Origin of the sequence: Kitasatospora sp. NA04385 (genome assembly GCF_013364235.1) — a bacterium.
Classification (GTDB): Bacteria; Actinomycetota; Actinomycetes; order Streptomycetales; family Streptomycetaceae; genus Kitasatospora.
The window spans coordinates 7,095,582-7,151,932 of record NZ_CP054919.1 but is presented as its reverse complement, the minus strand read 5'-3'; the positions used below and the strand labels follow the sequence as shown (position 1 = coordinate 7,151,932).

The 56,351-nt window shown below is 73.2% G+C and carries 52 protein-coding genes and 1 pseudogene (2 of these 53 cut by a window edge); 9 read left to right on the top strand and 44 right to left on the bottom strand.

Annotated features, from left to right (window positions below):
- The 3 genes in view from HUT16_RS31600 to HUT16_RS31590 are tightly spaced (at most 16 nt apart) and all read right to left on the bottom strand, a layout consistent with a single transcriptional unit that may run on beyond the window.
- On the bottom strand, positions 1–742 hold the 5' portion of the coding sequence (locus tag HUT16_RS31600) for an ABC transporter permease (protein WP_176191437.1). It extends 248 nt beyond the left edge of the window; the window shows 742 of its 990 coding nt (coding positions 1–742); it begins with the start codon at positions 740–742; its stop codon lies beyond the left edge, outside the window.
- Positions 739–1,707 (bottom strand): ABC transporter permease, encoded by a 969-nt coding sequence (locus HUT16_RS31595; RefSeq protein ID WP_176191436.1) that lies wholly within the window; start codon positions 1,705–1,707, stop codon positions 739–741. Before HUT16_RS31595 ends, HUT16_RS31600 begins: the two co-directional genes overlap by 4 nt.
- 16 nt (positions 1,708–1,723) lie before the next feature.
- Positions 1,724–3,463, bottom strand: a complete 1,740-nt coding sequence (locus HUT16_RS31590; protein ID WP_176191435.1) for an ABC transporter substrate-binding protein — start codon at positions 3,461–3,463, stop codon at positions 1,724–1,726.
- Positions 3,464–3,696: 233 nt separating this feature from the next.
- Between HUT16_RS31590 and HUT16_RS31585 the strand changes: the two genes are divergently transcribed.
- Positions 3,697–5,142 carry an aminopeptidase P family protein gene (locus HUT16_RS31585; protein ID WP_176191434.1) on the top strand — a complete coding sequence of 482 codons (1,446 nt, stop codon included), beginning with the start codon at positions 3,697–3,699 and terminating at the stop codon, positions 5,140–5,142.
- Between the two features lie 4 nt (positions 5,143–5,146).
- Here the strand turns inward: HUT16_RS31585 and HUT16_RS31580 are convergent.
- Positions 5,147–6,123 (bottom strand): annotated as a pseudogene (locus HUT16_RS31580) (nitronate monooxygenase).
- Between the two features lie 357 nt (positions 6,124–6,480).
- Between HUT16_RS31580 and HUT16_RS31575 the strand changes: the two are divergent.
- Entirely contained in the window at positions 6,481–6,954 is a 474-nt protein-coding gene (locus HUT16_RS31575) for a carboxymuconolactone decarboxylase family protein (protein WP_176191433.1), read from the top strand.
- Between the two features lie 172 nt (positions 6,955–7,126).
- Here HUT16_RS31575 and HUT16_RS31570 read toward each other — a convergent pair whose 3' ends face one another.
- Positions 7,127–7,813, bottom strand: coding sequence for a TetR/AcrR family transcriptional regulator (locus tag HUT16_RS31570; RefSeq protein ID WP_176191432.1), 687 nt, complete (start codon positions 7,811–7,813; stop codon positions 7,127–7,129).
- Between the two features lie 89 nt (positions 7,814–7,902).
- Between HUT16_RS31570 and HUT16_RS31565 the strand changes: the two genes are divergently transcribed.
- Positions 7,903–8,352, top strand: coding sequence for a hypothetical protein (locus HUT16_RS31565; RefSeq protein ID WP_176191431.1), 450 nt, complete (start codon positions 7,903–7,905; stop codon positions 8,350–8,352).
- Here HUT16_RS31565 and HUT16_RS31560 read toward each other — a convergent pair.
- The 3 genes from HUT16_RS31560 to HUT16_RS39450 form a co-directional block, all read right to left on the bottom strand.
- Positions 8,349–9,284 (bottom strand): AraC family transcriptional regulator, encoded by a 936-nt coding sequence (locus HUT16_RS31560; RefSeq protein ID WP_176191430.1) that lies wholly within the window; start codon positions 9,282–9,284, stop codon positions 8,349–8,351. The two genes, HUT16_RS31565 and HUT16_RS31560, sit on opposite strands and share 4 nt — an antisense overlap.
- A gap of 123 nt (positions 9,285–9,407) precedes the next feature.
- On the bottom strand, positions 9,408–10,052 hold the full coding sequence (locus HUT16_RS31555) for a response regulator transcription factor (RefSeq protein ID WP_176191429.1): 645 nt from the start codon (positions 10,050–10,052) through the stop codon (positions 9,408–9,410).
- Entirely contained in the window at positions 10,049–11,374 is a 1,326-nt protein-coding gene (locus HUT16_RS39450) for a sensor histidine kinase (protein WP_176191428.1), read from the bottom strand. The genes HUT16_RS31555 and HUT16_RS39450 overlap by 4 nt, the downstream gene beginning before the upstream one ends.
- 175 nt (positions 11,375–11,549) lie before the next feature.
- Between HUT16_RS39450 and HUT16_RS31545 the strand changes: the two genes are divergently transcribed.
- Positions 11,550–12,602 (top strand): FtsX-like permease family protein, encoded by a 1,053-nt coding sequence (locus tag HUT16_RS31545; protein ID WP_176191427.1) that lies wholly within the window; start codon positions 11,550–11,552, stop codon positions 12,600–12,602.
- A gap of 83 nt (positions 12,603–12,685) precedes the next feature.
- Entirely contained in the window at positions 12,686–13,351 is a 666-nt protein-coding gene (locus HUT16_RS31540; RefSeq protein ID WP_176192966.1) for an ABC transporter ATP-binding protein, read from the top strand.
- Here HUT16_RS31540 and HUT16_RS31535 read toward each other — a convergent pair.
- From HUT16_RS31535 to arc, 25 genes are all read right to left on the bottom strand, one after another.
- Entirely contained in the window at positions 13,348–14,112 is a 765-nt protein-coding gene (locus HUT16_RS31535; RefSeq protein ID WP_176191426.1) for a hypothetical protein, read from the bottom strand. The genes HUT16_RS31540 and HUT16_RS31535 overlap by 4 nt on opposite strands.
- 118 nt (positions 14,113–14,230) lie before the next feature.
- Positions 14,231–14,950 (bottom strand): GntR family transcriptional regulator, encoded by a 720-nt coding sequence (locus HUT16_RS31530; protein ID WP_176191425.1) that lies wholly within the window; start codon positions 14,948–14,950, stop codon positions 14,231–14,233.
- A 42-nt stretch (positions 14,951–14,992) separates the two neighbouring features.
- On the bottom strand, positions 14,993–15,934 hold the full coding sequence (locus HUT16_RS31525; protein ID WP_176191424.1) for an ornithine cyclodeaminase family protein: 942 nt from the start codon (positions 15,932–15,934) through the stop codon (positions 14,993–14,995).
- A 7-nt stretch (positions 15,935–15,941) separates the two neighbouring features.
- Positions 15,942–16,952 carry a proline racemase family protein gene (locus tag HUT16_RS31520; protein WP_176191423.1) on the bottom strand — a complete coding sequence of 337 codons (1,011 nt, stop codon included), beginning with the start codon at positions 16,950–16,952 and terminating at the stop codon, positions 15,942–15,944.
- A complete protein-coding gene (locus HUT16_RS31515) occupies positions 16,952–18,331 on the bottom strand; it encodes an aldehyde dehydrogenase (protein ID WP_176191422.1) in 1,380 nt (459 codons plus the stop codon). The genes HUT16_RS31520 and HUT16_RS31515 overlap by 1 nt, the downstream gene beginning before the upstream one ends.
- Positions 18,332–18,387: 56 nt before the next feature.
- The gene (locus tag HUT16_RS31510) at positions 18,388–19,395 is read right to left on the bottom strand and encodes a proline racemase family protein (RefSeq protein ID WP_176191421.1); all 1,008 of its coding nucleotides are present in this window, start codon (positions 19,393–19,395) and stop codon (positions 18,388–18,390) included.
- A gap of 97 nt (positions 19,396–19,492) precedes the next feature.
- Positions 19,493–20,431: a dihydrodipicolinate synthase family protein gene (locus HUT16_RS31505; protein WP_176191420.1), complete on the bottom strand. Its 939-nt coding sequence runs from the start codon at positions 20,429–20,431 to the stop codon at positions 19,493–19,495.
- A 51-nt stretch (positions 20,432–20,482) separates the two neighbouring features.
- Positions 20,483–21,901, bottom strand: a complete 1,419-nt coding sequence (locus HUT16_RS31500; protein ID WP_176191419.1) for an NAD(P)/FAD-dependent oxidoreductase — start codon at positions 21,899–21,901, stop codon at positions 20,483–20,485.
- On the bottom strand, positions 21,882–22,190 hold the full coding sequence (locus HUT16_RS31495; protein WP_176191418.1) for a (2Fe-2S)-binding protein: 309 nt from the start codon (positions 22,188–22,190) through the stop codon (positions 21,882–21,884). Before HUT16_RS31495 ends, HUT16_RS31500 begins: the two co-directional genes overlap by 20 nt.
- A gap of 313 nt (positions 22,191–22,503) precedes the next feature.
- Positions 22,504–23,667, bottom strand: coding sequence for an FAD-binding oxidoreductase (locus tag HUT16_RS31490; protein WP_176191417.1), 1,164 nt, complete (start codon positions 23,665–23,667; stop codon positions 22,504–22,506).
- A 175-nt stretch (positions 23,668–23,842) separates the two neighbouring features.
- On the bottom strand, positions 23,843–24,781 hold the full coding sequence (gene tatC, locus HUT16_RS31485) for a twin-arginine translocase subunit TatC (protein ID WP_254898075.1): 939 nt from the start codon (positions 24,779–24,781) through the stop codon (positions 23,843–23,845).
- 76 nt (positions 24,782–24,857) lie between these two features.
- Entirely contained in the window at positions 24,858–25,121 is a 264-nt protein-coding gene (locus HUT16_RS31480) for a twin-arginine translocase TatA/TatE family subunit (RefSeq protein ID WP_176191416.1), read from the bottom strand.
- A 148-nt stretch (positions 25,122–25,269) separates the two neighbouring features.
- Complete coding sequence (locus HUT16_RS31475; protein WP_176191415.1) at positions 25,270–25,425, bottom strand: hypothetical protein; 156 nt, start codon at positions 25,423–25,425, stop codon at positions 25,270–25,272.
- 13 nt (positions 25,426–25,438) lie between these two features.
- Positions 25,439–25,669: a zinc ribbon domain-containing protein gene (locus tag HUT16_RS31470; protein ID WP_176191414.1), complete on the bottom strand. Its 231-nt coding sequence runs from the start codon at positions 25,667–25,669 to the stop codon at positions 25,439–25,441.
- Positions 25,666–26,601, bottom strand: a complete 936-nt coding sequence (locus tag HUT16_RS31465; RefSeq protein ID WP_176192964.1) for a YafY family protein — start codon at positions 26,599–26,601, stop codon at positions 25,666–25,668. Before HUT16_RS31465 ends, HUT16_RS31470 begins: the two co-directional genes overlap by 4 nt.
- A gap of 26 nt (positions 26,602–26,627) precedes the next feature.
- Positions 26,628–27,602, bottom strand: a complete 975-nt coding sequence (locus HUT16_RS31460; RefSeq protein WP_176191413.1) for a YafY family protein — start codon at positions 27,600–27,602, stop codon at positions 26,628–26,630.
- Between the two features lie 118 nt (positions 27,603–27,720).
- On the bottom strand, positions 27,721–28,092 hold the full coding sequence (locus HUT16_RS31455) for an FKBP-type peptidyl-prolyl cis-trans isomerase (RefSeq protein ID WP_030913967.1): 372 nt from the start codon (positions 28,090–28,092) through the stop codon (positions 27,721–27,723).
- A gap of 65 nt (positions 28,093–28,157) precedes the next feature.
- On the bottom strand, positions 28,158–29,441 hold the full coding sequence (locus HUT16_RS31450; RefSeq protein ID WP_176191412.1) for an FKBP-type peptidyl-prolyl cis-trans isomerase: 1,284 nt from the start codon (positions 29,439–29,441) through the stop codon (positions 28,158–28,160).
- Positions 29,442–29,554: 113 nt separating this feature from the next.
- Positions 29,555–30,550 carry an FKBP-type peptidyl-prolyl cis-trans isomerase gene (locus HUT16_RS31445; protein WP_176191411.1) on the bottom strand — a complete coding sequence of 332 codons (996 nt, stop codon included), beginning with the start codon at positions 30,548–30,550 and terminating at the stop codon, positions 29,555–29,557.
- 79 nt (positions 30,551–30,629) lie between these two features.
- Positions 30,630–31,991, bottom strand: a complete 1,362-nt coding sequence (gene pafA / locus HUT16_RS31440; RefSeq protein ID WP_176191410.1) for a Pup--protein ligase — start codon at positions 31,989–31,991, stop codon at positions 30,630–30,632.
- A gap of 97 nt (positions 31,992–32,088) precedes the next feature.
- On the bottom strand, positions 32,089–32,841 hold the full coding sequence (gene prcA, locus HUT16_RS31435) for a proteasome subunit alpha (RefSeq protein ID WP_176191409.1): 753 nt from the start codon (positions 32,839–32,841) through the stop codon (positions 32,089–32,091).
- 32 nt (positions 32,842–32,873) lie between these two features.
- Entirely contained in the window at positions 32,874–33,719 is an 846-nt protein-coding gene (gene prcB, locus HUT16_RS31430; RefSeq protein ID WP_176191408.1) for a proteasome subunit beta, read from the bottom strand.
- 179 nt (positions 33,720–33,898) lie between these two features.
- Positions 33,899–34,117: a ubiquitin-like protein Pup gene (locus tag HUT16_RS31425; RefSeq protein WP_176191407.1), complete on the bottom strand. Its 219-nt coding sequence runs from the start codon at positions 34,115–34,117 to the stop codon at positions 33,899–33,901.
- 97 nt (positions 34,118–34,214) lie between these two features.
- Positions 34,215–35,726 (bottom strand): depupylase/deamidase Dop, encoded by a 1,512-nt coding sequence (gene dop / locus HUT16_RS31420; RefSeq protein ID WP_176191406.1) that lies wholly within the window; start codon positions 35,724–35,726, stop codon positions 34,215–34,217.
- A 127-nt stretch (positions 35,727–35,853) separates the two neighbouring features.
- Positions 35,854–37,620, bottom strand: coding sequence for a proteasome ATPase (gene arc / locus HUT16_RS31415; RefSeq protein WP_176191405.1), 1,767 nt, complete (start codon positions 37,618–37,620; stop codon positions 35,854–35,856).
- A gap of 232 nt (positions 37,621–37,852) precedes the next feature.
- Between arc and HUT16_RS31410 the strand changes: the two genes are divergently transcribed.
- Entirely contained in the window at positions 37,853–38,140 is a 288-nt protein-coding gene (locus tag HUT16_RS31410; protein ID WP_033212814.1) for a ferredoxin, read from the top strand.
- Between the two features lie 98 nt (positions 38,141–38,238).
- Here HUT16_RS31410 and HUT16_RS31405 read toward each other — a convergent pair whose 3' ends face one another.
- The 3 genes from HUT16_RS31405 to HUT16_RS31395 form a co-directional block, all read right to left on the bottom strand.
- Positions 38,239–38,826 (bottom strand): hypothetical protein, encoded by a 588-nt coding sequence (locus HUT16_RS31405; protein ID WP_254898074.1) that lies wholly within the window; start codon positions 38,824–38,826, stop codon positions 38,239–38,241.
- 180 nt (positions 38,827–39,006) lie between these two features.
- Positions 39,007–39,975 (bottom strand): tRNA (adenine-N1)-methyltransferase, encoded by a 969-nt coding sequence (locus HUT16_RS31400; RefSeq protein WP_176191404.1) that lies wholly within the window; start codon positions 39,973–39,975, stop codon positions 39,007–39,009.
- A 45-nt stretch (positions 39,976–40,020) separates the two neighbouring features.
- A complete protein-coding gene (locus tag HUT16_RS31395; RefSeq protein WP_176191403.1) occupies positions 40,021–41,217 on the bottom strand; it encodes a site-2 protease family protein in 1,197 nt (398 codons plus the stop codon).
- Positions 41,218–41,386: 169 nt separating this feature from the next.
- Between HUT16_RS31395 and HUT16_RS31390 the strand changes: the two genes are divergently transcribed.
- Both HUT16_RS31390 and HUT16_RS31385 read left to right on the top strand, forming a co-directional pair.
- Entirely contained in the window at positions 41,387–42,253 is an 867-nt protein-coding gene (locus tag HUT16_RS31390) for a RecB family exonuclease (RefSeq protein WP_176191402.1), read from the top strand.
- Positions 42,254–42,925: a response regulator transcription factor gene (locus tag HUT16_RS31385; protein WP_176191401.1), complete on the top strand. Its 672-nt coding sequence runs from the start codon at positions 42,254–42,256 to the stop codon at positions 42,923–42,925.
- A 72-nt stretch (positions 42,926–42,997) separates the two neighbouring features.
- Here the strand turns inward: HUT16_RS31385 and HUT16_RS31380 are convergent, their stop codons facing one another.
- The 3 genes from HUT16_RS31380 to metH all read right to left on the bottom strand — a co-directional run bounded on the left by HUT16_RS31380 (position 42,998) and on the right by metH (position 49,313).
- Positions 42,998–44,590, bottom strand: a complete 1,593-nt coding sequence (locus HUT16_RS31380) for an ABC transporter substrate-binding protein (RefSeq protein ID WP_176191400.1) — start codon at positions 44,588–44,590, stop codon at positions 42,998–43,000.
- A 347-nt stretch (positions 44,591–44,937) separates the two neighbouring features.
- The gene (locus HUT16_RS31375; RefSeq protein WP_176191399.1) at positions 44,938–45,642 is read right to left on the bottom strand and encodes an HAD family phosphatase; all 705 of its coding nucleotides are present in this window, start codon (positions 45,640–45,642) and stop codon (positions 44,938–44,940) included.
- 167 nt (positions 45,643–45,809) lie between these two features.
- Positions 45,810–49,313 carry a methionine synthase gene (metH, locus tag HUT16_RS31370; protein WP_176191398.1) on the bottom strand — a complete coding sequence of 1,168 codons (3,504 nt, stop codon included), beginning with the start codon at positions 49,311–49,313 and terminating at the stop codon, positions 45,810–45,812.
- Between the two features lie 146 nt (positions 49,314–49,459).
- Between metH and HUT16_RS31365 the strand changes: the two genes are divergently transcribed.
- Positions 49,460–50,572: a hypothetical protein gene (locus tag HUT16_RS31365; RefSeq protein ID WP_176191397.1), complete on the top strand. Its 1,113-nt coding sequence runs from the start codon at positions 49,460–49,462 to the stop codon at positions 50,570–50,572.
- Between the two features lie 225 nt (positions 50,573–50,797).
- Here the strand turns inward: HUT16_RS31365 and HUT16_RS31360 are convergent, their stop codons facing one another.
- The 5 genes from HUT16_RS31360 to HUT16_RS31340 all read right to left on the bottom strand — a co-directional run.
- Positions 50,798–52,381, bottom strand: a complete 1,584-nt coding sequence (locus HUT16_RS31360; protein ID WP_176191396.1) for a glycoside hydrolase family 13 protein — start codon at positions 52,379–52,381, stop codon at positions 50,798–50,800.
- A 32-nt stretch (positions 52,382–52,413) separates the two neighbouring features.
- Positions 52,414–53,283, bottom strand: a complete 870-nt coding sequence (locus HUT16_RS31355; protein WP_176191395.1) for a carbohydrate ABC transporter permease — start codon at positions 53,281–53,283, stop codon at positions 52,414–52,416.
- Positions 53,284–53,292: 9 nt separating this feature from the next.
- Positions 53,293–54,159, bottom strand: coding sequence for a carbohydrate ABC transporter permease (locus tag HUT16_RS31350; RefSeq protein ID WP_176191394.1), 867 nt, complete (start codon positions 54,157–54,159; stop codon positions 53,293–53,295).
- A 62-nt stretch (positions 54,160–54,221) separates the two neighbouring features.
- Positions 54,222–55,625, bottom strand: a complete 1,404-nt coding sequence (locus tag HUT16_RS31345; protein ID WP_176191393.1) for an extracellular solute-binding protein — start codon at positions 55,623–55,625, stop codon at positions 54,222–54,224.
- A 325-nt stretch (positions 55,626–55,950) separates the two neighbouring features.
- Positions 55,951–56,351, bottom strand: the 3' portion of a protein-coding gene (locus HUT16_RS31340; protein ID WP_176191392.1) for a discoidin domain-containing protein. Its footprint extends 3,898 nt past the window's final position; only the last 401 of its 4,299 coding nucleotides appear in the window; its start codon lies beyond the right edge, outside the window; the stop codon is at positions 55,951–55,953.

The following is a 56,351-nucleotide window of genomic DNA, read 5'->3' as shown; positions in this document are numbered from 1 at the left end:
GCAGTCCGTGCCGGCCGACGACGCGGGCTTCGCGCAGGCCCTTGGCGCGGGCGGTGCGGACGTAGGGTTCGGCCATCGTCTCGATGACGGAGTTGCGGGTCATCCGGGCGTAGATGGCGGCGTTCAGCAGGGCGAGGGTGATCCAGGGGAGGATCAGGTTGGTGACCCACTGGCCGGGGTGCTCGCCGAAGGCGATGTAGCGGGGGTAGGGCAGCAGTCCGGCGACGGTGACGACCAGGTAGAGCAGGATCATCGCGGTGAAGTAGACCGGCAGGGCGGCGATGCCGATGGTGCCGATCATCAGGGTGCGGTCGAGCCAACTGCCCCGGCGCAGCGCGGAGAGCACGCCGACGCCGACGCCGAGGACGAGCCAGAGCACGGCCGCGCCGAGGGCGAGCGAGACGCTGGTGGGGAGCCGGTCCATCATCAGGTCCCAGACGGGCTGGGCGGACTGGAAGGAGTAGCCGAAGCAGGGGAAGTCGCACTGGACGGCGTACGGGCCGGTGCCGTAGGAGCGGCCGGCGAAGACGGCGGTGACGTAGTGCCAGAACTGGACGGCCAGGGGGTCGGCCAGTCCGAGCTGCTGCCGGACGAGTTCGATCCGGTCGGCGGAGCAGTCCTTGCCGCAGAATTGGGCGGCGGGGTCGCTGGGCAGCAGGTAGAAGACGGCGAAGGTGAGCGCGCAGACCGCGAGCAGGGTGGCGGCCATGGCGAGCAGGCGCCGGAGCACGAATCCGGTCACGTCCGGCCGCCCTTCGGGTCGAGGGCGTCCCGCAGGGCGTCGCCGACCAGGGTGAAGGCCAGGACCACCAGGAACAGGCAGGCGCTGGGCAGGATGAAGAACATCGGGTCGACCTTGTAGTAGAGCACCGCGTCGGAGATCATCTGGCCCCAGGAGGGCGTGGGCGGGCGGATGCCCACGCCGAGGAAGGACAGGGCCGCCTCGGTGCCGATCAGGCCGGGGACGGCGAGCGTGACGTAGACGATGACGGTGCCGGTGAGGTTGGGCAGGATCTCGCCGAACAGGATGCGCCGGTTGGTGGTGCCGCTGGCCCGGGCGGCCTCGACGTACTCGCGGTGCTTGAGCGAGAGGGTCTGGCCGCGCACGACGCGGGCGATGTAGGGCCAGGAGAAGACCGACATCACGCCGATGAGCAGGAGCACCCGGTTGACGTCCCGGGCGACGGAGAGCAGCGCGATCATGAAGATCAGGCTGGGGAAGGACATCATGATGTCCATGAAGCGGCTGATCACGGCGTCGACGCGGCCGCCGAAGTAGCCGGCGGTGATGCCCAGGACGGTGCCGATCAGGGTGATCAGCAGGGCGGAGACGAAGGCGACCAGCAGGCTGATCTGGGCTCCGTACAGCAGCCGGGCGAAGATGTCGCGGCCGAGCATGGGTTCGACGCCGAGCCAGTGTTCGGGGCTGATGCCGCCGAGGGAGCCGCGGGGCAGGCCGCCGAGGTAGGGGTCGACCGCCTTCTTGTCGATGCCGTCGGGCGTGGTGCCGCTGATCGCGGTGAGGACCGGGGCCAGGAGGGCCGCCAGGACGAAGAGGGCGATGACGGCGGCGCCGACCGCGGCGGTGCGCCGGCGGCGCAGGCGGTGCAGGGCGAGGGCCCGGGGGGAGGCGGGGGCGGTGGCGGCCTCGGGGGCTTCCGGTGCCCCCGCTCCCCCGGCCGGGGCCGGGGCGAGCGGGGTGGTCATGTGGGGAACTCCCGCCTTACTTCACGGACTTGAGGCCGATGGTCGCGTAGTCGATCTGCGCGGACCAGATCGGCGAGCCGAAGGCACCGGCGATGTTGGAGCCGACCAGCAGCGGCTTCTTCTGCCACACCAGCGGGACGGCGGGCGAGGCGTCCATGATCTTCGCGTCGAGGGCGAGCCAGGCGGCGTTGGCCTGCTGGAGGTCGGCCAGGCCGGCGATCCGGTCGAGTTCGGCGTTGACCGCGGGGTCGTTGAACCGGGTCATGTTGCCGTTGTTGCCCTTGTCGCGGATCTGGCGGCCGTCGTAGATCATCGGCAGGAAGGTGGCGGCCGACGGGTAGTCGGGACACCAGCCGAGCTGGGCCAGGCCGGGCTGCTTCTCCTTGTCGCCGACGATGGAGTTGACGGCGGTCGGGTCGACGGTGGTGATGGTGACGTTGACGCCGACCCGCTTGAGGGCGGCCTGGACCGCCTCGGCCTGCTGCTTGCCGCCGGTGGAGGTGACCATCTCGGTGTCGAAGCCGTTCGGGAAGCCGGCCTCGGCGAGCAGCTCCTCGGCCTTCTCCGGGTCTCCGGCGGGCTTGGTCATGAAGTGGTCGACCGGGGCGCCGTTGGTGAGGGCCGGCGGCAGGTAGGTGGTGGCGATGTCGTTGAACGCCGGGCCGCCCATGGCGGCGGCGAAGGACTCCTTGTCCACCGCGTACTGCATGGCCTGGCGCACCTTGGCGTTGTCGAACGGCGCCTTGGTGTTGTTCATGTCGAGCATGGTGGTGCAGCCGCCGTTCTCGCTGATCAGCCGCTTCTTGACGTCCGGGTTGGTGAGCACCTCGGAGATCTTGGCCGGCGTCAGGTCGACGTAGGAGACGGCGTTCCGGTCGTCGCCCTGGTCGGCGATCAGGCGGTCGGCGATGCCGGTGCCCTTGAGGGTCTGGTCGACGACGACCTTGTCCGGGTAGGCCTTGCGCACCGGGTCGCTGTTCGGGTCCCAGTTGGTGTTGCGGACCAGCACCATGCGCTTGCCGCGGTCGTAGCTCTCGATCTTGTACGGGCCGGAGGAGACCGGGTGGTTGGAGTAGTTGGCGCCGGTCTCCTTGGCCTGCGGGACGGGCGAGAAGGTCGGCAGGGTGACGGTCTGGCCGAACTCGGCGACCGGGCGCTTGAGGTGGAAGACGATGGTCTTGGCGTCCGGGACCTCGATCGACTCCTTGCCCAGGCGCTTGCCGTCCAGCGGGCCCCGGTAGCCGTCGACGCCGGCCAGGTAGCGGGCCGCGTAGTCGGGGCCGCCGGCCAGTTCGGCGGAGAACGAGCGCTCGACGTTGTACTTGATGTCGTCGGCGACGATCGGGGTGCCGTCCTCGTACTTGAGGCCGTCCTTCAGGTGGAAGGTCCAGGTCTTGGCGCCGTCGCTGGGGGTGCCGAGGTCGGTGGCGAGGTCGGGCTCGATCTTGAGGCCGTCGGCGCCCGGGGCGGCCTTGAAGGTGGTGAGGGTGCGGTAGAGCATCCGGACGCCGAAGTCCATGACCGGCATGGTCCAGTTGCGGGCCGGGTCGAGCTGGTCGAAGTCCTGGTTGGACAGGATGGTGAGGGTGCCGCCCTTCACCGGCGTGCCGCCGATGACGCCGTTGCCCTCGGTGACCACGCCCTGCTGGTCGCCGCTGCCGGTGTCGTCGTTCTTGCTGCTGCTGCACGCACCGAGGCCGAGGGTGAGGGATGCCGCGATGGCCGCCGCCAGGGCGACGTGGGAACGCCTGTTCATGTGCAACTCCGGTGCTGGGGGCCGGTCTGCCGTTCAACGGGGGATCTGTACCGCCCGGGGTCTGGCCCGCTCTGAGGTGTGACCCGTAACATAGTAATGTGAAATTGCACTGCGCAACGCGGCGGCCGGACCGTTACCGAGCCGTGTCGTTGCCGCACCCTCCCGGGTGGTGCACGCCCCTTTCCCGCCCAGCGGGTCGTCCCAGCTCACCCAGGTCAGAGGAGTCCACCGCGATGGCCGACCAGCCCGCCCTGCACACCGGCAGCCACGACCTCCCGGTCACCCCCGCACTGGAGGCCTACATGGCCGGCCAGTGGGCGGCCACCCCGCTGCCCGCCGACGCACGCGTCCCCGGCTACGCCCACTTCCCGGCCCGCCGGGCCAAGCTCGCCGCCGCCTTCCCCGGCGAGCGCCTGCTCGTCCCCGCCGGGCAGTTGAAGGTCCGCAGCAACGACTGCGACCACCGCTTCCGCCCCCACAGCGCCTACGCCCACCTCACCGGCCTGACCGGCGAGGAGCAGGTCGGCCACGTCCTGGTGGTCGAGCCCGACGGCGAACCCGTCCTCTACCTGCGCCCCCGCTCCGACCGGACCGGCGGCTCCGCCGAGTTCTACCGGGACCGCCGCTACGGCGAGTTCTGGGTCGGCCGGCGCGCCGACCTCGGCGAGGCCGCCCGGCTCACCGGCCTGCGCACCGCCCACCTGGACGACCTGCCCAAGCTGTTCACCGGCTCCGTCCCCACCCGCCTGCTGGCCGGCGTCGACCCGGTCCTGGACGCGCTGGCCGGCCGCCCCCGCGCCGAACACGCCCCGGGCGACGGCCGGTTCGCCGCCGCCGTCTCCGAACTGCGGCTGGTCAAGGACGCCTGGGAGGTCGAACAGCTCCAGCTCTCCGTCGACCACACCGCCGCCGGCTTCGCGGACGTCGTCCGCGCCCTGCCCGCCGCCCTGCGCCACCACCGCGGCGAACGCTGGCTGGAGGGCGCCTTCAACGCCCGCGCCCGCGCCGAGGGCAACGGCACCGGCTACGAGACCATCGTCGCCTCCGGCGCGCACGCCTGCGTCCTGCACTGGATCCGCAACGACGGCCCGCTCGACCCCGCCGAACTCCTGCTCCTGGACGCCGGCGTCGAGACCGACACCCTCTACACCGCCGACATCACCCGCACCCTGCCGCTCTCCGGCACCTTCACCCCCGCCCAGCGCGACGTCTACGAACTCGTCCTGGCCGCCCAGAACGCCGGCATCGCCACCCTGCGCCCCGGCGCCTCCTTCCGCGAGTTCCACCGGGCCGGCATGCGGGTCATCGCCGAGGGCCTGGCCGAGTGGGGCCTGCTCCCGGTCTCCGCCGAGGAGGCCCTGAGCGACGACTCCGGCCTCTACCGCCGCTACACCCTCTGCGGCAGCGGCCACATGCTCGGCCTGGACGTGCACGACTGCGCGAAGGCCCGCGCCGGGACGTACCTGGACGGCGTGCTGGAGGAGGGCATGGTCCTCACCGTCGAACCCGGCCTCTACCTCCAGCCCGACGACCTCACCCTCCCCGCCGAGCTCCGCGGCATCGGCGTGCGCATCGAGGACGACCTCGTCATCACCGCCGACGGCGCCCGCCTGATGTCCGGCGCCCTGCCGCGCGAGGCCGCCGCCGTCGAGGCCTGGATGGGCGACCTCCTGGGCTGACCCGCTACCCCCGCAGCGCCTCCCGCCACAGCTCCCGGGTGACGTCCGCCGCAGGGCCCTCGCGGGCCTCGCGATGCGCGGTGCCCGCCCAGAGGTGCATCGCCGTCAGGTCCTCCGCGCGGCTCGCGGCCGCCCTGAGCGGCCGGGTCAGGTGGTGCACCTCCGGGTACGCCGCCGGGGCCCGGCCCTCGTGGCGGTCGGTGAAGGCGTTGCGCAGGGCGCGGGCCGGGCGGCCGGTGAAGGCCCGGGTGACGGTGGTGGCGTCCAGTTCGACCAGGGCGCGGCGGTGCGCGGCCGAGGCCCCGGACTCCTCGGTGCGCAGGTACGCGGTGCCGAGCTGGACGGCGACCGCGCCCGCGGCGAGCGCGGCGGCGATGGCCGCCCGCTGCCCAGCCCGCCCGCGGCGACCAGCGGGAGCGGGGTCACCTCCCGTACGGCGGCGAGGAGTTGCAGCAGCGGCAGGGTGCCCGGCCGGTCCTCCGCCCGGTGGGTGGCCCGGTGCCCGCCCGCTTCGGGGCCCTGGACGACCAGGGCGTCGAGCCCGAGCGCGGTCGCGGCGCGGGCCTCCTCGGGGCTGGTGACGGTGCCGAGTTGCCGGATGCCCGCGGCGCGGACGGCGGCGGCCTCCGCGGCCCCGGGCAGGCCGAAGGTGTACGAGAGCCAGTCGACGGGTTCGCGCAGCAGGGCGTCGAGCTTGGCGTCCCAGTCGTCCCGGTCCGGCGGGATCGCGGCGGGCAGCTCGACGCCCCGGCCCAGCGCCTCGGGCAGCAGCCGCTCCCGGTAGGCGGCGACCGCCCCGGGCCCGGCGGGCGGGCCCGGGACGAACAGGTTGACCCCGATCGGCCGGTCGGTCGCCTCCCTCGCCCGGGCGATCTGCCGGCGCATCCCGTCGGCGTCGCGGTAGCCCGCCGCGAGGAAGCCGAGGCCGCCCGCCCCGTTGACCGCGGCGACCAGCGCGGGGGTGCTCGCCCCGCCCGCCATCGGTGCGGCGATCAACGGCACCGCCCGGTCGAAGTCCATCCCGCGCCTCCACCGCAACCCGCCCGCTCCCCCGCGCGTCCACCCTACGTCCCGTCCCCCGGGAACGCCGGTCCGCTCGGCGGCGGGGCGGGGTGTCCGGGCGGTTTCACGCATCCGGCGCTGCGTCGGGTGCGGGGAGGTGTCCGTGGTGCGGGAAGGGTTCTTCGTGTGCGTCTTCTGCGATGCGGACCTGCCTGAGCGGTGGAACGTCGCCCCGCCGGTAGCGTGACGGGCGTCACATCCGGGGCCTGTCACACCCGTGGTGGCCGCGGGGTCAACCTTGCAGAAGCGCGAAACACACACCGAGGAGCCACCACCGTGGACGCACGTCTCAACTACTTCGGCAACCCGCTCGGCGCGAAGTTCCTGAAGTACATCAACTCGGCCGGCCACGCCCTGGGGCTGTCCGCGCTGCCGATGCCGACCCAGGAGCTGGTGAAGATCCGCGCCAGCCAGATCAACGGCTGCGGCTTCTGCACCGACATGCACACCAAGGACGCCGCGCACGCCGGGGAGACCCAGACCCGGCTGAACCTGGTCGCCGCCTGGCGCGAGGCCAACGTCTTCACCGAGGCCGAGCGGGCCGCCCTGGAGCTCACCGAGGAGGCCACCCGGATCGCGGACGCCGCGGGCGGGGTCGGCGACGCGGTCTGGGCGGAGGCCGCCAAGCACTACGACGAGGAGCAACTGGCCGCGCTGGTCAGCCTGATCGCGCTGATCAACGCGTACAACCGGATCAACGTGACCATCCAGCAGCCCGCCGGCGACTACGTCCCGGGCCAGTTCTCCTGACCGCTCCCCCACCGGGCCGTCGGACGCCCGGGCCCGGCCCCACCGGGGCCGGGGCGTCCGCCCCGAACCGGCCCCGGACCTGCTCCGTACCGGCTTCGGACCGGCTCCGGACCTGCTCCGTACCGGCTTCGGACCGACTCCGGACCTGCTCCGGACCTGCTCCGGACCGGCTTCAGGCCGGAGCCAGCCCCCGGGCGGCCCGCACCGCCGCCTCCCGGGCGGCCCGGTCGCAGCCGGCCAGCCGCAGGGCCGCGTCGGCGACGGCCGCACCGACCTCCTCGGTGCCGGGCGCACCGTCCCCCTCCCGGCCCCTGACCACCGCGACACCGCCCTCGACCAGGCCGAGCAGCAGGTCGCAGCGCAGCTCGCGACCGGGCTCGCCCGGAGCGATCAGGTGCAGCAACTCACCGTAGGCGGACCGCAGTTCGGCCCGGGAGCGCCGGAACTCGGCGAAGCGTTCGCCGCGCACCTCGGGCAGCTGGTAGAGCGCGCCGAGGTTGTACAGGCCCCGGTGCAGCAGGGCCGCGTCGGCGGCGGCCAGCGTCCACAGCCGGGCGGCCGGGTCGACCGCGGGCCGGGCGAGCAGCGCGGTGGCCAGCAGCAGCGAGGGTTCGACGGTGGACTCCAGCAGGGTGGCGAGGATGTCCTCCTTGCGCGCGAAGTAGTGGTACATCGACGCCTGCCGCAGTCCGGCCCGCTCCGCCACCGCGCGGGTGGTGGTGGCGGCGTACCCGTTCTCCGTGAACAGCTCCGCCGCCGCGGCCAACACCTCTTCGCGGGGCGTCAGTTCGCTCTCCGACGGCCCCAGCGCACGGGGCCGTCCGACCCGCGCGGGCGGACGGGGATGCCGGGTGACCATGCCCCGAATCCTTCCACACCCGGACGCCGCGGCACCCCCCTTCCCCTTCTCCCGGCGGGCTGTCGGCGCCGGGTGCCAGACTCCCCGCCATGCCCCTGTGCGACTACTTCTCCGCCCCCGACGACCCCGCCGCCGTCGCCCTCCTCGACACCTTCGGGGGCCCGGGCCCGGCGGGCTTCGACACCGTGGCGCTCAAGGGGATCGACCCGGTGGTCGTGATCGCCCGACTGGAGGCCGTCCTGACCGGCTGCACCTACCGGGAGGCCCGGGCCCGCCCCCGCTCCGGCCGGTCCCTCGCCGACCCGGACGCCTGCGACTCGGCCTTCGTCGTCGCCCTGACGGACACCTTGGCCGAAGCCCTCGCCGCCCTCCCGTCCGACGCCCTCCCGCACCTCGCCGAGAGGTGGTCCGCGGCGGAGGAACTCCGGCAGTCCGGCACCGACGCCGCCACCGCGGCGGACGCCCTGCACCACCTCGCCGCCCTCGCCCGACGCGCCCGCACCACCGGCCACCGCCTGTACTGCTGGTGGTCCCTCTAGTACTGCCCCCTCCCGCCCCGGGCCCCCGCCCCGCCTCCCTGCGCCGGGGTCCGGGCCACCGGGATCCACAGCTGCGCGGACGACTGCCCGGGGTCGTCCGGCACGGGCCGGACGCGCAGGATCTCCGGGCCCGGCCGGTACTCGTACGGGTTGGACGGGATCCACCGGGCCGCCACCTCGGCCCACATCTGCTGGAGGGCCTGCGGGAACGGGCCGGTGTTCTCGAACACCGCCCAGCTGCCCGCCGGGCACTCCAGCACGTCGAGGTCGGCGGGCGGTTCGGCGGCTCCGCTCACCACCGCGTGGTAGTAGTCGAGCAGGCTGCCCTCCGCGAAGCCGTCCAGCCCGTCCGGCCCCTCCTCCGGGAGCCGCACCGTCGCCGACACCACGCCCTCCGGCTCCTGGTCGGAGAGCGCGGCCATCCGCCGCACGGTCTCCGGCGGGACGCTCCGCACGTGCTCGACGATGTGCGGGTTGACCCCCTCGTGGATCAACGGGACCCGGGCCTTCCGGCCCACCACCCGGAACGCTTCCTTCTCCACGATGCGGTACCGCATGGTGGCACTCCCTTCGACGACGAGACGGAAGGACAGCCGGGGCTGCGCGTTCAGCACCGCGCCGTTGCGCCGCGCCTCCCCGGGCCCGACCCCGTGCAGGGCGCGGAACGCCCGGGCGAAGGCCTCGCCCGAGGCGTACCCGTAGCGCACCGCGACGTCCAGCAGCGACGGCTCCCCGGCCAGCACCTCGGCCGCGGCGACGGTCAGCCGCCGGCGCCGGACGTACTCCGACAGCGGCATCCCCGCCAACGACGAGAACAGCCGCCGGAAGTGGTACTCCGACGTCGCGGTGATCCGGGCCAGCTCGGCCACGTCCAACCGCCGGTCGAGGTGCTCCTCGACGTGCTCCATCGCCTGGTTCAACCGCTCCAGCACCCCGGCTCCCTTCCTCTTCCTTGCCACCACCCTAGGAAGGACCGCCCCGGCCGCACCCGACATTCCCTGCCCGCTCCGATCAGGCCCCCCGCCCACCCGCGGCCGCACTCGGCGGATGCCCGCTCAGCGCTCCGCGGCCCGGATCAGCCCGGCCGCCAGGCCGGCCGCGACGGCCGAGGTGCGGGAATCGACACCGAGTTTGTCGTAGACGTGCACCAGGTGGGTCTTCACCGTCGCCTCGCTGATGAAGAGCCTCCGGGAGATCTGGCGGTTCGGCAGGCCCTCGGCGAGGAGTTGCAGGATCTCCGCCTCGCGCGGGGAGAGCGAGGGGCGGCCGGCCCGGACGCGGCCGAGGAGGCGGGCGGCGACGGGCGGGGCGAGGACGGTCTCGCCGCGGGCGGTGGCGTGGACGGCGGCGGCGAGGTCCTCGGGCGGGGCGTCCTTGAGCAGGTAGCCGGTCGCGCCGGCCTCGACGGCGGCGAGGATGTCGGCGTCGGTGGAGTAGGTGGTGAGGATCAGGACGGCGGGCGGGTCGGGGAGGGCGGTGATCCGGCGGGTGGCTTCGACGCCGTGCATGCCGGCACCCATCTGGAGGTCCATCAGGACGACGTCGGGGCGCTGTCCGGCGGGCAGCGCGGCGAGCAGGTCGAGCGCGGCGGCGCCGTCCGCGGCCTCGCCGACGGCGGTGACCTCGGGCAGGTCCTCGACCATCGCGCGCAGGCCGCGCCGGACCACGGGGTGGTCGTCCACCACCAGCACGCGGATCACCGCCGCACCCCCGGGGCTCCGGCAACTCCGGCCACCCCGCCGCCCCCGGCGAACGCGAACCGCCCGGCCGACCGCAACGCGGGACCGGGACCGGCACCGGCACCGGCACCGGGCGGCCTCCCCGCCGCCGCCTCCGCAGGCCCCGCCCCCTCCGCGGGCTGGTCGATCGCGCGCAGCGGCAGCGTCGCGGCGACGGCGGTGCCCTCGCCGGGGGCGGACTCGACGGTGAGGGTGCCGCCGAGGGCGGCGATGCGTTCGTGCATGCCGTGCAGCCCGAAGGAGTCGGGGGCGGGTGCGCCGGCCGGGTCGAAGCCGGTGCCGTCGTCGTAGACGTCGAGCGTGACGGCGTCGTCGAGGTAGGCGAGGGTGACGGCGACGTGCGGGGCGTCGGCGTGCCGGACCGCGTTGGCGAGCGCTTCCTGGGTGAGGCGCAGCAGGGCGACCTCGGCTTCGACGGGCAGGGGGTAGGGCTCGCCGTCGCGGTGGAAGGCGGCGCCGGCGCCGTCGGCGAGGCGGCGCAGGGCGTCGGCGAGGGTGGTGCCGTCGAGCGCGGGCGGGATGAGGGCGTGGACGAAGCGGCGGGCCTCGACGAGGTTGGCGGAGGCGGTGTGCTCGATCTCCTCCAGCAGTGGCGCGGCGTCGGGGGCGGTGCCGGCCTCGCGGGCGAGCAGCACGATGCCGGCCAGGCCCTGGGCGAGGGTGTCGTGGATCTCCCGGGCCAGGCGCTGGCGTTCGGCGAGGCGGCCGGCTTCGCGCTGGGTGGCGGCGAGTTCGTCGCGGGTGCGGACGAGGTCGTCGATGAGCCGTTGCCGGGCGCGGCTCTCCCGGTAGAGGGCGGCGTAGCCGTACGCGGTGAGCAGGGCGACGGCGAGTCCGGCGAGCGGGCCGAGGACCTTGGCGGTGGTGAGGCCGCCGGGGGTGGTGGTCTGGGCGGCGAGGACGGCGGCGGTGAGGGCGAGGACGGCGGGCAGCGCGAGGCGCAGCGGCAGGACGTGCAGGCAGACGAAGTACAGCGGGAAGGCGAGGTAGCTGAACTCGGGGTGCTGGAGGGTGAGTCCGATCCACAGCGCGGTGACGGCGAGCAGCCAGGCGGCGCCGAGTGCGCGCGACCCGCGGATCCGCCGTAGGGCGCCGCCGGCCGCGTACCCGGCGGCGAGTGCCCCGGCGGTGGCCCAGCCGGCCGGTCCGAGTGCCCCGTCGGCGGCGGCGCGGGCCAGCAGCACGGCGAGCAGGGTGAGGAACAGGCCGTGCACGGCGAGGTTGGCCAGCCGCAGCGCGGGCGTCGGGCCGGCCGGGGAGGCGTGGGGTTCGGTACGGGGCACGCCTTCCGAGGGTACGGGGCCCGGGTGGCGGCCGGGCGCGGCGCGGCATCAACCGTTCGGTGGATTTCCGGGTGCACCCCTCGACGGGTGCGGGTTCCGTCCGTCTCCCCGATGGCGGCGGGGCGTCGGCGGGCCAGGCTGGGGACCGTCCGCCTCCCCCTCCGAAAGGTCTCCCGTGTTCGTCGCTCTGCGTGACATCCGTTTCGCCCGTGGGCGGTTCGCCCTGATGGGCGCGGTGGTCACCTTGATCACGACCCTGGTGGTGTTCCTGTACGGCCTGACCGGCGGCCTGGCCGCGGCGGCGTCCTCGACGATCGCCCGGCTCCCGGTGGACGGCGTGGTGTTCGGCGCCCCGGCGGGTGCGGAGGCCGAGGTGTCGTTCGCCGCCAGCACGGTGTCGCCGGGCCGGCGGGCGGCGGTGGCCGCGGCGGGCGCGGGCGAGGTGCACCCGCTGGGGGTGGCGATGGCGCGGCTGACCGCGGACGGCGGCGCGGCCTCGGTGAGCGTGCTGGGCACGGACGCGGCGCTGCTGCCGCCGCTGGCCCGGGGTGCGGCTCCGGCGGACGGCGAGCTCGCGGTGGGCGTCGACACGGCCGCCGCGCACCACCTCGCCCCGGGCAGCCGGGTGACGCTCGGCGCGCAGGAGCTGACGGTCTCGGCGGTCGTCGCGGAGCGTTCGTTCTCGCACGCCCCGAGCGTGTGGACCACCCCGGCGACCTGGCAGCGGGTCTCCGGCCAGCAGCAGCCGACGGCGTTGGCGGTGCGCGGCCTCCCGTCCGGCCTGCCCGGCGACCTGCGGGCGGTGTCGCTGGACGACGCGCTGGCGGGCATCAACGGGTACGCGGCGGAGCAGGGCAGCCTGCAGCTGATCCAGGGCTTCCTGTTCGCGGTGAGCGCCCTGGTGGTCGGCGCGTTCTTCACGGTGTGGACGGTGCAGCGCCGCCCGGACATCGCGGTGCTCAAGGCGGTGGGCGCCTCCAGCGGCTACCTGGTGCGGGACGCGCTGGCCCAGGCGGCGGCCGTCCTGCTGGCGGGCGCGCTGCTGGGCGGGGCGCTGGGCTCGGCCGGCGGGGCGTTCGCCGCGGCGTCGGTGCCGTTCGACGTGGGTTTCCCGACGGTGGCCGTCCCGGTGGCCGCGATGGTGCTGCTGGGCCTGCTGGGCGCGGCCCTCGCGGTGCGCCGGATCACCGCCGTCGACCCGCTGGCCGCCCTGGGCGCCAACCGATGACCACCCACCCCACCCCGGAAGGACCCGCCGTGACCACCAGCACCGCCACCACCACCGCCCCGCGCACCGGCAGCGGCCTCGCCTTGCGCGCCGTGACCCTCGGCTACCCGGACGGCGACAGCCGGCTGATCGCCCTGGACGAGGTCGAACTCACCGTCGCGCCGGGCGAGTTCACGGCCGTCGCGGGCCCGTCCGGCTCCGGCAAGTCCAGCCTGCTGGCGGTCGCGGCGACGCTGCTGCGCCCGGACCGCGGCGAGGTGCTGGTCGACGGGGTGGACGCGGGCGCGCTGGGCGAGCGCGAACGCACCGCGCTGCGCCGCGAGCGGCTGGGCATCGTCTTCCAGCAGTCGAACCTGCTGGCCTCGCTGACCGCCGTCGAGCAGCTGCTCGTCCTGGAGTCGGTGCGCGGCCGCCGCCCGGCCCGCTCCCGCCGCCGGGCCGAGGAGCTGCTGGAGTCGGTCGGCCTGGCGGGCGCCAAGCAGCGCCGCCGCCCGCACCAGCTCTCGGGCGGCGAACGCCAGCGGGTGAACATCGCCCGCGCCCTGTTCGGCAGCCCGGCCGTCCTGCTGGTGGACGAGCCGACCTCGGCCCTGGACCACGAACGCGGCGCCCAGGTCGTCGAGTTGCTCGCCGAGGTGACCCGCACCCACCGCACCGCGACCGTGATGGTCACCCACGACCGCGACCTGCTGGGCCGGGCCGACCGCGTCCTGACGATGCACGACGGCCGGCTGTCCCGGGCGCGCTAGGGAGTCGGGACCCGGTCGAGGAGCTTGCCGCCGTTGAAGAGCTGGCCGGAGGGCGGCTGCGCGGCCTGCACCGGCGCGTCGAACTCGCCGAACGCCACGGCGATGGTGTCGCCGCTGAGCGAGAGCAGGTGGGGCTCGGCGGCGCGGGTGACGACGATCTCCAGCTCGCCGTAGGTGAGGTCCCTCACGTGGAAGGTGAGGGCTTCGACGCCGTCGACCGTCTTGGGCACCGCCGCGCCGATCGGGTGCACCTCGCCGCCGCCCTCCAGCACGCCGGCCTGCTCCTGGAGTTCCAGGCCGAGGTCGCAGAAATCGGCGAGCTGCGAGGCGGTGGTGATGCCGTGGGCGGAGTAGGCCAGCCACTTGTCGCCGACGCGGTCGGCCGAGCTGAGCATGGTCTCGGCCTTGAGCCGGGCGTCCGGTTTCATCCACACGGTGGTGCCGCTGCGGATGATCTGCGCGCTGCCCGAGCCCTCGACCTCCAGCGTGCCGACGCAGTTGCCGTCCCGGTCCGCCGACACGCTTCCGGTGACCTGCCCGTTTCCGTGGTTGGTGTAGGTGGCCTTGACGGAGGTGAGCACGGCCCCGGCCGCCCGCGCCTTCCGCAGCAGCTCCACGGGTTCGGAAACGGCCGGGCTGCTCCCCGCGAGCGGCGAGACGGCGGCGGCGGAGGCGGCCGCCCCGCCGGGTCCCTCGGGCCCGCAGGCCGTCAGGGCGAGCGTGGACAGCAGGGCGGCCGCGGGGAGCCGGTGGATGCGCATGGGCTGTGGTTCCTGTTCGAACGGCTGGTGACCGCGCGAGCCTGACAGGAGGTCAGCGCGCTTTACCCGGCGCCCCCACTCTCTTTACTTTTCCTTTTCCCTCGGGGATGACGGGCCCTCAGCGCCCCGACAGCCGCAGCGCGCTCTCCGGCTCGGCGGGCTGCGCGGCGGCCTTCTCGCCGGCCGCCCAGAGGTGGCGGACGTGGCCGAGGTGGCGGGCCATGCACTCCTGGGCGGCTTCGGCGTCGCCGGTCAGCAGGACGTCGAGCAGTTCGAGGTGCTCCTCGGCGGAGGTGACGAGTTCGCCCTGCTGGTCGAGCCGGTTGAGGCCGTACAGCCGGGAGCGCTTGCGCAGGTCGCCCACCGTCTCGACCAGCCGGGCGTTGCCGGCCAGCGCGAGCAGGTCGAGGTGGAACTGCCGGTCGGCCTCCAGGTAGCCGATCAGGTCGTGCTTGCGGGCGGCCGAGACGATCGCCCGGGCCTGCGGGCGCAGCGCCTCCAGCTGTTCGGCGGTGGCGGTCCGGGCGACCCGGCCGACGGTGGGGATCTCGATGAGCGCGCGGATCTCGGTGAACTCGTCGAGGTCCCGGTCGGAGAGCTCGGTGACCCGGAAGCCCTTGTTGCGGACGGCCTCGACCAGTCCCTCGCGGGCCAGGTCGAGCATGGCCTCGCGGACGGGGGTCGCGGAGACCCCGAAGTCGGCGGCCAGCGTCGGGGCGGAGTAGACGACGCCGGGGCGCAGTTCGCCGGAGATGAGTGCCGCACGCAGGGCGTGGGCGACCTGGTCGCGCAGCCGCTCCTGGACGGAGATGAGGTTGCGGGGCTTGAGGTCGGCCATGGTGTTCCTCCGGAGGTTCAAACAGAACCCCATTGTACAATGTCACGTTGCGGAGAGTGGATGCCCTGCGTGCGGTGGTCGCGGTCCGTGTCCGCGCGCCGCGTACTGCGCCGCCGCCACCGCCAGATCCTGCCACGCCATGCCCACGCTCTTGAAGAACCTGGGCCGATCATGGCGGACCACGGCCCTCCCGGTGACCAGTTCCGCCAGATTGGCGAGCCGTTCGGCCCCCGCCCCGGCCATCAGCAGGTCCCCGGCCTCGCGCAGCGCGACCTCGCGGGCCTCCACGAACAGGTCGGCGCGGTCCACCAGCCGGGCGTCCACCTCGCGGGCCCGCGGCTCGTGCGAGCCGACCGCCGCGACCGCCGCCCGGTCGGGCACCAGGGCGCCGTCGAACAGCGGGGTGCGGGCGGTGGTGCAGCACACCACGACGTCCGCGCCGGCGACCGCCTCCGGTGCGCCGACGGCCGCGTCCAGGCCCGACGAGGCGGCGTGCGCGGCCAGTCGCGCGGCGGGCCCCGGGCGGCGGGCCACCACGGTGACCCGCTCCAGCCCGGGCAGCACGACCCGCAGCGCGTCGACGTGGCCGAGCGCCTGCGGCCCGGCGCCGAACACCACCAGGTGCCGGGCGTCCGGGGCGGCCAGCGCCCGCAGGGCGAGCGCGGTGACGGCGGGGGTGCGCAGCGCGGTGAGCGCCGCCCCGTCCAGCAGCGCGAGCGGCCGCAGGGTGGGGCCGTCGAGCAGCAGGTAGGAGCCGGTGATCCGGGGCAGTCCGGCCGCCGGGTTGGCGGGTGCCACCCCGGCGATCTTGACGCCCGCGTACCGGTCGGTGGCGGCGGGCATCAGCAGCAACTCCCCCGCCGGGACGGGCACGTTGGCGCGCGCCGGGCAGGTCTCCACGTCCAGCCCGTCCAGCAGGGTCCGCTCCAGGGCGGCCACGGCGGCGGGGAGGCCGAGCGTCAGTTCCAGCCCTTCGACGCTCACAGGACGCTCACAGCAGGAACCCCGCGCCCAGGGTGTCCTCGGGGTCGAGGAGGAAGCGGTGCTCGCCGGTGCGGTGGGCGGTGCCGGTGACCTCGGTGACCGCGCCGCCGTCGCGGTGCCCGCGGACCCGGCCGGTGAAGGCGGTGCCGATGATCGAGTCGTGGCGCAGCACCCGCTCGCCGTTCAGGGCGCCCTCGTCGGCGAGCAGGGCGAGCCGGGCGGAGGTGCCGGAGCCGCACGGGGAGCGGTCGATCTGGCCGTCGGCGAAGACGGTGACGTTGCGCTGGTGCGGACCGGACGGCGTGTCGGGCAGTTCGTCGTACAGGATGACGCCGTAGACGCCGTCGCGGTGCCCGACGAGCGCCTCGTGGCCCTCCAGCGCGGCGCGGATCTCCCGCCCGGCGGCGGTGAGTTCGGCGAGCCGGTCGGGGACGACGGACAGGCCGAGGGCGGCGGCGGGCAGCGAGGCGTACACCGCCCCGGAGTGCGCCAGGTCGACCTGGACCGCCCCGAGCGGGGTGGCCAGTTCGACCTTGCGGGCCAGCACCCGGGTCGGCACGTTGCGGAAGGTGACGGCGGTGGTGCGGCCGCCGCTGCGGTGCACGGTGGCGCTGACCCGGCCGGAGGGGACGTCGATGCGCACCAGCGCGGTGCCGTCGTCGGGGGCGGCGACCAGGCCGGTGTCGACGGCCCAGGCGCCGAGCGCCATGGTGCCGTGGCCGCACGCGGTGGAGTAGCCGTCCTTGTGCCAGAACAGGACGCCGAAGTGGGCCTCGCCGTCGTCCGGGGGCACCACGAAGCCGCCGTACATGCCGGCGTGGCCGCGCGGTTCGCGGGTCAGCAGGCGGCGCACGTCGTCCAGCGCGCCGGGGCGCGGCGCGGTGGCGCTGCCGCCCGCGCCGATGGCGATCGAGCGGCGTTCGGCGACGGTGTCGCCGGGGATCGGCGGCAGGCCGGCGATGACGATCCGGAACGGCTCGCCGGCCGCGTGGTAGTCGGTGGTGGAGACGTGGATCATCAGTGCTCCCCGGCGGGCAGCACGCTGACGGTGCGGGAGGCGGTGTAGAAGTCGAGCGCGGCCCGGCCCTGCTCGCGGGAGCCGTACGAGGCGCCCTTGGCGCCGCCGAACGGCAGGTGGAAGTCGACGCCGCTGGAGGGCGCGTTGATCCGGATCATGCCCGCGTCCAGGCGGTCGGCGGCGGCCAGCGCGGTGTCCAGGCTGCGCGAGTGCACGGAGGTGGACAGGCTGTGCCGGGTGTCGTTGGCCAGCGCGATCGCCTCGTCCAGGTCGGCGGCGGGCACCAGCACGGCGAGCGGGCCGAAGAACTCCTCCGCCAGCAGCGGGTGCCCGGCGGGGACGCCCTCGACCAGGGTCGGTTCCAGGAACCAGCCGGCCCGCTCGGCCCGCGCGCCGCCGGCCAGCACGGTGGCGCCGCCCGCGCGGGCGGTGTCGACGGCGTCGGTCAGCCGCTCCAGCGCCTGCCGGTTGATCACCGGCCCGCAGCAGGTGCCCGGCGCGGACGGGTCGGCGGCGGGGGTCCGGGCGAGCGCCCCGGCCAGCGCCTCGGCGAGCGGCTCGTACGCGTCGCCGACGGCGATCACCCGGCTGGTGGCGGTGCACTTCTGGCCCGCGTAGCCCGCGATGGCGTTCGCCAGGTGGGCGGCGGCCTGCGCGATGTCGGCGTCCGGGAGGACGAGGGCGGCGTTCAGGCCGCCCATCTCGGCCTGCACCGGGATGCCGCGCCCGGTCGCCGCCGCGATCACCGAGCGGCCCACCGGGGTGGAGCCGGTGAAGGAGACGACGTCGGCGCCGCCGATCAGTGCCGTCCCCGCCCCGGCACCGCCCGGCACCACCGTGAGCACGCCCTCGGGCAGGCCGGCCAGCTCGGCCAGCCGCAGCGCGCAGGCCACCGCCTCGGAGGACGGCTTGAGCACCACGGCGTTGCCGACGGCCAGCGCGGGCGCGGCCTTCCAGGCCGGGATCGCCAGCGGGAAGTTCCACGGCGTGATCAGCCCGGCCACCCCGTACGGGCGGCGGCGGGTGAGCAGCAGGCCCGGGCCGGCGGCCGGCTCGTGCACCTCGCCGGCCGGGGCGAACGGGGCCTGCGCGTAGTAGCGCCAGATCGCCACGGTGCGGGCGACCTCTCCGCGGGCCTCGGCGACCGGCTTGCCGACCTCGCGGACCACCAGCTCGACCAGCTCGTCGGCGGCCGCCTCGATCGCCGCGGCGGCCCGGGTCAGCGCCAGCGACCGCCCGGCCGCCCCCAGCGCCCACCAGTCGCGCTGCGCCCCGCGCGCGCCCGCGAGCGCCGCGGTGACGCCGGCGGCGTCCGTCGACGGCACCGAGACCACCAGGTCGTCGGGGTCGGCGGGGTTGTACGAGTCGATGGTGGTCATGCTCGATTGCCTTTCGCAGGAGGGGAGTTGACGCGGCGCCGGACGACGGGCGGGCGCTACAGCAGGAAACCGGCCGGGAACGGGTCGGTCGGGTCGAGGAAGTACTGGGCAGTGCCGGTCACCCAGGCCCGGCCGGTGACGGTCGGCACGACGGCGGGCAGGCCGGCCACCGTGGTCTCCTCGACCAGGCGGCCGGTGAAGGTCGTCCCGATGAAGGAGTCGTTGCGGAAGTCCGCGCCGATCGCCAGTTCGCCGCGCGCGTGCAGCTGCGCCATCCGCGCGGAGGTGCCCGTCCCGCAGGGCGAGCGGTCGAACCAGCCGGGGTGGATGGCCATCGCGTGCCGCGAGTGCACCGCGTCGGAGCCGGGCGCGAGCAGCTGGACGTGGTGGCAGCCGTGGATGGACGGGTCCTCGGGGTGCACCGGTCGGTGCTGCTCGGAGGCGTTGATCGCCTCCATCACGGCCAGCCCGGCGGCCAGGATGTCGTCCTTGCGCCCGCGCTCGAACGGCAGCCCGAGCTGCTCCAGCGGCAGGATGGCGTAGTAGTTGCCGCCGTACGCGAGGTCGTAGGTGACCGTCCCGCGGCCGGGCACCGCCAGCTTCCGGTCCAGCGCGGCGGAGTACGAGGGCACGTTCCGGATGGTGACGCCGACGGCGGCGCCGTCCGTCACCCGCACCTCGGCGACCACCAGCCCGGCGGGGGTGTCCAGCCGGACGGTGGTGACCGGCTCGACCACCGGCACCATGCCGGTCTCCACCAGCACGGTGGCGACGCCGATCGTGCCGTGGCCGCACATCGGCAGCAGCCCGGAGACCTCGATGTACAGCACCCCGAAGTCGGCGTCCGGCCGGGTGGGCGGCTGCAGGATCGCGCCGCTCATCGCGGAGTGGCCGCGCGGTTCGTACATCAGCAGCGTGCGGAACCCGTCGAGGTGCCGCTGGAAGTGGGTGCGCCGCTCGGCCATGGTGGCGCCGGGGATCGTGCCGAAGCCGCCGGTGATCACCCGGGTGGGCATGCCCTCGGTGTGCGAGTCGACGGCGTGGAAGACGTGACGGGTCCGCATCGCGGTGCTCTCTCCAGTCAACTGACGGCGGGTCGGGAAGGGGCGGAGGTCCGGACCGGCTCCCCCCGGGCCGGTCCGGACCGCTCTCACCGGGTGGTCAGCGGTGGCCCTCGGCCAGCGCCTTCCCGGTCGCGGCGCGCACCGCGGCCTCGGTCTCCGGGACGAGCGGCAGGCGCGGGGCCCGGGTCGGGCCGCCCCGGCGGCCGGCGAGGTCCATGGAGAGCTTGATGGACTGCACGAACTCGGTCTTGGAGTCCCAGCGCAGCAGCGGGTGCAGCGACTTGTAGAGCGGGACGGCGGTGGCCAGGTCGCCGGAGACGGCGGCGTGGTACAGCTCGGCGCCGGCGGCGGGCAGCGCGTTCGGGTAACCGGCGATCCAGCCGACGGCCCCCGCGAGGGCCAGCTCCAGCAGCACGTCGTCGGCGCCGATCAGCAGGTCGAGCCCGGGGGCCAGCTCGCCGATCTCGTAGGCCCGGCGGACGTCCCCGGAGAACTCCTTGACCGCGACGATCGAGCCCTCGGCGTGCAGTTGGGCGAGCAGCGGGGGGACGAGGTCGACCTTGGTGTCGATCGGGTTGTTGTACGCGACGACCGGCACACCGACCCGGGCGACCTCGGCGTAGTGGGCGCGCACCGCGGCGTGGTCGGCGCGGTAGGCGTTCGGCGGGAGCAGCAGCACCGACCCGGCACCGGCCTCGGCGGCCTGCTCGGTCCAGCGGAGGGACTCCGCGCTGCCGTAGGCGGCCACGCCGGGCATCACCCGGGCGCCGTCGCCGGCCGCCTCGACGGCGGTGGTGACGACCTTGGCGCGCTCCTCCGGGGTGAGGGTCTGGTACTCGCCGAGCGAGCCGTTGGGGACGACGCCGTCGCAGCCGTTGTCGATCAGCCAGCGGACGTGCTCGGCGTAGGCGTCGTAGTCCACCGTGAGGTCGTCACGGAAGGGCAGGGTGGTGGCGACCATGATGCCGCGCCAGGGACGGGCGGGGTCGTGGGGGGTGCGGGTCACGGGGGTCTCCCTTGATATGATGTGTGACATTTTATAAGTGGGCGAGCGGGGTCCACAAGGGGCCCGCCACCCGGCGGGGCGCTAGTCCCGGGGCTCGGCCAGCTGCGCCAGCGGCACCGGGCAGGACAGCGGGCGGCTGTCCGGCCGCCCGGCGCCCCCGCCGGACAGGCGGGCCACCGCGGGCCCGCACATCCGGCCCTGGCACCAGCCCATCCCGGCCCGGGTGAGCAGCTTGACCGTCCGGGCGTCACCGGCGCCGAGCTCCTCGACGGCCGCCCGGATCTCCCCCGCCGGGACTTCCTCGCACCGGCAGACGTCGGTGTCGTCGGTGACCCAGCCGGTCCAGTCCGGCCCGGGCACGTGCGCGGCGGCCATCAGCGCGGCGAACGCGCGCCGCCGCCGCCGGACGGCCGTCTCCCGGGCGGGCGCCGGGCGCCCGGCCACCGCGTGGGCGGCCAGCACGCCCTCGGCCAGCGCCAGGTCCGCGCCGCCGACGCCGCAGGTCTCCCCCGCCGCCCACAGCCCGGGCACGCTGGTGCGCTGCTCGGCGTCGACCTTCAGGGCGACCGCGCCGTCCGGCCCGGTGACCGTCTCGGCGCCCAGCTCGGCGGCCAGTTCGATCTGCGGGACGAGACCGTGCCCGATCGCCAGCGCGTCGCAGGCGATCCGCCGCCCGCTGCCGGGCACCGGCTTCCACCGGGCGTCCAGCCGGGCCACCGTCACGGCGGTGACCCGGTCGGTGCCGTGCGCCTCGACCACGGCGCTGCCGCGGCGCAGCCGCACGCCGTGCCGCAGCAGCCTGGCGCCGTGCGAGGCGCCCTCGGCCAGCTTCGCCGGGTTGCCGGCCAGCACCGGCAGGCCCCGCGCGTAGCCGAGGTAGGAGGTGGCCTCCACGATCGCGGGGACCTTCGCCCCGGCCGAGACCAGCGAGGAGGCGGCGGCCAGCAGCAGCGGGCCGCTGCCGGACACCACGACCCGGCGGCCGGGCAGCACCAGCGAGGACTTGAGCATCGCCTGTGCACCACCCGCGGTCACCACGCCGGGCAGCGTCCAGCCGGGGAAGGGCAGGTGCCGCTCGTGGGCGCCGGTGGCCAGCAGGACGGCGCGGGCCGGGACGGCGGCCCGGTCCGCCGCCCCGGGACCGCGGGTGGCGTGCAGGCGCCAGGGGCGCCCCTGCTCGCCGGGGACGCCCGCCTCGACCGCCCACACGTGGTGGCCGGCCAGGTGGTCGACCAGCGGCGAGGCCGCCAGCCGTTCGCACAGCCGGGCGAAGACCGCCCAGCCGTGGTGCAGCTTCCCGGGGCGGGCCGCGCCCAGTTCGGGCCCGGGGTGCCGGTAGTACTGGCCGCCGAGCCGGCTGCCGGCGTCCACCAGCGCGACCCGCAGGCCGAACCCGGCGGCGGCGTCGGCCGCGGCCAGTCCGGCGGGGCCGGCGCCGACCACCGCGAGGTCGTACACCGCTCCGGAGCCGTCGCCCGGTTCAGACGTCGAGGTCGGCACGGCCGTGGCCCTCCTGGGTGGTGACGGTGTCGCCGTGCTCGGCGGGCAGCAGGCACAGGCGCTGGTTGGGGCGGCCGTTGACGGTGGCCAGGCAGTCGAAGCACTGGCCGATCCCGCAGAACGCGCCGCGCGGACGGCCCCCGCCCCGGGTGGTGCGCCAGGCGAGCACGCCGTCGGCCCACAGCGCGGCGGCCAGCGTCCGGCCGGGCAGCGCGGGCACCGGGCGGCCGTCGAACAGGATGGTGCGGGCGGGGCCGGGTTCGGCCCCCACCAGGTCGAGCGGGTCCATCGCTACTCCTCGCCTTCACGCATTGCGTACCGTCCGGCCGACTCCCCGCCCGACGCCCCGACCGGGAGCCCGTCCCGCCCGCCCCCGCCCCGGCCGGTCGGCCCCGCCGCGACCCGCGCACCGCGCGCCGGTCGCGGCACCGGCCCGCGCAGGCTCCGCCCGCCGGGCAGGAGGGCCCCGCCGAGCAGCGCGAACCGGTCCTCCCGCGCTCGGCGCGCCGCGCCCCGCCCGGCGGCCCTCGCTCCCCGCCCGCCGTCCCGAGCCGCGCCGCCCGGGGCCCGCGCCGCGCCGCCGCGCTCCCGCCGGTCCGGGCTCACGACTCCCCCTCCGCGTCCGCGTCCGCGAACCGCTCGGGCCGGAACGGCGCCAGGTCGAAGGCCGGATCGGCCCCGGTGAGCTGGCGGCTGATCAGCAGCCCGGTGGCGGGGGCGAGGCCGATGCCCGCGCCCTCGTGCCCGCAGGCGTGGTAGAGGCCGGGCACCCGGGCGTCGCGCCCGATCGCGGGCAGGTGGTCGGGCAGGTAGGGCCGGAAGCCCCGGTAGGAGCGCTGGACCTGGACGGTGCGCAGCACCGGGAAGAGCGCGGCCGCCTGGGCGGCGAGCCGGTGCAGCACCGCGGGGTCGAGCGTGCGGTCGAAGCCCACCCGCTCCCGGCTGGCGCCGATCAGCACCGGCCCGGCGGGGGTGCCCTCGACCACGGCGGAGGACTGCAGGTCGGCCGCGCCGGAGGCCACGTCGGCGACGTAGTCGGCGGCGTAGACCTTGTGCCGGACGATCCGCGGCAGCGGTTCGGTGACCAGCACGAAGCCGCGCCGGGGCAGCACCGGCAGCCGTACGCCCGCCAGTTCCGCGAGCTCCCCGCCCCACGTCCCCGCCGCGTTGACGACCGCACCGGCGGCGAGGTCGCGGCGGGCGGTGCGCACCCCGGTGACGGTGCCGCCGGGGCCGCGCAGCAGGCCGGTGACGGCCTCGCCGAGGTACCGGTCGGCGCCGGAGGCGCGCAGCAGGTGGGCGGCGGCCAGCGCGGGCTGCACCTGGGCGTCCTGCGGGTACAGGCAGCCGCCGGGCAGGTCCTCGGCGAGGTGCGGTTCGAGGGTGCGCAGCTCGTCGGCGGCGACCGGGACGGCCTGCACGCCGGCGGCGCGCTGCTCGGCGGCGAAGCCGTGCAGCAGGTCGAGCCCGGCGGGCGCGGAGGCGACCACCAGGCCGCCCTTGGGCTCGTACTCGACGCGTTCGCCGAGTTCTTCGGCGAGCTCGCGCCACAGCCGGGCGGAGAGCAGCGCGAGGTCGAGTTCCGGCCCGGGCCCCTTGTCGGAGACCAGCAGGTTGCCTTCGCCGGCGCCGGTGGTCCCGCCGGCCACCGGGCCGCGGTCCACCACGGCGACCTTCAGGCCGGCCCGGGCCGCGTAGTGGGCGCAGGCGGCGCCGACGACGCCGGCGCCGACCACCACGACGTCGTAGGGGGTTCGCTTGAGCACCTCAGTAATATGTCACATGGCCAGAACCCCGGGCAAGACCCCGAGCCCTCCCCACCAGCACGGACCCCGCCCCCCGAAACGCACCCGGAAACGCCCCCGGAAACGCCGGACGGCCCCGGACCGCAGTAGTCCGGGGCCGTCCGACGGCTCGGCCGATCAGCCGATCGGCGCTTCATCAGGTGATGTCGTCGTCGATCTGGTCGCGGCGCGAGGCCGGGATCGGCGCCGAGGCCTCCACCCGCTCGACCCCGCCGACCGACTCGGCGCCCTCCACCGACTCGACCGTCAGGTCGACCTCGGAGGCCTCCTCGTCGCTCAGCCCGGCGTCGGGGTTGCGGGCCGCCTTGCGCCTGTCGTTCATCAGCGAGATGCCGACCGCCAGGAAGTACAGCGCCCAGATCGGCGCGGCCAGCGCCAGCATCGACAGCGGGTCGGCGGACGGGGTGGCGAAGGCCGCGAACACCGTGATGCCCATGACCATCGCGCGCCACCAGCCGAGCAGCCGCTTGCCGGTGAGCACCCCGACCAGGTTGAGCATCACCAGGAACAGCGGCAGCTCGAAGCCCGCGCCGAACACCAGCACCATGCGGGTGATCAGGTCGAGGTAGTCCTCGACCGGCACGATCGAGGTGACGCCGTCCGCGATGAAGCTGATCAGCATCTGCGCGGTGACCGGCATGACCACGTACGCGAGCACCGCGCCGGCCAGGAACAGCGGGGTGCCGACGGCCAGGAAGGTGACCGAGTAGCGCCGCTCGTGCCGGTGCAGGCCGGGGGCGACGAACTTCCACAGCTGGTACAGCCACACCGGGGTGGCGGCCACCACGCCGGCCGTGAGGCTGACCTTCAGCATGACCGTGAACGGCGTGGTCAGGCCGATGTTGGAGATCTCGGCGCAGTGGTCCATGCCGCCGGTCGGCTTGCCGTCCGGACCGCAGGCGGGCAGCGGCGCGATCAGGAAGTCGAGCAGCCGCTTGTGGTAGAACATCGCGACGATCGTGAAGACGATGATCGCCAGCAGCGCCTTGACCACCCGGTTGCGCAGTTCGCGGAGATGGTCGGCGAGCGCCATCCGCCCCTCAGGGTCCTTGGCCGCTTTGGTCGTCTTGCTCAACCCGGTCCTCGAATCGTGCGCTCGTCGTAGTCGGAGTGGTGCGGGAGCCCGACCTGCGGGTTCAGGCGGTGGGCGCTCAGGCGGCCCGGTCGGTGCGGGACGCGCCGGGGGCGGACTTGACCACCCGGTCCGGCTCGGCGGCGCTCCGCTCGGCCGGGGCGACGGGCCCGGCGGCCTCGCGGCCGGAGTCGAACTCCCGGCGCAGCGCCTTGCCCTCGCTCTTGAGGATCCGCAGCGACCGGCCGAGCGCCCGCGCCGCGTCCGGCAGCCGCTTGCCGCCGAACAGCAGCACCGCGAACACCGTGACCAGCAGCAGCGAGCCGGGCGACAGGAGTCTCATCTCCGGGCACCGCCTTCCTTGTCCGGGAGGCAGGGCTCCCCCTCTGCGGGCGATGGTAGCCGCTCGGGGTGGCGCTGCGGGAACCCGGTATCCAACGATCGGATACCGGTCACCCTGCCGTCCACCCCCTCCGACGAGGGGGGTCGGGTCAGTCCGTCCCGCCCGCCCGCTGCAGCGCGCCGACCGCGCCGTCCACCTCGCGGGCCAGCGCCCGGGCGTCCAGCCACAGCCGCAGCGCGAGGACGCCGAGCACCAGCAGGCCCGCGGTGGACAGCAGGACGGCCCCGACCAGGGTCCAGTTCACGTGCGGGCCTCCCCTATCCGTCCACCGGCAGCAGCCGCATGGTGTGCACGCCGGCCTCGGTGAGCGCGGCGACGATCTTCTCCCCGGCGATCTTGCGGACGACCGCTCCGCAGGCCGGGCAGGTGAAGCTGTAGAAGGTGCGCTCCTTGCTGGCGCCGAGGGCCAGCCGGAACTCGCCGGCCGGGAGCTCGACCTTCTCCCGGCACTGCGAGCAGTACACCTTGAATCTGGTGCCGTCGGTCACGTGGTTCGGACCCGTCCGTCCCGGTAGTGCTCCAGCGCGGCCAGCGCGGCGGTGCGGGCCTGTTCGGCGAGCTGGGCGGGGGCGGTGATCCGGCCGTCGCGGCCCAGGCGCAGCGCGAGGGTGCGCAGGCCGGCCGGCTCGGCGGAGCGGAGGGTGATCCGCAGCCCGCCGTCGGGGAGTTCCTCGGCGCTGTCGTGGGTGTAGTACTCGGCGACCCAGCGGCCGCCGGGGCCGACCTCGACCACCACCTGCGGGTCGTCCGCGGTGGGGGCGACCAGCCCGGCGGACAGGTCCCGGGGCTGGAGGCGGGGCGGGTTGGCGGGCTCGTCCAGCACCTTGATCTCGGCGATCCGGTCGAGCCGGAAGGTGCGCCGGTCCTCGGAGGTGCGGCACCAGCCCTCCAGGTAGGTGTGGCCCTCGGTGACCAGCCGGATCGGGTCGACCTCGCGCTCGGTCAGCTCGCCGCGACCGTGCGACCAGTAGCGCAGCCAGATCAGCCGGCCCTCGCTGAGGGCGCGGTCGATGTCGGCGAAGACGGTGCCCTCGGCCTCGAAGGTGACGCCGATCCGGGCGGCGGACGCGGCGTTCTCGCCGGCCGCGTCCTCGATCTTGGCGACGGCCCGGGTGAGCGCCTGCCGGTCGCGCTCGCGCAGCCCGGGCAGCCCGGCGACGGCGCGGGCGGCGACCAGCAGCGCGGTGGCCTCGTCGGCGGCCAGCCGCAGCGGCTGGGCGACGTCGTCCACGTTGTGCCACCAGATCCGCTCGCCGTCGGTGTCGATGTCGAGCAGGTCGCCGCCGCGGAAGGAGGTGCCGCACATCGGCAGCACGTTCAGGTCGCCGATCAGCTCCCGCTCGGTGATCCCGAACGCCCGCGCCACCTCGGCCACCTCGGCCCCGGGCCGCTCGCGCAGGTAGGTGACCAGCGACAGCATCCGGCGCGTCTGGTCGATCGCGTTACTCACTGGGCAACCTCCGCGAGACCGGCGACGGCGCGCAGCCGGTCGATGACGTCGGCCCGCAGGTCCTCGGGGCCGATCACGATGACGTCGGGGCCGTACTCGGCCAGGTCGGCGCCCAGGCCGTTGCCGTGCGGGATGTCCAGCTCGTCCCAGTCGGCGTCCACCGCCCGGGTCCCCAGCGCGCGCTGGCGCAGCGGGTAGGCGGCGCCGGAGCGCACCCGCACCGTCGCCACGGCCGTCGCGCCCTCGCCGGCGAACCGGGCCACCACGGCCCGGACGTCCACGTGCTCGGGCACCTCGCCGGTGAACGCGCCGGCCCGCGAGCGGACCTTGCCGGTGATCCGGGAGAGCCGGAACACCCGGGCCGAGCCGCGGTCGCGGTCGTAGCCGGCCAGGTACCAGTGGCCGCGCCAGCACTCCAGCGCCCAGGGCTCGACCGAGCGCGGCTCGGCGGTGGCGGCGCCGGCCTTGCGGTAGTCGAAGGTGACCGGGCGCCGGTCGCGGGCGGCGGTGAGCAGCGGCTCGAACGCGGCCTCCCGGCCGGGGATCCGCGGCTCCAGCGCACCGTGCTCGCGGTCCTCGACGAACGGGACGCCGGCGGCGCGCAGCTTCTGCAGCGCGCCGCTGGCGGCGCCGGACATCTTGGCCTGCTGCCAGACCCGGGCGGCCAGCGCCAGGGCGGCGGCCTCCTCGGCGTCCAGGGCGATCTCCGGGAGGCGGTTGCGGTCGCGGCGGGCGAGGTAGCCGATCTCGCCGTCGAGCGCGTTCTCGTCCACGTCGATGATCAGTCCGAGTTCCCGCAGGTCGTCCTTGTCGCGCTCGAACATCCGGTTGAAGGCGTCCTCGGAGCCCTGTTGCCAGGCCTCCCGGTACGCCTCGACGGACTCGCGCAGCTCTTTCTTGGAGAGCGGACGCCGGGTGTTCATCAGGCACAGGGCTAGGTTCATCAGCCGCTCTGCCTTGGCGATCGCCATCGCTGACCCTTCCTCCGATCGGGGGTGACCCGCCTGACCGTACCGGTACGGACGCGTCCAGAGAAAGCCGAACCCCCGGCTCCTGGCGGAACCGGGGGTGTCGGTGGTACGTCCGAGGTCAGACGCCCAGCAGGTCCACCACGAAGATCAGGGTGGAGCCGGCCGGGATGAGCGGGCTCGGCGACTGGTTGCCGTAGGCCAGGTGCGGCGGGATGACCAGCTCGCGGCGGCCGCCGACCCGCATGCCCTCGACGCCCTGGTCCCAGCCCTTGATGACCCGGCCGCCGCCCAGCGGGAAGCGGAAGGTCTGGCCGCGGTTCCAGGAGGCGTCGAACTCCTCGCCGGAGGCGAAGGTGACACCGACGTAGTGGACCTCGACGACCGCGCCGGCCTTGGCCTCGGCGCCGTCGCCGACCACGATGTCGCGGATCTGGAGCTCGGTCGGGGCGTCGCCGCCCGGGAAGTCGATCTCCGGCTTGGTCAGGCTCACGATTGCTCTTCTCGTTCGGTTGCGTGAACGGGACTCATCCTAGGCGCACCGGGGCCGGTGGGGGGTCAGCTGCCGCCGACGCCCGCGTCCAGGATGTCCACCACGAACACCAGCGTGGAGTTGGCCGGGATGCTGTCGCTGGCCTGGTCCTTGTAGCCCAGCGAGGCGGGGACGACCAGCTCGACCCGGCTGCCGATGTTCTGGCCGGTGATGCCCTTGTCCCAGCCCTCGATGACCTGGCCGGCGCCGGTGGTGAAGGTGAACGCCTGTCCGCGGTCGAGCGAGGAGTCGAACTTCTTGCCGTCCTTGTACAGCACGCCGGTGTACTGGACCAGCACCTTCTCGCCCTGCTCGATCTTGCGGCCCTTGCCCTGGATCAGCACGTGGCTCTTCAGCTCGGTCGGGTCGGCGGCGCCCTTGACCGGGGTGATCTCGGCGGCCTTGGTGCCGTTGTCCTTGACCTGCGGGAAGTCCGCCGGCGGCGGGGTCACGTCACCGGAGAGGACGGCGCCCGGGGCGGTGGCCTGCCGGATGTCCAGCACGAACACCAGGCTGTCGCCGGCCCCGATGCCCAGGTCGCTGCTGCCCTGCGCGCCGAACGCGGCGGCGGGCGGGGCGACCACCAGCAGGCGGCTGCCGGCCTTGTGGCCCTCGACGGCGTTGTCCAGCGCGGGGATCAGCGACCCGCCGCCGGCCTGGTACAGCTGCGGCTTGCCGTTCTCCTCGCCGTACGAGCCGGGGATCTCCTTGCCGGTCTGCCAGTCCATCGCCGTGTAGTCGACGGAGACCCAGTTGCCCTTCTCCACCTTCGCGCCGCTGCCCGCGGACAGCTCCTTGACCACGAACGTCCCCTCGGGGGCCTCCTTGGGCAGGGTGATGGCGGCCTTGGTGCCGAAGTCGCCGGAGACCGAGGGCAGCACCTTGGCGCTGTCCTTGATCGGCGGCACCGGCGCCTGGCTCGGCGCGTCGGAGGGGGCCGCGCTGGGGCTGGCCGTCGCCGAGTCCGACTTGGCCGCGGGCTTGGTGCCGCCGTCCTTGTTGACGTAGTACATCGTCACGCCGGAGGCGATCAGCAGGACCGCGAGGACCGAGCCCAGGATCACGCCGAGCCGGCCCACGCCGCCCGGGTCCTCGTTGTACCCGGCCTCGGAGAGCGGCACCTTGCGCTGGTTGGAGGCGAAGACCTGCGGGGCCTGCTCGGTCTTGGCGTCCGGGTTGACCGGGTTGGTGGGCGGCGCCCAGCCGGCCTGGGTCAGCATCTCCGCGGGGACGACGATCGACTCGCGGTCCACGGGAGGCTTGTTCCCGGTGTTGTCGGCCTCGCCCGGGCTCGACGCTTTCTCAGACATGACTCCCCATTCGACTCGCCCGACGACGCGTGTACCACTGGTGCGGGGCAGCAGTATGTCAGGTCGGCATGAGAGCCGTTCAGCCCGGTCCGCGCCCCGCTGTCAGGCGGTTCTCAGACGGCTTCCAGGATGTCGATCACGAACACCAGGGTGGAGTTCGCCGGGATCGACCCGCTGGCCTGGTCGCCGTAGCCCAGCGAGGGCGGCACCACCAGCAGCACCCGGCTGCCCACGTTCTTGCCGACCAGCCCCTGGTCCCAGCCCTTGATCAGGCTGCCGGTGCCGACCTGGAGGGCCTGCGCGCCGCCGTGGTTCCACGAGGAGTCGAACTGCTTGCCGTCCGCCCAGGTCACCCCGGTGTACTGGACCAGCAGCGTCTGCCCGCTCTGCACCTCCGGGCCGGTGCCCTTGACCAGCACGTACTGCTGGAGGTCGGTGGGCGGCTGCTCGCCGGAGGGGACGGTGATGGTCGGCGCGGCCTTGCCGTTGTCCTTCACCTGCGGGGCGCTGGCGGGCGGCTGGGCGAGGTCCCCGGGGATGGTGGTGTCCGGCGCGACCGAGCCCATCACGTCCAGCACGAACACCACGGTGTCGTCCTTGCCGACGCCCAGCGCGGTCGACCCCTGGCTGCCGAAGCCGGCCGCCGGCGGGGCCACCACCAGCACCCGGGAGCCGGTCTTCCGGCCGATCACGCTCTGGTCGAAGGCGGGCACCAGCTGCCCGCTGCCCGCCTGGTACAGCTGCGGCTTGGCGCCGGAGTCGTAGGAGCTGGACAGGTCCTTGCCGGTGGTCCAGTCCTTGACCGTGTAGTTGACGGTCACCCAGTCGTCCTTCTTGACCTCGGGGCCGGTGCCCTCGCTCACCGTGCTGACCACGAACTGGCCGCCGGGCTGCTCGGAGGGCAGCGTGATCGTCGCCTTCGAGCCGAACTCGCCGCTGACGGTCGGCATCGGCGAGGCGGAGGCCACCGGGCTCGGCACTTCGGCCGCGGAGGCCGAGGAGGCCGGGGGCGTCGTCGCGGCGGACTTCCCCGAGCCGCCCGAACTGCTGCATCCGGCGAGCAGCGCGACGGTCAGGGGAACGGTGAGCAGGCAGGCGGTTCGACGCATGGCGTCAGCCTATGACCCGATTCGTCCGGTCCGGCGGAGGCGCTCGGCGCGCCCCCGCGGACCGTCCGGAGCCGGCGGCTCACATGCCGGCGATCAGCTTCTCCACCCGCTCGTCGACCGAGCGGAACGGGTCCTTGCACAGCACGGTGCGCTGCGCCTGGTCGTTCAGCTTGAGGTGCACCCAGTCGACGGTGAAGTCGCGGCGCTGCTCCTGGGCGCGGCGGATGAAGTCGCCGCGCAGCCGGGCCCGGGTGGTCTGCGGGGGCACCGACTTGCCCTGGAAGGTCAGCAGGTCGGTGGTGACCCGCTTGGCCTGGCCGTTCTTCTGCAGCAGGTAGAACAGGCCGCGGCGGCGGTGGATGTCGTGGTAGGCGAGGTCGATCTGGGCCACCCGCGGGTTGGACATGGTCATCTGGTGCTTGGCCCGGTACTTCTCGATCAGCTGGTACTTCATGATCCAGTCGATCTCGGTGCCGACCTTGGCCAGGTCCTCGGTGCGCACCGCCTCCAGGGTGCGGCCCCACAGGTCCAGCACCCGGGCCACGGTGCCCTCGTTGAGGCCCTTGCGGTCGGCGAACTCCAGCGCCTTGGTGTAGTACTCCTCCTGGATCTCCAGGGCGGAGGCCTCCCGGCCGTTGGCCAGCCGGACCTGGTGGGTGCCGGTCAGGTCGTGGCTGACCTCGCGGATCGCCCGGATCGGGTTCTCCAGCGTCAGGTCGCGCATCACCACGCCGGCCTCGATCAGCCGCAGCACCAGGTCGGTGGCGCCGACCTTGAGCAGCGTGGTGGTCTCCGACATGTTGGAGTCGCCCACGATGACGTGCAGCCGCCGGTAGCGCTCGGCGTCGGCGTGCGGCTCGTCCCGGGTGTTGATGATCGGGCGGGAGCGGGTGGTGGCGGAGCTGACGCCCTCCCAGATGTGCTCGGCGCGCTGGCTGACGCAGTAGACCGCGCCGCGCGGGGTCTGCAGCACCTTGCCGGCGCCGCAGATCAGCTGCCGCGTCACCAGGAACGGGATCAGCACGTCCGCCAGCCGGGAGAACTCGCCGTGCCGGGCCACCAGGTAGTTCTCGTGGCAGCCGTAGGAGTTGCCGGCCGAGTCGGTGTTGTTCTTGAACAGGTAGACGTCGCCGGCGATGCCCTCCTCGTGCAGCCGCCGCTCGGCGTCCACCAGCAGGCCCTCGAGGATCCGCTCGCCGGACTTGTCGTGGGTGACCAGCTCGGTGACGTCGTCGCACTCGGGGGTCGCGTACTCGGGGTGGGAGCCGACGTCGAGGTAGAGGCGGGCGCCGTTCTTCAGGAAGACGTTGCTGCTGCGGCCCCAGGAGACGACCCGGCGGAAGAGGTAGCGGGCGACCTCGTCCGGCGACAGCCGGCGCTGGCCCCGGAAGGTGCAGGTGACTCCGTACTCGTTCTCCAGCCCGAAAATTCGGCGGTCCATGTGCGACTCTTCTCTGTTCGAAGCTCGGTGGAACCCCTCGGTGGCGGTGGTGGACCGGGCGGGCGGCCCGCCCGGCTGGGGCGGGCCGCCCGGGCGGTCATTCGGTGTCGGCGCCCTGGTCGTCGCCGTCCTCGGCGGCCGCCGACTCGTCGCCGCTGAGCAGCCGGGCCAGCTGGCCGCCCAGGACGCGCTTGAACTTGCGCTGCTGGGGGCGCTTGCGGTCCAGCACCGCGACCTCCAGCTGCTCGGGCGTCATCGCGCGGGGGGTGCCGCCGTTGGGGTCGCGGGCCAGGCCGTCGACCGCCAGCTTGAGCGCCTCCGCGAGGCTCAGCCCGGCGCGGTGGCGCTGGCCGAGGTAGTTGCCGATGGAGTCGGCGTTGCCGCCGACCACCACGGCGTTCTTCTCGTCGACCACCGAGCCGTCGGGGGTGAGCCGGTAGATCTGGTCGTCGGCGTCGGTGCGGCCGACCTCGGCGACGATCAGCTCGACCTCGTAGGGCTTCTCCCCGACCGAGGAGAAGATGGTGCCGAGGGTCTGCGCGTAGACGTTGGCCAGGCCGCGGGCGGTGACGTCGGCCCGGTCGTAGGAGTAGCCGCGCAGGTCGGCGTAGCGGACGCCGCCGATGCGCAGGTTCTCGAACTCGTTGTAGCGGCCGACCGCGGCGAAGGCGATCTTGTCGTAGATCTCGGAGACCTTGTGCAGGGCCCGGGAGGTGTTCTCCGCGACGAACACGATGCCGTCGGCGTAGGTGAGCACGACCACGCTGCGGCCGCGGGCGATGCCCTTGCGGGCGTACTCCGCGCGGTCCGCCATGGCCTGCTGGGGCGAGACGTAGAACGGCGTGGACACCGCCGGTCTCCCTTCGGGTGGTTGGGGCGGACTCAGAGGAGCGGTGCCTGCGGGCCGTTCGGGTGCTCGCGGCGCTGGTCGGTGATGGAGACCGCGATCGCGGAGACCTCGTCCTCGGTGAGCCGGCGGAAGCCGTCCTCGGTGATCAGCGTGACGATCGGGAAGATCTTGCGGGCCAGGTCGGGCCCGCCGGTGGCCGAGTCGTCGTCGGCGGCGTCGTACAGCGCCTGGACGGCGAGGGTGGCGGCCTGGTCGCCGTCGAGCCCCTCCCGGTAGAGCTTCTTCATCGATCCCCGGGCGAACACCGAGCCGGAGCCGGTGGCGGCGAAGCCGGCCCGCTCCTCGGAGCGGCCGCCGGTGACGTCGTAGGTGAAGATCCGGCCGCGGCCGAGGTCGAGGTCGTAGCCGGCGAAGACCGGGACGACCGCGAGGCCCTGCATGGCCATCGCCAGGTTCGAGCGGATCATCGTGGTGAGCCGGTTGGCCTTGCCCTCCAGCGAGAGCACGGTGCCCTCGATCTTCTCGTAGTGCTCCAGCTCCAGCTGGAACAGCCGGACCATCTCGACCGCGAGGCCGGCCGTGCCGGCGATGCCGACGGCGCTGTACTCGTCCGCCGGGAAGACCTTCTCGATGTCCCGCTGGGCGATGACGTTGCCCATGGTGGCGCGGCGGTCGCCGGCCAGCACCACGCCGCCGTCGAAGACCGCGGCGACGATGGTGGTGCCGTGCGGCGCCTCGACCGTCATCCCCTCGGGCAGGGCGCGCCGGCCGGGGAGCAGTTGGGGCGCGTGGCTGTCGAGGAAGTCGAGGAACGAGGAGGAGCCGGGGGTGAGGAAGGCGGCCGGCAGACGCCCGGTGCCACTGAGGTTGGCTTCCACACGTGTCCTTCCGGATCGAAGATCGAAAGTTGCTTGGTGCCCCGGACCCTACCCGCTTCGGGGCCCGGTTCCACGCGCTGCGCGGAGGAGCTTGCGGGAACACGAGGCCGCAGGCGCGCTCAGGGCACACCTGCGGCGCTCGTGGTGCTGTTTTCGGTGGAGGAGGGGGTTACCCCCGCTCACTCGCCGCCCTTCTGGACGAATCCGCGCACGAAATCCTCCGCGTTGGATTCCAGTACCTCGTCGATTTCGTCGAGCACCGAGTCGACGTCGTCGTTGAGCTTTTCCTGGCGCTCCTTGAGGTCGTCCGAGGCCTGAGTTTCCGCGGCCTGCTCCTCGACCTCCTCGGAGGAGCGGTTTGCCCGCTGCTGACCGCCGCCGGTGTCCTTCTCCGCCATTTCCCTCACCCCGCTCGTTCGGTGTTCTCGTTCAACGCTGGCTGCTCACCGGAATGATTCCCCGTCGGGGAAATGTTCACCCCAGGTGATCGAAAAGTTACCCGCCGGAGAGGACGCGCACCAGGTCCTCGGCGGTGCGGCACCGGTCGAGCAGCTCCTTGACGTGCGCCCGGGTGCCGCGCAGCGGCTCCATGGTCGGGACGCGCTGGAGGCTGTCGTGGCCGGGCAGGTCGAAGATGACGGAGTCCCAGGAGGCCGCGGCCACGTGGTCGGCGTACTGCTCCAGGCAGCGGCCGCGGAAGTACGCCCTGGTGTCGTCGGGGGGCTGGGTGACGGCGCGGCGCACCTCGTCCTCGGTGAAGAGCCGGTCGAACCGGCCGCGCGCCTCCAGCCGGTTGTACAGGCCCTTGTCGGCCCGCACGTCGCTGTACTGGAGGTCGACCAGCTGGAGCCGGGGGCTGTCCCACTCCAGGCCGTCGCGCTGCCGGTAGCCCTCCAGGATCTCCTTCTTGGCGATCCAGTCGAGCTGCCGGGACAGGCTCATCGGGTCCCGCTCCAGCCGGACCAGCACGTCCTCCCAGCGGGCCAGCACGTCGGTGGTCTGGTCGTCGGCGTCCTGCCCGTAGCGGTCCTCGACGTACTTGCGGGCCAGCTCGTAGTACTCCATCTGGAGCTGGACGGCGGTGAGCCGGCGGCCGCTGCGCAGCTGGACCAGCTGCTTGAGGTCGGGGTCGTGGGAGACCCGGTGCAGGGTGCGCACGGGCTGGTCGACGGCGAGGTCGACGGCGATGAAGCCGTCCTCGATCATCGACAGCACCAGTGCGGTGGTGCCGAGCTTGAGGTAGGTGGAGATCTCCGACAGGTTGGCGTCGCCGATGATGACGTGCAGCCGGCGGTACTTCTCGGCGTCGGCGTGCGGCTCGTCCCGGGTGTTGATGATGGGGCGCTTGAGCGTGGTCTCCAGCCCGACCTCGACCTCGAAGTAGTCGGCGCGCTGGCTGATCTGGAAGCCGTGGCCGCCGCCCTCCTGCCCGATGCCCACCCGGCCGGCCCCGCACACCACCTGGCGGGAGACGAAGAACGGCGTGAGGTGGCGGACGATGTCGGCGAACGGCGTGGACCGCTGCATCAGGTAGTTCTCGTGGGTGCCGTAGGAGGCGCCCTTGTTGTCCGTGTTGTTCTTGTAGAGCAGGATCCGCTGCCCGTTGGGCAGTTCCAGGGCGCGCTCGGCGGCCGCCGCCATGATCCGCTCGCCGGCCTTGTCCCAGAGCACCGCGTCGCGCGGGTTGGTGACCTCGGGTGAGGAGTACTCGGGGTGGGCGTGGTCGACGTAGAACCGGGCGCCGTTGGTGAGGATGACGTTGGCCAGGCCGATGTCCTCGTCGGTGAGCTGGCTGGAGTCCGCCACGTCCCGGGCCAGGTCGAAGCCCCGGGCGTCGCGGAGCGGGTTCTCCTCCTCGAAGTCCCAGCGGGCGCGGCGCGCCCGGTGCATCGCCGCGGCGTACGCGTTGACGATCTGGGACGAGGTGAGCATGGCGTTGGCGTTGGGGTGGCCGGGCACGGAGATGCCGTACTCGGTCTCGATGCCCATCACGCGCCGTACGGTCATGCGGCCCTCCTGACCTGTGGGTACTGCTGGGTACTGCTGGGTACTGCTCGGTGCTGCCGGTGCAGACGCGCCGTCCGGCTGCGGTGCCCTGCCGAGCGCCGCAGCCGGACGGGGGTTCGTACGCGTGCTACAGGTACTGTCCCGTGTTGGCGACGGTGTCGATGGAGCGGCCGGACTCGGCGCCCTGCTTGCCGGTGACGAGGGTGCGGATGAAGACGATCCGCTCGCCCTTCTTGCCGGAGATGCGGGCCCAGTCGTCCGGGTTGGTGGTGTTGGGCAGGTCCTCGTTCTCCTTGAACTCGTCCACGCAGGCGGCGAGCAGGTGGGAGACGCGCAGACCGCGCTGGCCGTGGTCGAGGTAGTCCTTGATGGCCATCTTCTTGGCCCGGTCCACGATGTTCTGGATCATGGCGCCGGAGTTGAAGTCCTTGAAGAACAGGACCTCCTTGTCACCGTTGGCGTAGGTGACCTCCAGGAAGCGGTTCTCCTCGGTCTCCGAGTACATCCGCTCGACCACCGACTGGATCATGGCGGCGACGGTGACCGACACCGAGCCGTCGTGCTCCTTGAGGTCGTCCGGGTGGAACGGGAGGCTGTCGCGCAGGTACTTGGAGAAGATGTCCTTGGCCGCCTCGGCGTCCGGCCGCTCGATCTTGATCTTGACGTCCAGGCGGCCGGGCCGCAGGATCGCCGGGTCGATCATGTCCTCGCGGTTGGAGGCGCCGATGACGATGACGTTCTCCAGGCCCTCCACGCCGTCGATCTCCGCCAGCAGCTGCGGGACGATGGTGTTCTCCACGTCCGAGCTGACGCCGGAGCCGCGGGTGCGGAACAGCGACTCCATCTCGTCGAAGAAGACGATGACGGGCGTGCCCTCGCTCGCCTTCTCCCGGGCCCGCTGGAAGACCAGGCGGATCTGCCGCTCGGTCTCGCCCACGTACTTGTTGAGCAGCTCGGGGCCCTTGATGTTGAGGAAGTAGCTCTTGCCCTGCGGGCGGCCGGTCACCTCGGCGACCTTCTTGGCCAGCGAGTTGGCCACCGCCTTGGCGATCAGCGTCTTGCCGCAGCCGGGCGGGCCGTAGAGCAGGACGCCCTTGGGCGGCCGGAGCTCGTACTCCTTGAACAGGTCGGCGTGCAGGTAGGGCAGCTCCACCGCGTCCCTGATCTGCTCGATCTGGCCGGCGAGGCCGCCGATCTGCCGGTAGTCGATGTCCGGGACCTCCTCGAGGACCAGCTCCTCGACCTCGGACTTCGGCACCACCTCGTACACGTAGCCGGAGCGGGGCTCCAGCAGCAGGGCGTCACCCGGGCGGAGCGTCACCCCGTGCAGCGGCTCGGCGAGCCGCACCACGCGCTCCTCGTCGGTGTGGCCGGTGACCAGCGCGCGGTCGCCGCCCTCCAGCACCTCCTTGAGGGTGACGATCTCGCCGATCCGCTCGAACGCCATCGCCTCGACGACGTTGAGCGCCTCGTTGAGCATCACCTCCTGGCCGCGGCGCAGCTCGTCCAGCTCGACGCTGGGGCTGACGTTGACCCGGAGCTTGCGGCCCCCGGTGAAGATGTCGGCGGTGCCGTCCTCGTTCTTCTCGAGGAAGGTGCCGAATCCGGCCGGCGGCTGGGCGAGCCGGTCGACCTCCTCCTTGAGGGCCACGATCTGGTCGCGGGCCTCGCGCAGGGTCGCGACGAGCCTCTCGTTCTGGGCGGTCACACCGGCCAGGTTGGTCTGCAGCTCGACGATCCGCTCCTCGAGGATCCTCGATCCTCGCGGGGAATCCGCGAGCCTGCGTCGAAGGACAGCGATCTCCTGCTCGAGGTAGGAGACCTGCGCGGCCTCGTCGGACCCCCGTGCGGGCCTGCCGGCGCTGCGGTCGTACTCGTCATCGTGGGCTGCCACGGTCCTCACCTCCTCCTGGGGGAGCTGGACGACCCAAACCTACCTGGGACCAGGGCGATGTAAACCCCTTAGTGATCAGAAAGGCGGGTCGGGCGTGTCCGGTTGTTCGCCCTGCGTGCTTCCCCTCTTGGTAGAGGAGATGCCCACCGCTCAACGGTTCAAAGCAGCGCGGATGTATCGTGACAGGAATGTCCCCGAATACGGGGCGACCAGAGCAGAAACGGCAGGGGCAATGGCGGGGACGGGCGAGGCACTCGAAGTCTGGATCGACCAGGATCTGTGCACCGGGGACGGCATCTGCGCGCAGTACGCACCCGAGGTCTTCGAACTCGACATCGACGGCCTGGCCTACGTCAAGGGCGCGGACGACGAGCTGCGCCAGCAGCCGGGCGAGAGCGTGCCCGTCCCGCTGACGCTCCTTCAGGACGTGGTGGACTCCGCCAAGGACTGCCCGGGCGACTGCATCCACGTCCGCCGCGCGGCGGACGGCGTCGAGGTCTACGGGCCGGACGCGGACTGACGCCCCGTCGGCCGCCCGCCTGACGCCCCGTCGGACCGGCGGGCGGACGAACCGGCGGGCGGGCTGGCGGACGGACGGGCGGACGGGCCGGCGGCCGCTCAGGCGGTGCGCACCGGCGTGCGGGTCTCGGTCCTCGCCCAGTCGCCGCCCGTCCGGGTCCAGCCCAGTTCGACCTGGAGGTCGGGCGCGTAGCGCGGCACGTCCGGGGAGGAGTAGCCGCTCGCCCGGCCGCGGATCGAGCCGTCGCTGCGGATCGCCAGTTCGGTGACGGTCAGGCCCTCGGTGTCGGGCAGCAGCACGACGGGGGCGCCCTCGGCGGCGACCAGGAACACCCCGTCCGGCGGAGTGCCCATGTCGGCCCGGCAGTGCGCGGCGGCGACGGTCACCGGCCTGCCGTCCAGCACGGCGGCGGCCTTCAGGGTGACCGCGACCGGGAACGGCCCGCAGTCCAGCGGCAGGTGGGCCTTGGCCGGGTCGACCTCGGGCAGCGGCGCGGACGCGGGCAGCGGCGCGGACGCGGGCACCGGCTCGGCCGTCGGGTCGGCGGCCGTCCGACCGGGCGTCACCGCCCCGGTCGCCGAGGTGGCGCCCAGCGCCCCGCCCACCACGGCCGCGCAGCCCGCCACGACCAGCACCCAGTGCTTCAGCCCCGACCGCGCGTGCCCGGGTATCCGACGCTCCGTCACCACGAGACTCCCCTTCACGGTCCGCCCTCTCCGGTCCGCGCATCCTTCCACACCCCCGCGCCCCGCGTGCACCCAGGGGCGCGGGGGCCGGCCCGGGGCGGCGGAACGCGGACAGCCGGGGTGCGGGAGGACGGTGCGCCGTCCTCCCGCACCCCGGCTGCGGGCGGTTCTCCGCCGCCGCTACTGCGGCAGCTCCCGCGCGTCGTGCGAGGCGGCCTCGCGCTGCGCCTTGCGGACGGCGGCGCGCTCGGCGAGGGTGAGCTCGGTCTCCGGACCGGTCTCGTAGTCCTCGCCGTAGGAGCCCTTGGCCGGGCGGCGGCGGCGCAGCGGGGGCTCGACGCCGTCGGCGAGGCGGCGGGCGGTGAGCAGGAAGCCGGTGTGGCCGATCATCCGGTGGTCCGGGCGGACGGCCAGGCCCTCCAGGTGCCAGGTGCGGACCATGGTCTCCCAGGCCTGCGGCTCGGTGAAGCAGCCGTGCTCGCGCAGCGCCTCGACGGTGCGCGACATCTGGGTGGTGGTGGCCACGTAGCAGCAGATCAGGCCGCCGGGGACGAGCGCCTTGGCGGCGACGTCCAGGCACTCCCAAGGGGCGAGCATGTCCAGGATGACCCGGTCGACGTCGGTCTCGACCAGGTTGTCCTGGAGGTCGCCGACGGTGAGCTTCCAGGCCGGGTGCGGGCCGCCGAAGTAGCGCTCGACGTTGCCCTTCGCGATGTCGGCGAAGTCCTGCCGGCGCTCGTAGGAGGCGAGCGTGCCGGTGTCGCCGACGGCGCGCAGCAGGTAGGTGGAGAGGGCGCCGGACCCGACGCCCGCCTCGACCACCCGGGCGCCGGCGAAGATGTCGGCCATGGCCAGGATCTGCCCCGCGTCCTTGGGGTAGATCACGGCCGCGCCGCGCGGCATGGACAGGACGTAGTCGGGGAGCAGGGGGCGCAGCGCGAGGTACGGGACGTTGCCCGTCGTGCGGACGACCGTGCCCTCGGGAGCGCCGATCAGCTCGTCGTGCGGGAACATACCCTTGTGGGTGTGGAACTGGTTCCCGGCCTGGAGCGTGAACGTGTAGTGGCGGCCCTTGGGGTCGGTCAGCTGGACCTGGTCCCCGACCTTGAAGGGCCCGCGTCGGCGGGCGGCACCGGTCGGTTCGGACATGGGGGCCATCCTACGGGAGCCGGAGGGCTGTCCCCGACCACATGATCAGCCCGCGCCCGCGGCCCGGCCCTGGAGGGCGGCGGTGAGGCGGCGTTCGAGGTCGGTGAGGGAGAGCACGCCGTAGACCGAGCCGTCCGGGCGGACCACCAGGTACTCGGTGGCGGGGGCGCGGCGCAGCACGTCGAGGATCTGTTCGCCGGCCAGGTCGACGGGGACGGTGAGGCCGGGTTCGACGTCCCGGGAGACGGCGGTGACGGCGATCCAGGGGCGGCGGTGCTCGGGGACGGCGCTGACCGCGGACTCCTTGACCACGGCGACGGGTTCGCCGCGGCCGTCGACCACCACGATCGCCCCGGCGTGGACCTCGCGGGCCCGGCGCATGGCCTCGCCGAGCGGGGTGTCGGCGGGGACGTCGATGCTGCGGCGGGCCAGCTCGCGGACCTTGAGCCGGGGCAGCACCTCCTTGAGGCGGGCGTTGCGCAGCGAGTTGCCCGCGCCCTGCCAGATGATGAAGCCGAGGATGGCGGCGAGCACGCCGTCGACCATGGCCTCGGTGGCGGAGCGCTCGACGTCCTGGGAGGAGCTGAGGACCGGCAGGCCGAGGACGACGGCGATCGCCAGGGCGCGGCCGACCCAGACCGCGGCCCGGGTGCCCTTCATCGGGTTGCCGGTGACGGCCCAGACGACGGCGCGCAGCATCCGCCCGCCGTCCAGCGGGAGGCCGGGGAGCAGGTTGAAGGCGGCGACGACCAGGTTGGAGACCATCAGGCCGGCGAGCAGCACGCCGGGGACGGTGGCGGGTTCGACGGCGCGCAGGCCGAGCCAGAAGGCGCCGCCGAGCAGCAGCGAGAGCAGCGGGCCGACGAAGGCGAGCCAGAACTCGCGCCAGGGGCGGTCGGCCTCCTTCTCGATCTCGGAGACGCCGCCGAGGAACTGGAGCTGGATGCGGCGCACGCCGAGCTTGTAGCGCAGTCCGACCACGGTGTGGGCGAGCTCGTGGACCAGCACCGAGCCGTAGAAGGCGACGGCGAAGGAGAAGGCCAGCAGGTAGCGGGCGGCGCCGAGGTCGGGCAGGACCTCGGCGAGCCGACTGCCGAAGATCCAGGTGATCAGCGCGGCGACCAGGAACCAGGACGGGGTGACGTAGACGGGCACGCCGAACGGACGGCCCATCAGGATGCCGCCGCGCGGCTGGTCGTCGGGCTTCGGCTTCTCCGGTGCCCGCCCCTCGGTGTCGTCCACCGTGCTCCTTCCGTTCCGCCGTCCGTTGTCGGCCCTGCTGCCGCTGGTGCCTCGTACGCTACGTGATCTCGCCCGGGGAACGGCGGCGCACCCCGCCCTCCCCTTGTCCTATACCCAGCTCTTCGACCCGTTCGCCCGTGCTGTCGGTCCGGTGCAATAGGGTCGTGGCATGCAGCAGACCGACCCTCCGCCCGCTCCGCGGCCGGCCGCCCGGCCGACCGGGCTGTCGCCGTCCCGGGCGGGTGACTTCATGACCTGCCCGCTGCTGTACCGGCTGCGGGTGATCGACCGGCTGCCGGAGCCGCCGTCCGCGGCCGCCACCCGCGGGACGCTGGTGCACGCGGTGCTGGAGCGGCTGTTCGACCACCCGCCGGCCGAGCGCACGCCGCAGCGGGCGCTCGGGCTGCTGGGCCCGCAGTGGGAGCGGTTGCTGGGGGAACGGCCGGAGCTGGCCGAACTGTTCCCGGGCGAGCCGGAGAAGTTGGCCGGCTGGCTGGCGGACGCCGAGAAGCTGGTGGAGAAGTGGTTCCGGCTGGAGGACCCGGCCCGGCTGCACCCGGTGGAGCGGGAGCTGTACGTGGAGACCGCGCTGCCCTCGGGCCTGCTGCTGCGCGGGTACATCGACCGGGTGGACGTCGCGCCGTCCGGCGAGGTGCGGCTGGTGGACTACAAGACCGGCCGGGCTCCCTCGCGGGACTTCGAGGGCCGGGCGATGTTCCAGATGAAGTTCTACGCACTGGTGGTGTGGCGCTGGAAGGGCGTGGTCCCCAAGCGCCTGCAGCTGGTGTACCTGGGCGGCGGCGGGGACGTGGTGACGTACGACCCGGACGAGGCCGACCTGCTGGCGGTGGAGCGGAAGCTGGAGGCGCTGTGGGAGGCGATCTCGGCGGCGGTGGCCACCGGTGACTTCCCGGCGACGCGCAACCGGCTGTGCGACTGGTGCGACCACCGGGCGTCCTGCCCGGAGTTCGGCGGCACTCCCCCGCCGTACCCGCTGCCACTGACCACTGTGACCATTCCCGGCAAGGAGTCGTAGGTGACGATCCGTGTGCTGCTGGTGGACGACCAGCCGCTGCTGCGTACCGGTTTCCGGATGATCCTGGAGGCCGAGTCCGACCTGGTGGTGGTCGGCGAGGCCGGCGACGGGCAGCAGGCGCTGGACCAGGTCCGCGCCCTGCAGCCGGACGTGGTGCTGATGGACATCCGGATGCCGCGGATGGACGGCGTGGAGGCGACCCGGCGGATCGCCGGGCCGGACCGGGACGGCCCGGCCAAGGTGCTGGTGCTGACCACCTTCGACCTGGACGAGTACGTGGTGGAGGCGCTGCGCGCGGGCGCCAGCGGCTTCCTGCTGAAGGACGTGCCGGCCGAGGAGCTGGTGCAGGCGATCCGGGTGGTGGCGGACGGCGCGGCGATGCTGGCCCCGTCGGTGACCCGCCGGCTGCTGGACATGTACGCCACCAAGCTGCCCTCGGGGGACGAGACGCCGCCGCAGGCGCTGACGGTGCTGACCGAGCGCGAGGTGGAGGTGCTGCGGCTGGTGGCGCGCGGCCTGTCGAACGCGGAGATCGCCGCCGAGCTGTTCGTCTCGGAGACCACGGTGAAGACGCACGTCGGCCACGTGCTGACCAAGCTCCAGCTGCGCGACCGGGTGCAGGCGGCGGTGTACGCGTACGAGAGCGGCCTGGTCCGCCCGGGCTCGCTGTAGGCGCCCCCTCGGAACGCCGGACGGCCCGCCACCCCGCAGGGGGTGGCGGGCCGTCCGGCGTGCGGCCGGGCGTCACTGCGAGGTGCGGCCGATCTGCCAGAACCGGAACACGCCGGTGTTGTCCATGGTGCTGTCCACGCCGGTGATGCCGGGGTGGTAGACGTAGAAGGACTTGTTCTGGAACAGCGGGACCATCGGGACGGCGTCGGCCAGGATCTTCTGGATCTGGTCGTAGGCGCCGCCGCCGGAGCGGTCGGTGAGCTTGATCGAGTCGGGCACCAGCTTGTCGGTGATCTGCGGGTTGTTCCAACCGTTGTGGTAGGCGCCGCCGTTGACCACCAGCGGGCTGATGTAGTCGTCGGCGTCGGAGTAGTCGGGCGTCCAGCCGACGGTGTAGGCCTGGTAGCTGCCGTTCTTCCAGCCGGCCTGGTAGGCCGTCCAGTCGGGCTCCTGCTGCACGGTCACCTGGAACAGGCCGCCGTTCTCCAGCTCCTGCTTGACGGCCTCCAGCTCGGCGGCGCCGGCCCGGGCCCGGGACCAGGTCAGGGCGAGCTTGACCGGGGTGTTGACGTGCGCGTTGTTCAGGATGCGCTTGGCCTTGGCCGGGTCGGGCTCGCCGTACTTGTCGAAGAAGGCGGTGTTGTGGCCGGCCACGCCCGCCGGGACGACCGAGTACAGCGGCTGCACGGTGCCCGCGTACACGTCCTGGGAGATCGCCTTGCGGTCGATCAGCTGGGCGGCGGCCTGCCGGACGGCCTGGTTGCCGGCGGTCTCGTCCTTGGTGTTGAAGACCAGGTAGCGGGTGTCGCCGGAGGCGCCCTCGGCGACCCGGAGCTTGCCGGCGCCGGAGAGGTCGTCGGCCCTGATCCTGGCCGCCTCGGCGGGGTCGAGGCTGTTGTCGGTGAGGTCGACCGCCTTGCCGTCCAGGGCGGTCTTCAGCTCCTCGGGCTTGTCGAAGTACTGCACCGTGAACTTGCTGTTGCGCAGCTGCGCGATGCCCTGGTAGCTCGAGTTGGCGCTGAGCTGGACCTTGCTCGGGGCCTTGCCCTTCATCTCGACCGAGTCGATCTTGTAGGGGCCGGAGCCGACCAGGGAGGTGTTGCCGAGCAGCTTGTCCGCCGGGAAGACCTGGTGGTCGACGATCGAGCCGGCCGCGGAGGCCAGCTTGGCCGGGAGCACCGCGTCGGGGCTCTCCAGGTGGAAGACGACGTCGCGGTCGCCGGAGACGTCCACCGAGGCGATGGTGGACAGCAGCGGGCTCGGGCCGGACGGGTCGGCGATCTTCTTGACCCGGTCGATCGAGAACTTGACGTCCTGGGCGGTCAGCGGGTGCCCGTTGGAGAACTTCAGGCCGCTGCGCAGGGTGCACTTGTAGGTGAGGGCGTCGGCGCCGGTGAAGCGGCAGGACTCGGCGGCGTCGGGCTGCGGGTCGGTCGCGCCGGCCGGGAAGCTCAGCAGCGACTGGAAGGTGTTGTTGAGGATCAGCCAGGAACCCGCGTCGTACGCACCGGCCGGGTCGAGCACGCTGGTCACGTTGGTGGTGCCCATGGTGATGGTGCCGTCACCGCCGCCGCCGGCGGCCTTCTCGACGGAGGCGCAGCCGGCGGCCGTGGTGGCGACGAGAGCGGCGCAGCTGAGCGCGGCCAGGCGGTTGGGCGTGGTCATGCGGGGTGGTCTTCCTCACTGCGTGCGGCCGGCTGTCGCCGGTGCCCGTCCGCCCGGCGCCGGGGTCGGGCGGGGCCGCGGGTCTGCTGCGGCCGCGCGCGCCCGTCGTCCCGGGTTTCCCGGGGTGGGCGGCGGCACGGCACGGGGACTGAACGCGCCTTAGCGTGCCACATCGCCTCCGGGCGGTCACCGAGGGTTCGGCGGGTGGCCGCACCTGGTTCGGACGATCTTGTCCCGGCGGTCGACGAGTTGTCTGCCAATGCCCGTTTTCACCCGCGGCGACGGACACGTTCCGCGTACCACCGGGCGCGGAACGAAACCGGCAAAGGGTGCGAGGGAGACGAAGCTCACACCCGGGCGGCGGCCAGGGTGCGCAGCAGGCCGAGGTCGACGTGTTCCAGCGAGGGCAGCACCAGGCGGCCGGGGGCGGGCTCGATGGCGGCGATCGAGGGGACGGCGACGACCGGGCAGCCGGCCGCCTCGGCGGCGGCGACGCCGGTGGGGGTGTCCTCGACGACCACGCAGCGGGCCGGGTCGGCGCCGAGCCGGGCGGCGGCGACCAGGTAGGGGTCGGGGTGCGGCTTGGTCCGGGCGACCTCGTCGCCGGCCACGGTGAAGGCGAAGTGCTGGGCGCCCAGGCTGCGCAGCACGATGTCGATGATGTGCCGGTGCGAGGCGGAGACCAGGGCGGCCGGGACGCCGTGCGCGGCCAGGGTGTTGAGCAGCCGCTCGGCGCCGGGCATCAGCGGGACGCCGCCGTCCAGCAGGTCGACGAAGCGCTGGTTGATCAGGACGGTGAGCTCGGCGGGGCTGAGCCGGGCGCCGGTGCGGCTCAGCAGGTAGTCGATGACCCGGGTCATCGGGCCGCCGACCACGTGGGTGCGGTCCTCGGCGGTGAGCCGGTGGCCGAGTTCGGCGAACAGGTCGACCTCGGCCTGCCACCAGAAGTCCTCGGTGTCGACCAGGGTGCCGTCCATGTCGAGCAGGACGGCGTGCAGGCCGCCGTCCTCGCCGTCTCCGTCGATGCGGACCGGGGTCGAGACCGTCGTCATGCGCGCCGTCCTTCCGGGTGGGGAGCCGGGCGCGGGCGCGTCCGGGGATGGCACGGGCCGGCCCGCTGGTCAGCGGACCGGCCCGTTCAGGATCATCAAGAATACGCCCGCCCGGTCGGATTGCACCGGGCGGCGGTGCGGCGAACGGATGATCTCCGGTGGAAGGTCTAGCGCGCGTTGAAGTACTTGGCCTCGGGGTGGTGGACCACGATGGCGTCGGTCGACTGCTCGGGGTGCAGCTGGTACTCCTCGGAGAGGATCACGCCGACCCGCTCGGGCTTGAGCAGCTCGGCGATCTTGGCCCGGTCCTCCAGCTCGGGGCAGGCGCCGTAGCCGAGCGAGAAGCGCGCGCCGCGGTACTTGAGCGCGAACATGTCCCGGACGTCCTGCGGGTCCTCGTCGCCGAAGCCCAGCTCGTAGCGGACCCGGGCGTGCCAGAACTCGGCCAGCGCCTCGGCGAGCTGGACGGACAGGCCGTGCAGTTCGAGGTAGTCGCGGTAGGAGTCGCCCGCGAACAGCTCGTTGGCGGCCTCGGAGATCCGGTTGCCCATGGTGACCACCTGGAGGCCGACCACGTCGCGCTCGCCGGAGTCCTCCGGGCGGAAGAAGTCGGCCAGGCAGAGCCGGCGGCCGCGGCGCTGGCGGGGGAAGGTGAACCTGGTCAGCTCGGAGCCGTCCTCGCGGTAGAGGATCAGGTCGTCGCCCTTGGAGTTGGCCGGGAAGTAGCCGTAGACCACGGCGGGCTCCAGCCAGCCCTCGGTCTGCAGCCGGTCCAGCCAGCCGCGCAGCCGCGGGCGGCCCTCGGTCTCCACCAGCTCCTCGTAGGACGGGCCGCCGGAGCGGCCGCCCTTGAGGCCCCACTGGCCCTTGAACAGGGCGTCCTCGTCCAGCCAGGAGGCGTAGTCCTGGAACGGGATGCCCTTGACGATCCGGTCGCCCCAGAACGGCGGGGTCGGGATCCGGTTGTCGACGGCCACGTCGGAGCGGATCTGGCCGAGGTTGACCTCCTCCGGCTCCTCCACCTCGACCCGGGCGTGCCGGCGCTTGCGCAGCTCGGGCAGGGCGGCACCGGGGACGCCGCGCTTGATGCCGATCAGCGCGTCCATCAGCCGCAGGCCCTCGAAGGCGTCGCGGGCGTAGCGGACCTCGCCGTCGTAGATCTCGTGCAGGTCCTGCTCGACGTAGGCGCGGGTGAGGGCGGCGCCGCCGAGGATGACCGGGAAGTCGGCGGCCAGCGCGCGCTGGTTGAGCTCCTCCAGGTTCTCCTTCATGATCACCGTGGACTTCACCAGCAGGCCGGACATGCCGATCACGTCGGCCTTGTGCTCCTGGGCGGCCTCGACGATCGCCGACACCGGCTGCTTGATGCCCAGGTTGACGACGTTGTAGCCGTTGTTGGACAGGATGATGTCGACCAGGTTCTTGCCGATGTCGTGCACGTCGCCCTTGACGGTGGCCAGCACGATGGTGCCCTTGCCCTCGCTGTCGGACTTCTCCATGTGCGGTTCGAGGTGCGCGACGGCGGCCTTCATCACCTCGGCGGACTGCAGCACGAACGGCAGCTGCATCTCGCCGGAGCCGAACAGCTCGCCGACCACCTTCATGCCGGACAGCAGCGTGTCGTTGATGATCTCCAGCGCCGGGCGCTCGACCAGCGCCGCCTCCAGGTCGGCCTCCAGGCCGTTGCGCTCGCCGTCGATGATCCGGCGCTGCAGGCGCTCCTCCAGCGGGAGGGCGGCCAGCTCCTCGGCCTTGGACGCGGCGGAGGAGGCGGCGGAGACGCCCTCGAAGAGCTGGAGCAGCTTCTGCAGCGGGTCGTAGCCCTCGCTGCGCCGGTCGTAGACCAGGTCGAGGGCGGTCTGCCGGCGGTCCTCGGGGATGCGGTTCATCGGGAGGATCTTGGCGGCGTGCACGATCGCGGAGTCCAGGCCGGCCTCCACGCACTCGTGCAGGAAGACCGAGTTGACCACCTGGCGGGCGGCCGGGTTGAGGCCGAAGGAGATGTTCGACAGGCCCAGGGTGGTCTGCACCTCCGGGTGGCGGCGCTTGAGCTCGCGGATCGCCTCGATGGTCTCGATGCCGTCCCGGCGGGACTCCTCCTGGCCGGTGGCCAGGGTGAAGGCCAGGCAGTCGACCAGGATCGAGCTCTCGTGGATGCCGTACTCGCGGCCCAGCTGCTCGATCAGCCGCTCGGCGATGGCGACCTTGGTCTCGGCGGTGCGGGCCTGGCCCTGCTCGTCGATGGTGAGCGCGATCAGGCCGGCGCCGTGCTCGCGGGCCAGCGCGGCGATCTTCCCGAACCGGGTGTCGGGGCCGTCGCCGTCCTCGTAGTTGACCGAGTTGAGCACCGCGCGGCCGCCGAGCATCTCCAGGCCGGCCTTGAGCACCGGCGGCTCGGTGGAGTCCAGCACGATCGGCAGGGTGGAAGCGGTGGCCAGCCGGCCGGCGATCTCGCGCATGTCGGCGACGCCGTCGCGGCCGACGTAGTCGACGCACAGGTCGAGCAGGTGGGCGCCCTCGCGGATCTGCTCGCGGGCGATCTCCACGCAGGTCTGCCAGTCCCCCGCGATCATCGACTCGCGGAACTTCTTCGAGCCGTTGGCGTTGGTGCGCTCGCCGATCGCCAGGTAGGAGGTGTCCTGCCGGAACGGCACCGCCTGGTACAGCGAGGCGGCGGCCGCCTCGGGGTGCGGGTCGCGCGGGGTGATCGGCAGGCCCTGGACCCGCTCGACCACCTGGCGCAGGTGCTCGGGGGTGGTGCCGCAGCAGCCGCCGACCAGGGACAGGCCGTAGTCGCGGACGAAGCCCTCGTGGGCGTCGGCGAGTTCGGCCGGGCTGAGCGGGTAGTGCGCGCCGTCCTTGGTGAGCACCGGCAGGCCGGCGTTGGGCATGCAGGACAGGCCGACCTTGGCGTTCTTCGCCAGGTAGCGCAGGTGCTCGCTCATCTCGGCCGGGCCGGTGGCGCAGTTCATGCCGATGAAGTCGATGCCGAGCGGCTCCAGCGCGGTCAGCGCGGCGCCGATCTCGGAGCCCAGCAGCATGGTGCCGGTGGTCTCCACGGTGACCTGGGCCAGGACCGGCAGGCTCACCCCGGCCTCGGCCAGGGCGGCCTGACAGCCCAGCACCGAGGCCTTGGTCTGCAGCAGGTCCTGGCTGGTCTCGATCAGCAGCGCGTCGACGCCGCCGGCGATCAGGCCCGCGGCGTTCTGCCGGAAGCCCTCGCGGACCACCTCGAAGGTGGTGTGGCCGAGCGTCGGCAGCTTGGTGCCCGGGCCGATCGAGCCGAGCACCCAGCGGACCCGGCCGTCCTGCGCGGTGAAGGCGTCGGCGGTCTCGCGGGCGATCCGGGCGCCCGCCTCGGACAGCTCGAAGATCCGCTCGGGGATGTCGTACTCGCTGAGCGCCCAGTGGTTGGCGCCGAAGGTGTTGGTCTCCACGCAGTCCACGCCGACCGAGAAGTACGCCTCGTGCACCGAGCGCACGATGTCGGGGCGGGTGATGTTCAGGACCTCGTTGCAGCCCTCCAGCTGCTGGAAGTCCTCCATCGTCGGGTCCTGCGCCTGGAGCATCGTGCCCATCGCCCCGTCGGCGACCACGACTCGGGTGGCGAGGGCCTCTCGCAGGGCATCGGCGCGGTCCTGCCGGGCGGACGTGGATACAACGGTGGCCATGTGGCTGCTCCCTGAGTGCGACGGCTGTCGGCTATGCGCCCCGCCTGGACCGGGGGTGCACCCCGCCAGGGTATCGGTCCCCCGGGGTCCGGACGGAACCCGTTTCGCATCCTGGGCGTCCTTGTCCACCGGAAGGGAGCACGATCATGCCCACTTCGGGGGAACGGAGCCGGTGGAAGCGCGTCCGGCGCGCCCTGCGTGCGTCCGAATGGCGGACACTGCCCGCCCGGGCGCGCCGCCGCTGGCGGGAGCGGACCCGGTGGAGCCGGCGCCGGCGCGTACTGACCGCGCTCGGGACCGCGCTCGCCCTGGTGGTCCTGCCGGTGTTCGGCGCGGCCGCGGCGCTGCGCTGGGAGTACGCCGGGGAGCCGGCCGCGGACGCCCGCACCCGCGGCAAGGACGCGATCTGGCTGGGCCACGCCTGGGTCGACGGGCGGCGCACGCCGGAGGAGCTGTCGGCGCTGGCCGCGCGGGTGCGCAGCACCGGCATCCACGACCTGTACGTGCACACCGGGCCGCTGGAGCACGACGGCTCGCTCGACCCGGGGCTGGCGCCCGGCGCGGCGGACTTCCTGGCCCGGGCGCACGCGGCGATGCCGGGGGTGCGGGTCCAGTCCTGGCTGGGTGACGTGGTGGCGCCGGAGAAAGAGGGCCTGCACCTGGACCGCGCCGACGTCCGGGACCGGATCGCCGGCTCCGCCCGGCAGGTCCTCGACCTGGGCTTCGACGGCGTCCACTTCGACCTGGAGCCGGTGCACTCGGGCTCGTCCGGCTTCCTGGCCCTGCTCGACCAGGTGCACGCGCTGACCGCCGCCCGGGCGGTGCCGCTGTCCATCGCCGCCCCGCAGATCGACCCGGTGCCCGGGCTCGGCCGGGTCACCTTCGCGCTGAGCGACCACGGCAAGTACTGGTCGGCCGGGTACTTCGCGGCGGCGGCGCGGCGGGTCGACCAGGTCGCGGTGATGTCGTACGACACCTCGATGCCGGTGGAGTCGCTGTACGGCGGCTACGTCGCCCGGCAGACCTCGCTGGCCCTCGCCAACACCCCGCCGGACGTCGACCTGCTGATGGGCCTGCCCGCGTACTGGGCGGACACGCCCTCGCACCGGGGCGACGCCGAGACCGTCCGTGCGGCGGTCCGCGGCGCCCGGCTGGGCCTGGGCCCGGGCGGGCGGCGGAACTTCGGCCTCGCCCTGTACGTCGACTTCGCGGCGACGCCGGACCACTGGGCGGCGTACCGGGACGGCTGGTGCACCTAGCCGCGCGTGCGACGGGACGCGGAAGGGGCCGCACCGTTCTCCGTGGGAGGGCGGTGCGGCCCCGGGGCTGCCGGGTCCGTCCGGGTCAGGGCGGGCGGATCCAGGCGGCCGTGTCGGGGGGCGACCGGCCGTCGGTCAGCGGCCCGCTGGTGAGCAGCAGGGCGTCGTGCGCGGGCGGGTCGACCGGCCTCCCCGCCCCCCGTCGGTGCGCCGCCCGGTCGTGTCCTACCGGAGCCAGACGGCCGTGTCGGTGGGGAGCAGGCCGTCGGTCAGCGGGCCGGAGGCGAGCAGGACCTCGCCGTCGAGCGGGAGCGGCGAGGCGGAGAGGTTGACCAGGCAGCGGACGTCGCCGCGGCGGAAGGCGAGGACGCCCTCGGGGGCCGCGGGGAGCCAGGCGAAGTCGCCGCGCAGCTCGCGGCGCAGCCGGATGGCCTCGCGGTAGAGGGTGAGCATGGAGGCCGGGTCGCCGCTCTGGGCCTCGACGGTGAGCGGGGCCCAGTCGAGGGGCTGCGGCAGCCAGGGGTCCTTGCCGTCCCGGGTGAAGCCGTAGGGCGGGTGGGTGCCGCTCCAGGGCAGCGGGACGCGGCAGCCGTCGCGGCCGGGGTCGGTGCCGCCGGAGCGGAAGTGCATCGGGTCCTGGAGGGTGTCCAGCGGGAGGTCCTCGACCTCGGGCAGGCCGAGCTCCTCGCCCTGGTAGAGGTAGAGGGCGCCGGGCAGGGCCGTGCTGAGCAGGGCGGCGGCGCGGGCCCGGCGGCGGCCGAGGTCGAGGTCGGTGGGGGTGCCGAAGGACTTGGTGGCGAACTGGAAGCGGGTGTCCTCGCGGCCGTAGCGGGTGACGGTGCGGGTGATGTCGTGGTTGGCGAGCACCCAGGTGGCGGGGGCGCCGACGGGGGCGTGCGCGGCGAGCGTGGTGTCGATGGACTCGCGCAGCGCGGCGGCGTCCCAGGGGCGGGCCAGGAAGTCGAAGTTGAACGCGGTGTGCATCTCGTCCGGGCGCAGGTAGCGGGCGAAGCGTTCGGCGTCGGGGACCCAGATCTCGCCGATCAGGACGCGCGGCGGGTTGTAGGAGTCGGCGACGGCCCGCCAGCTGCGGTAGATCTCGTGCAGGTCGTCGCGGTCGACGTAGGGGTGCGGGCGGCCGGGTTCGACGTCGGCGAGCTCGGGGTCCTTGGTGAGCAGGCCCGCGGAGTCGATCCGGACGCCGGCGGCGCCGCGGTCGAACCAGAAGCGCAGGATCTCCAGGTGCTCCTCGCGGACGGCGGGGTGGTCCCAGTTGAGGTCGGGCTGGGCGGCGGCGAACAGGTGCAGGTACCACTGGCCGTCGGGGAGGCGGGTCCAGGGGCAGCCGCCGAACTCGGACTTCCAGTCGTTGGGCGGGAGTTCGCCGTCCGCGCCGCGGCCCTCGCGGAAGTGGAACAGCTCGCGCTCGGGGCTGCCGGGCTCGGCGGCCAGGGCGGCCTGGAACCAGGGGTGCCGGTCGGAGACGTGGTTGGGGACGATGTCGACGATGGTGCGCAGGCCGAGCTGCTGGGCCTCGTCGATGAGCAGTTCGGCCTCCTCCAGGGTGCCGAAGACCGGCTCGACGCCGCGGTAGTCGGCGACGTCGTAGCCGCCGTCGGCCATCGGGGACGGGTACCAGGGGTTGAACCAGATCGCGCCGACGCCGAGTTCGGCCAGGTAGGGCAGGCGGGCGCGTACTCCGGCCAGGTCGCCGACGCCGTCGCCGTTGCCGTCGGCGAAGGAGCGGGGGTAGACCTGGTAGATCGCGGCGTCGCGCCACCACTCGGGGGTCGCGGGCTGATGTGCCACGGCGGGTTGTCCTTTCGGGAGGTGACGGAGCGTCAGCCCTTGACGGAGCCGGCGGTGAGGCCGGCCATGATGTTGCGCTGGAAGATCAGGAAGAACACCACGGTCGGCGCGGAGGCGATGGCCAGCGCGGCGATGATGACGTTCTGCGGGACGCCGGTGGACAGCGAGGTGATGCCGATGTTGAGCGTCTGGTTCTTCGGGTCGGTCTGCACCAGCAGCGGCCAGAGGAAGTCCTTCCAGACGTTGACCACGGCGAAGATGGAGACCACGCCGAGGATCGGCCGGGACATCGGCAGGACGATCGACCACAGGGTGCGCAGCGGTCCGGCGCCGTCGACCGAGGCGGCGGCCAGCAGTTCGTCCGGGATGGAGTCGAAGAACCGCTTCAGCAGGAAGATGTTGAAGGCGTTGGCGACGGTGGGCAGCCAGATCGCCCAGGGGGTGTTGACCAGGTTGACGTGCAGCAGCGGCAGGTCGAGCACGGTCAGGTACTGCGGGACGATGAGCACCGCGGAGGGGATCATCAGGGTGGCCAGCATCATGCCGAGGATGACGTTGCCGAGCACCGGGCGGAGCTTGGAGAGCGCGTAGGCGGCGGCGACGTCGAAGACCAGCTGGAAGGCGAGCGCGCCGAACGCGTAGTAGAGCGTGTTGAACAGCAGCCGGCCCATCCGCATCTTCGACCAGGCTTCGCCGTAGGTGTCGAAGTGGACCGAGTGCGGGAAGAACGTCGGCGGGCTCTGGATGACCTCCTGGGTGGTCTTCAGGCCGCCGGTGACCAGCCAGTAGAGCGGGCCGAGGAAGACCAGGGTGAAGCCGCCCACCACGAGGCAGAGCACGATCCAGTAGGCGATCTTCCCGCCGCGGCGGTTGAGCTGGGTGTCGGATATCAGGGTGCGCACGGCGGCCTCCTAGTCGTTGTCCCGGGACAGCCGCACGTACACCGCGGAGAAGGCCGCGAGGACGAGCAGCAGGACCAGGCCGAGCGCCGAGGCGGCGCCGTAGTTGTTGAAGTTGAACGCGTACTGGTAGATCAGGTAGACCACGGTGGTGGTGGAGCCCTCGGGGCCGTTGCCGCCGGTGAGCAGGTAGGGCTCGACGAACACCTGCATGGTGGCGACGATCTGCAGCAGCAGGAGCAGCGAGAGGATCAGCCGGGTCTGCGGGATGGTGACGTGCCAGATCCGGCGCAGCAGGCCGGCGCCGTCCAGCTCGGCGGCCTCGTACAGCTCGCCGGGGATGGTCTGCAGCGCGGCCAGGTAGATCAGGGTGGCGCCGCCCATGTTCATCCAGGTCGCCGCGATGACCACCGAGATCATCGCGCTGTCGGACGAGTTGAGCCAGGCCGAGGTGGGCAGGTGCAGGGTGTGCAGGATGCTGTTGAAGAGGCCGTAGCCGGGGTCGTAGAAGTACTTGAACAGCAGCACGGAGGCCACCGGCGGCATCATCACCGGCAGGTACACCAGGACCCGCAGGTAGCCCTTGGCGTGCCGCAGTTCGTTCAGCACGATGGCGACCACGAAGGGGACCGCGAAGCCGAGGACGAGGGCGAGCGCGGTGAACAGCAGGGTGTTGCGCCAGGCCTGCCAGAACGCCGGGTCCTGGGTCAGCAGGTTCAGGTTGTCCAGGCCGACCCAGCGGGTGTGGCCGCGCTTGGTGCGCTGGAAGCTCATCACGATCTCGCGGATCATCGGGTACCACGAGAAGAGGGCGAAGCAGAGCAGCGCGCCGAGCAGGAAACCGTGCGCGGTGATGTTTCGGCGCAGTGTTTGCCGCATGGGTGTCTCCGAGGGGGAATCGGGACCGGGGCCGGCCTGTGCGGCCGGCCCCGGTCGGGGTGTTACTGGAGGCTCGCCAGGACCTGGTTGACCTGGGTCTCGGCGTCGGCGAGGAGCTTGTCGACGCTGGCGTCCTTGTTGGTCAGGACACCGGAGACGGCGTTGTCCAGGACCTTGTAGATCTGCTGCGCGTTGGCGGGCTCGGTCTTGCCGGGCACCGAGGCGTTGATGAACGGCGCGTAGTTGGCGACCGGGACGGTGGCGTCGGCGGCCTTGGCCTTGTTGTCGGCCTCCAGGCTGGCGCCGGTGAAGAAGGCCGGCTGCGGCAGGCCGACCGGCAGGCCGTCGGCCTTGTTCCGGGAGTACTGGAACTGGCCCTTGCCGATGGTCAGGTACTTGAAGTTGATCCAGGCGATGCCGGCCTTGATCTGGTCCGGGGTCGACCCCTTCTTGAAGAGGTAGTCGTTGCCGCCGAGCAGGGCGCCCTTGCCGCCGATCATCGGGCCCATGCCGTAGTCCTCGTACTTGCCCTTGAGGGTCTGGACCATGTACGTGATGTCGTCCGGGGCGCCGATGTACATGCCGAGCTTGTCGGAGGACATCTGGGTCATCAGGTCCGGCCACTTGAGGCCCTGGGTGGCGCCCATCGAGTTGTCGGTCCAGCGCATGTCGTACAGGTTCTGCAGGACCTGCTTGCCCTCGGGGGTGTTGAAGGCGGCCTTCTTGCCGTCCGGGGTGGTCATCGAGCCGCCGAGGCCGTAGAGCTCGGCGGTGAAGTGCCAGCCGCCCTGGTTGGTGGCGCTGTAGTCGCCGTAGCCGTTGACGCCGTTGCCGAGCGCGGCGATCTTCTTGGCCGCCTCGCGGACCTCCGCCCAGGTCGTCGGCGGCTTGTCCGGGTCCAGGCCGGCCTGGGTGAAGAGCTTGCGGTTGTAGAGCAGGCCCATCTTGTAGTTGGAGGTGGGCAGGCCGTACAGCTTGCCGTCCGACTTCAGGGTGGCCATCACCGAGGGGTCGATGTCCTTGAGCGCCGGGACGCTCTTGTCGTTGACGTAGGCGCTGATGTCCTCGGCGCCGTCGGCGTCCAGGACCTGCTCCAGGTCGGTGAAGTAGCTGTAGAAGACGTCGGGCTGGGTCTTGCCCTTGAGCTGGGCGGTGAAGGCCGGCGGCTCCTCGCAGGGAGTGGCGTCCTTCGCGTTGATGGTGACGTTCGGGTACTGCTGGTTGAACGTCTTGATGTCGTCTTCCCACTGCTTGCGCTCGGCGGCCTTGGTGACCGGAGGCTCGCAGTCGATCGAGATGGTGACCTTGGTGTTCGGGTCGAGCGGCGCCGCGGCGTCCGCGTTGCCTCCCTTGCTGCCGCCGTCCGAGGAGCCCGAGGAGCTGGACGAGCAGGCCGCGGCGGTGAGCGCCAGGCCGGCCGCGGCGACCAGGGCGACGGATCTGCGGAGGAGCCGGTCACGGTTCATGGGGGGTGGTCCCTTTCGAGCACAGGAGGGCAGCGCGCAGCAGACGGCAGGCGCTATGGAAGCCCGTTGGTTTGCGGTGGGGATGTGCCGACTACTTAAGCAGTCGCCGACAGGTTGCCACAAGATGTCGACTGGATTTCGCAAAAACGTGACTTTCGCTTGCGCGGACCGTGACATGGAAGCCCCATGAACGCGCCAACGGCCCGCAACGGCCCCACAAAGGGGCGTCACGGGCCGTCTGCGCGCAGCTGGGCCGCGAGCGTGCCGGGACGGGGGCACAGGGGCTGTCAGGGGCCGTCTGCGGCCCGTCCCGGAGCCGGGGGTGTTACGGGTTGACGGTGATGTGCATCGTCGAGGTGGTGTTCTGGATGTCCTTGTAGTTGTTGCTCAGGGTGAGGTGGTTGAAGGTGACGTCACCGACCGCCGGGCCCTGGCCGGACTCCGGCATCTCGTTGGCCCACAGGCCGTACCCGGACTTGGCGTCGAAGGCGTCGCCGCTCTTCTGCGCCCCGGTGATGGAGACGTTGGTGAAGATCGTGTCCTTGATCGGGTTCTGCGGCTGACCGCCCACGTAGTTGGTCTGGAACATGATGCCGCTGTAGGTCGGGTCGACGATGTCCACGTCGCTCACCCGGATGCCCTGGAACACCTTCGAGGCGGAGAACACCCAGATCGCCGGGAAGACCTGCTGGCCCCAGAAGTGGCCGCCGGCCCGCACGAGCGAGA

Excerpts from the sequence above, each read along its gene's own strand:
- pafA (WP_176191410.1), bottom strand. The coding sequence starts at position 31,991 with ATGGACCGCCGAATTTTCGGGCTGGAGAACGAGTACGGAGTCACCTGC.
- HUT16_RS31425 (WP_176191407.1), bottom strand. The coding sequence starts at position 34,117 with ATGGCGGAGAAGGACACCGGCGGCGGTCAGCAGCGGGCAAACCGCTCC.
- HUT16_RS31445 (WP_176191411.1), bottom strand. The coding sequence starts at position 30,550 with ATGCGTCGAACCGCCTGCCTGCTCACCGTTCCCCTGACCGTCGCGCTG.
- HUT16_RS31565 (WP_176191431.1), top strand. The coding sequence starts at position 7,903 with ATGCCCCTGTGCGACTACTTCTCCGCCCCCGACGACCCCGCCGCCGTC.
- metH (WP_176191398.1), bottom strand. The coding sequence starts at position 49,313 with ATGGCCACCGTTGTATCCACGTCCGCCCGGCAGGACCGCGCCGATGCC.
- HUT16_RS31390 (WP_176191402.1), top strand. The coding sequence starts at position 41,387 with ATGCAGCAGACCGACCCTCCGCCCGCTCCGCGGCCGGCCGCCCGGCCG.
- HUT16_RS31585 (WP_176191434.1), top strand. The coding sequence starts at position 3,697 with ATGGCCGACCAGCCCGCCCTGCACACCGGCAGCCACGACCTCCCGGTC.
- HUT16_RS31345 (WP_176191393.1), bottom strand. The coding sequence starts at position 55,625 with ATGAACCGTGACCGGCTCCTCCGCAGATCCGTCGCCCTGGTCGCCGCG.
- HUT16_RS31460 (WP_176191413.1), bottom strand. The coding sequence starts at position 27,602 with ATGGCGATCGCCAAGGCAGAGCGGCTGATGAACCTAGCCCTGTGCCTG.
- HUT16_RS31465 (WP_176192964.1), bottom strand. The coding sequence starts at position 26,601 with ATGCTGTCGCTGGTCACCTACCTGCGCGAGCGGCCCGGGGCCGAGGTG.
- HUT16_RS31400 (WP_176191404.1), bottom strand. The coding sequence starts at position 39,975 with ATGTCCGAACCGACCGGTGCCGCCCGCCGACGCGGGCCCTTCAAGGTC.
- HUT16_RS31570 (WP_176191432.1), bottom strand. The coding sequence starts at position 7,813 with ATGGTCACCCGGCATCCCCGTCCGCCCGCGCGGGTCGGACGGCCCCGT.
- HUT16_RS31505 (WP_176191420.1), bottom strand. The coding sequence starts at position 20,431 with ATGTCACACATCATATCAAGGGAGACCCCCGTGACCCGCACCCCCCAC.
- dop (WP_176191406.1), bottom strand. The coding sequence starts at position 35,726 with ATGACCGTACGGCGCGTGATGGGCATCGAGACCGAGTACGGCATCTCC.
- HUT16_RS31510 (WP_176191421.1), bottom strand. The coding sequence starts at position 19,395 with ATGCGGACCCGTCACGTCTTCCACGCCGTCGACTCGCACACCGAGGGC.
- HUT16_RS31535 (WP_176191426.1), bottom strand. The coding sequence starts at position 14,112 with ATGCGCATCCACCGGCTCCCCGCGGCCGCCCTGCTGTCCACGCTCGCC.
- HUT16_RS31380 (WP_176191400.1), bottom strand. The coding sequence starts at position 44,590 with ATGACCACGCCCAACCGCCTGGCCGCGCTCAGCTGCGCCGCTCTCGTC.
- HUT16_RS31520 (WP_176191423.1), bottom strand. The coding sequence starts at position 16,952 with ATGATCCACGTCTCCACCACCGACTACCACGCGGCCGGCGAGCCGTTC.
- HUT16_RS31515 (WP_176191422.1), bottom strand. The coding sequence starts at position 18,331 with ATGACCACCATCGACTCGTACAACCCCGCCGACCCCGACGACCTGGTG.
- HUT16_RS31450 (WP_176191412.1), bottom strand. The coding sequence starts at position 29,441 with ATGTCTGAGAAAGCGTCGAGCCCGGGCGAGGCCGACAACACCGGGAAC.
- HUT16_RS31495 (WP_176191418.1), bottom strand. The coding sequence starts at position 22,190 with ATGGACCCGCTCGACCTGGTGGGGGCCGAACCCGGCCCCGCCCGCACC.
- HUT16_RS31595 (WP_176191436.1), bottom strand. The coding sequence starts at position 1,707 with ATGACCACCCCGCTCGCCCCGGCCCCGGCCGGGGGAGCGGGGGCACCG.
- HUT16_RS31365 (WP_176191397.1), top strand. The coding sequence starts at position 49,460 with ATGCCCACTTCGGGGGAACGGAGCCGGTGGAAGCGCGTCCGGCGCGCC.
- HUT16_RS31375 (WP_176191399.1), bottom strand. The coding sequence starts at position 45,642 with ATGACGACGGTCTCGACCCCGGTCCGCATCGACGGAGACGGCGAGGAC.
- HUT16_RS31590 (WP_176191435.1), bottom strand. The coding sequence starts at position 3,463 with ATGAACAGGCGTTCCCACGTCGCCCTGGCGGCGGCCATCGCGGCATCC.
- HUT16_RS31530 (WP_176191425.1), bottom strand. The coding sequence starts at position 14,950 with ATGGCCGACCTCAAGCCCCGCAACCTCATCTCCGTCCAGGAGCGGCTG.
- HUT16_RS31480 (WP_176191416.1), bottom strand. The coding sequence starts at position 25,121 with ATGAGACTCCTGTCGCCCGGCTCGCTGCTGCTGGTCACGGTGTTCGCG.
- HUT16_RS31350 (WP_176191394.1), bottom strand. The coding sequence starts at position 54,159 with ATGCGGCAAACACTGCGCCGAAACATCACCGCGCACGGTTTCCTGCTC.
- HUT16_RS31410 (WP_033212814.1), top strand. The coding sequence starts at position 37,853 with ATGGCGGGGACGGGCGAGGCACTCGAAGTCTGGATCGACCAGGATCTG.